The sequence below is a fragment of the Citrifermentans bemidjiense Bem genome (genome assembly GCF_000020725.1).
Classification (GTDB): domain Bacteria; phylum Desulfobacterota; class Desulfuromonadia; order Geobacterales; family Geobacteraceae; genus Geomonas; species Geomonas bemidjiensis.
Genome location: NC_011146.1, coordinates 3,762,276 through 3,818,624, shown reverse-complemented (window position 1 = coordinate 3,818,624; position 56,349 = coordinate 3,762,276). Strand labels below are relative to the sequence as shown.

55 protein-coding genes (2 of these 55 running past the window's edge) are annotated in these 56,349 nt (G+C 61.3%); 36 read left to right on the top strand and 19 right to left on the bottom strand.

All coding sequences use genetic code 11. The features are described 5' to 3' along the window. The 4 genes from trpB to ettA form a co-directional block, all read left to right on the top strand. Positions 1 to 445, top strand: partial view of a tryptophan synthase subunit beta gene (gene trpB, locus GBEM_RS16570; protein WP_012531750.1) — the end only. The gene continues 746 nt to the left of window position 1, outside the view; the window shows 445 of its 1,191 coding nt (coding positions 747–1,191); its start codon lies beyond the left edge, outside the window; its stop codon occupies positions 443 to 445. A 239-nt stretch (positions 446 to 684) separates the two neighbouring features. After that, a complete protein-coding gene (locus GBEM_RS16565; protein WP_012531749.1) occupies positions 685 to 1,374 on the top strand; it encodes a transglycosylase SLT domain-containing protein in 690 nt (229 codons plus the stop codon). Positions 1,375 to 1,491: 117 nt separating this feature from the next. Beyond that, positions 1,492 to 1,989 carry an LEA type 2 family protein gene (locus GBEM_RS16560; RefSeq protein WP_012531748.1) on the top strand — a complete coding sequence of 166 codons (498 nt, stop codon included), beginning with the start codon at positions 1,492 to 1,494 and terminating at the stop codon, positions 1,987 to 1,989. 262 nt (positions 1,990 to 2,251) lie between these two features. After that, positions 2,252 to 4,150: an energy-dependent translational throttle protein EttA gene (gene ettA / locus GBEM_RS16555; protein ID WP_012531747.1), complete on the top strand. Its 1,899-nt coding sequence runs from the start codon at positions 2,252 to 2,254 to the stop codon at positions 4,148 to 4,150. Between the two features lie 187 nt (positions 4,151 to 4,337). Here ettA and GBEM_RS16550 read toward each other — a convergent pair whose 3' ends face one another. The 5 genes from GBEM_RS16550 to GBEM_RS16530 form a co-directional block, all read right to left on the bottom strand. Beyond that, on the bottom strand, positions 4,338 to 5,042 hold the full coding sequence (locus GBEM_RS16550; RefSeq protein ID WP_012531746.1) for a DnaA/Hda family protein: 705 nt from the start codon (positions 5,040 to 5,042) through the stop codon (positions 4,338 to 4,340). Between the two features lie 211 nt (positions 5,043 to 5,253). After that, positions 5,254 to 6,267, bottom strand: a complete 1,014-nt coding sequence (ruvB, locus tag GBEM_RS16545; protein ID WP_012531745.1) for a Holliday junction branch migration DNA helicase RuvB — start codon at positions 6,265 to 6,267, stop codon at positions 5,254 to 5,256. 104 nt (positions 6,268 to 6,371) lie between these two features. Continuing rightward, positions 6,372 to 6,971 (bottom strand): Holliday junction branch migration protein RuvA, encoded by a 600-nt coding sequence (gene ruvA, locus GBEM_RS16540; protein WP_012531744.1) that lies wholly within the window; start codon positions 6,969 to 6,971, stop codon positions 6,372 to 6,374. A 65-nt stretch (positions 6,972 to 7,036) separates the two neighbouring features. Beyond that, complete coding sequence (ruvC, locus tag GBEM_RS16535; protein ID WP_012531743.1) at positions 7,037 to 7,531, bottom strand: crossover junction endodeoxyribonuclease RuvC; 495 nt, start codon at positions 7,529 to 7,531, stop codon at positions 7,037 to 7,039. Between the two features lie 76 nt (positions 7,532 to 7,607). Next, positions 7,608 to 8,351 (bottom strand): YebC/PmpR family DNA-binding transcriptional regulator, encoded by a 744-nt coding sequence (locus tag GBEM_RS16530; protein ID WP_012531742.1) that lies wholly within the window; start codon positions 8,349 to 8,351, stop codon positions 7,608 to 7,610. A gap of 174 nt (positions 8,352 to 8,525) precedes the next feature. On the opposite strand from GBEM_RS16530, the gene GBEM_RS16525 reads away from it, so the two are divergent. The 3 genes from GBEM_RS16525 to GBEM_RS16515 all read left to right on the top strand — a co-directional run bounded on the left by GBEM_RS16525 (position 8,526) and on the right by GBEM_RS16515 (position 10,726). After that, entirely contained in the window at positions 8,526 to 8,864 is a 339-nt protein-coding gene (locus GBEM_RS16525; RefSeq protein WP_226373980.1) for a hypothetical protein, read from the top strand. 103 nt (positions 8,865 to 8,967) lie between these two features. Continuing rightward, positions 8,968 to 9,957, top strand: coding sequence for an NAD(P)H-quinone oxidoreductase (locus GBEM_RS16520; RefSeq protein WP_012531740.1), 990 nt, complete (start codon positions 8,968 to 8,970; stop codon positions 9,955 to 9,957). Positions 9,958 to 10,117: 160 nt separating this feature from the next. Next, the gene (locus GBEM_RS16515; protein WP_012531739.1) at positions 10,118 to 10,726 is read left to right on the top strand and encodes a MarC family protein; all 609 of its coding nucleotides are present in this window, start codon (positions 10,118 to 10,120) and stop codon (positions 10,724 to 10,726) included. A gap of 140 nt (positions 10,727 to 10,866) precedes the next feature. Here the strand turns inward: GBEM_RS16515 and GBEM_RS21540 are convergent, their stop codons facing one another. Further along, on the bottom strand, positions 10,867 to 11,172 hold the full coding sequence (locus GBEM_RS21540; protein WP_169308693.1) for a hypothetical protein: 306 nt from the start codon (positions 11,170 to 11,172) through the stop codon (positions 10,867 to 10,869). Positions 11,173 to 11,477: 305 nt separating this feature from the next. On the opposite strand from GBEM_RS21540, the gene GBEM_RS16505 reads away from it, so the two are divergent. The 6 genes from GBEM_RS16505 (at position 11,478) to GBEM_RS16480 (ending at position 19,371) form a co-directional block, all read left to right on the top strand. Then, positions 11,478 to 12,431, top strand: a complete 954-nt coding sequence (locus tag GBEM_RS16505) for a glycosyltransferase family 2 protein (protein WP_012531737.1) — start codon at positions 11,478 to 11,480, stop codon at positions 12,429 to 12,431. Then, positions 12,421 to 13,815, top strand: a complete 1,395-nt coding sequence (locus GBEM_RS16500; protein ID WP_012531736.1) for an NDP-hexose 2,3-dehydratase family protein — start codon at positions 12,421 to 12,423, stop codon at positions 13,813 to 13,815. Before GBEM_RS16505 ends, GBEM_RS16500 begins: the two co-directional genes overlap by 11 nt. 245 nt (positions 13,816 to 14,060) lie before the next feature. Then, entirely contained in the window at positions 14,061 to 15,185 is a 1,125-nt protein-coding gene (locus GBEM_RS16495) for a DegT/DnrJ/EryC1/StrS family aminotransferase (RefSeq protein WP_012531735.1), read from the top strand. Next, positions 15,182 to 15,931, top strand: a complete 750-nt coding sequence (locus GBEM_RS16490) for a class I SAM-dependent methyltransferase (RefSeq protein WP_012531734.1) — start codon at positions 15,182 to 15,184, stop codon at positions 15,929 to 15,931. The genes GBEM_RS16495 and GBEM_RS16490 overlap by 4 nt, the downstream gene beginning before the upstream one ends. A gap of 15 nt (positions 15,932 to 15,946) precedes the next feature. Then, the gene (locus tag GBEM_RS16485) at positions 15,947 to 17,911 is read left to right on the top strand and encodes a tetratricopeptide repeat protein (protein ID WP_012531733.1); all 1,965 of its coding nucleotides are present in this window, start codon (positions 15,947 to 15,949) and stop codon (positions 17,909 to 17,911) included. Then, entirely contained in the window at positions 17,908 to 19,371 is a 1,464-nt protein-coding gene (locus GBEM_RS16480; RefSeq protein ID WP_012531732.1) for a B12-binding domain-containing radical SAM protein, read from the top strand. Before GBEM_RS16485 ends, GBEM_RS16480 begins: the two co-directional genes overlap by 4 nt. Before the next feature lie 327 nt (positions 19,372 to 19,698). On the opposite strand, the gene GBEM_RS16475 is transcribed toward GBEM_RS16480, so the two are convergent. Continuing rightward, complete coding sequence (locus tag GBEM_RS16475; RefSeq protein WP_012531731.1) at positions 19,699 to 21,333, bottom strand: ABC-F family ATP-binding cassette domain-containing protein; 1,635 nt, start codon at positions 21,331 to 21,333, stop codon at positions 19,699 to 19,701. 277 nt (positions 21,334 to 21,610) lie between these two features. On the opposite strand from GBEM_RS16475, the gene GBEM_RS16470 reads away from it, so the two are divergent. The 4 genes from GBEM_RS16470 (at position 21,611) to GBEM_RS16455 (ending at position 24,299) form a co-directional block, all read left to right on the top strand. Next, positions 21,611 to 22,486, top strand: a complete 876-nt coding sequence (locus GBEM_RS16470; RefSeq protein WP_012531730.1) for a methylenetetrahydrofolate reductase — start codon at positions 21,611 to 21,613, stop codon at positions 22,484 to 22,486. A 158-nt stretch (positions 22,487 to 22,644) separates the two neighbouring features. Further along, the gene (locus GBEM_RS16465; protein WP_012531729.1) at positions 22,645 to 23,235 is read left to right on the top strand and encodes a DUF4124 domain-containing protein; all 591 of its coding nucleotides are present in this window, start codon (positions 22,645 to 22,647) and stop codon (positions 23,233 to 23,235) included. Positions 23,236 to 23,325: 90 nt separating this feature from the next. Further along, positions 23,326 to 23,976, top strand: a complete 651-nt coding sequence (locus tag GBEM_RS16460) for a CBS domain-containing protein (protein WP_012531728.1) — start codon at positions 23,326 to 23,328, stop codon at positions 23,974 to 23,976. Between the two features lie 14 nt (positions 23,977 to 23,990). Then, complete coding sequence (locus GBEM_RS16455) at positions 23,991 to 24,299, top strand: hypothetical protein (protein ID WP_012531727.1); 309 nt, start codon at positions 23,991 to 23,993, stop codon at positions 24,297 to 24,299. Positions 24,300 to 24,400: 101 nt separating this feature from the next. Here the strand turns inward: GBEM_RS16455 and GBEM_RS16450 are convergent, their stop codons facing one another. From GBEM_RS16450 to GBEM_RS21865, 5 genes are all read right to left on the bottom strand, one after another. Further along, positions 24,401 to 26,062, bottom strand: a complete 1,662-nt coding sequence (locus tag GBEM_RS16450; RefSeq protein ID WP_012531726.1) for a methyl-accepting chemotaxis protein — start codon at positions 26,060 to 26,062, stop codon at positions 24,401 to 24,403. Positions 26,063 to 26,442: 380 nt separating this feature from the next. Beyond that, the gene (locus tag GBEM_RS16445) at positions 26,443 to 28,089 is read right to left on the bottom strand and encodes a methyl-accepting chemotaxis protein (protein ID WP_012531725.1); all 1,647 of its coding nucleotides are present in this window, start codon (positions 28,087 to 28,089) and stop codon (positions 26,443 to 26,445) included. A gap of 304 nt (positions 28,090 to 28,393) precedes the next feature. Continuing rightward, positions 28,394 to 29,065, bottom strand: coding sequence for a response regulator (locus tag GBEM_RS16440; RefSeq protein WP_012531724.1), 672 nt, complete (start codon positions 29,063 to 29,065; stop codon positions 28,394 to 28,396). Next, positions 29,062 to 30,141, bottom strand: coding sequence for an ATP-binding protein (locus GBEM_RS16435; RefSeq protein WP_226373884.1), 1,080 nt, complete (start codon positions 30,139 to 30,141; stop codon positions 29,062 to 29,064). Before GBEM_RS16435 ends, GBEM_RS16440 begins: the two co-directional genes overlap by 4 nt. Continuing rightward, positions 30,114 to 30,512 (bottom strand): hypothetical protein, encoded by a 399-nt coding sequence (locus tag GBEM_RS21865; RefSeq protein ID WP_226373883.1) that lies wholly within the window; start codon positions 30,510 to 30,512, stop codon positions 30,114 to 30,116. The genes GBEM_RS16435 and GBEM_RS21865 overlap by 28 nt, the downstream gene beginning before the upstream one ends. Before the next feature lie 215 nt (positions 30,513 to 30,727). Here GBEM_RS21865 and GBEM_RS16430 point away from each other — a divergent pair, with 215 nt between their 5' ends. Beyond that, a complete protein-coding gene (locus tag GBEM_RS16430) occupies positions 30,728 to 31,339 on the top strand; it encodes a hypothetical protein (RefSeq protein WP_012531722.1) in 612 nt (203 codons plus the stop codon). Between the two features lie 170 nt (positions 31,340 to 31,509). Then, the gene (locus tag GBEM_RS16425; protein ID WP_012531721.1) at positions 31,510 to 32,925 is read left to right on the top strand and encodes a DEAD/DEAH box helicase; all 1,416 of its coding nucleotides are present in this window, start codon (positions 31,510 to 31,512) and stop codon (positions 32,923 to 32,925) included. 209 nt (positions 32,926 to 33,134) lie between these two features. Here GBEM_RS16425 and GBEM_RS16420 read toward each other — a convergent pair whose 3' ends face one another. After that, positions 33,135 to 33,509, bottom strand: coding sequence for a desulfoferrodoxin (locus GBEM_RS16420; protein ID WP_012531720.1), 375 nt, complete (start codon positions 33,507 to 33,509; stop codon positions 33,135 to 33,137). Between the two features lie 24 nt (positions 33,510 to 33,533). Beyond that, on the bottom strand, positions 33,534 to 34,268 hold the full coding sequence (locus GBEM_RS16415) for a DUF4350 domain-containing protein (RefSeq protein WP_226373882.1): 735 nt from the start codon (positions 34,266 to 34,268) through the stop codon (positions 33,534 to 33,536). A gap of 203 nt (positions 34,269 to 34,471) precedes the next feature. Between GBEM_RS16415 and GBEM_RS16410 the strand changes: the two genes are divergently transcribed. Together GBEM_RS16410 and GBEM_RS16405 are read left to right on the top strand one after the other, a co-directional pair. Further along, complete coding sequence (locus tag GBEM_RS16410) at positions 34,472 to 34,762, top strand: Dabb family protein (RefSeq protein WP_012531718.1); 291 nt, start codon at positions 34,472 to 34,474, stop codon at positions 34,760 to 34,762. A gap of 43 nt (positions 34,763 to 34,805) precedes the next feature. Further along, on the top strand, positions 34,806 to 35,300 hold the full coding sequence (locus GBEM_RS16405) for a YchJ family protein (protein WP_012531717.1): 495 nt from the start codon (positions 34,806 to 34,808) through the stop codon (positions 35,298 to 35,300). A gap of 93 nt (positions 35,301 to 35,393) precedes the next feature. Here the strand turns inward: GBEM_RS16405 and GBEM_RS16400 are convergent, their stop codons facing one another. After that, a complete protein-coding gene (locus tag GBEM_RS16400; RefSeq protein ID WP_012531716.1) occupies positions 35,394 to 36,677 on the bottom strand; it encodes an O-acetylhomoserine aminocarboxypropyltransferase/cysteine synthase family protein in 1,284 nt (427 codons plus the stop codon). Between the two features lie 179 nt (positions 36,678 to 36,856). Here GBEM_RS16400 and GBEM_RS16395 point away from each other — a divergent pair, with 179 nt between their 5' ends. From GBEM_RS16395 to GBEM_RS16370, 6 genes are all read left to right on the top strand, one after another. Next, positions 36,857 to 38,050, top strand: coding sequence for a pyridoxal phosphate-dependent aminotransferase (locus tag GBEM_RS16395; protein ID WP_012531715.1), 1,194 nt, complete (start codon positions 36,857 to 36,859; stop codon positions 38,048 to 38,050). 41 nt (positions 38,051 to 38,091) lie between these two features. After that, positions 38,092 to 39,468 carry a sigma-54-dependent transcriptional regulator gene (locus tag GBEM_RS16390; protein WP_012531714.1) on the top strand — a complete coding sequence of 459 codons (1,377 nt, stop codon included), beginning with the start codon at positions 38,092 to 38,094 and terminating at the stop codon, positions 39,466 to 39,468. 11 nt (positions 39,469 to 39,479) lie between these two features. After that, positions 39,480 to 39,875 carry an FxsA family protein gene (locus GBEM_RS16385; RefSeq protein WP_012531713.1) on the top strand — a complete coding sequence of 132 codons (396 nt, stop codon included), beginning with the start codon at positions 39,480 to 39,482 and terminating at the stop codon, positions 39,873 to 39,875. A 142-nt stretch (positions 39,876 to 40,017) separates the two neighbouring features. Further along, positions 40,018 to 41,223, top strand: coding sequence for a methionine adenosyltransferase (locus GBEM_RS16380; protein ID WP_012531712.1), 1,206 nt, complete (start codon positions 40,018 to 40,020; stop codon positions 41,221 to 41,223). Between the two features lie 84 nt (positions 41,224 to 41,307). After that, positions 41,308 to 41,808, top strand: a complete 501-nt coding sequence (locus tag GBEM_RS16375) for a chemotaxis protein CheX (protein WP_012531711.1) — start codon at positions 41,308 to 41,310, stop codon at positions 41,806 to 41,808. Between the two features lie 187 nt (positions 41,809 to 41,995). Then, the gene (locus tag GBEM_RS16370) at positions 41,996 to 43,297 is read left to right on the top strand and encodes a hemolysin family protein (protein WP_012531710.1); all 1,302 of its coding nucleotides are present in this window, start codon (positions 41,996 to 41,998) and stop codon (positions 43,295 to 43,297) included. 63 nt (positions 43,298 to 43,360) lie between these two features. Here the strand turns inward: GBEM_RS16370 and GBEM_RS16365 are convergent, their stop codons facing one another. The 3 genes from GBEM_RS16365 to GBEM_RS16355 all read right to left on the bottom strand — a co-directional run bounded on the left by GBEM_RS16365 (position 43,361) and on the right by GBEM_RS16355 (position 45,955). After that, on the bottom strand, positions 43,361 to 44,284 hold the full coding sequence (locus tag GBEM_RS16365) for a TerC family protein (protein WP_012531709.1): 924 nt from the start codon (positions 44,282 to 44,284) through the stop codon (positions 43,361 to 43,363). Between the two features lie 12 nt (positions 44,285 to 44,296). After that, positions 44,297 to 45,139: a zinc metalloprotease HtpX gene (gene htpX, locus GBEM_RS16360; protein WP_012531708.1), complete on the bottom strand. Its 843-nt coding sequence runs from the start codon at positions 45,137 to 45,139 to the stop codon at positions 44,297 to 44,299. Positions 45,140 to 45,379: 240 nt separating this feature from the next. Beyond that, positions 45,380 to 45,955: an ANTAR domain-containing response regulator gene (locus GBEM_RS16355; RefSeq protein ID WP_012531707.1), complete on the bottom strand. Its 576-nt coding sequence runs from the start codon at positions 45,953 to 45,955 to the stop codon at positions 45,380 to 45,382. 123 nt (positions 45,956 to 46,078) lie between these two features. Between GBEM_RS16355 and GBEM_RS16350 the strand changes: the two genes are divergently transcribed. From GBEM_RS16350 to GBEM_RS16310, 9 genes are all read left to right on the top strand, one after another. Beyond that, the gene (locus GBEM_RS16350; protein ID WP_012531706.1) at positions 46,079 to 47,080 is read left to right on the top strand and encodes an HlyD family secretion protein; all 1,002 of its coding nucleotides are present in this window, start codon (positions 46,079 to 46,081) and stop codon (positions 47,078 to 47,080) included. A 12-nt stretch (positions 47,081 to 47,092) separates the two neighbouring features. Next, entirely contained in the window at positions 47,093 to 48,016 is a 924-nt protein-coding gene (locus tag GBEM_RS16345; protein ID WP_012531705.1) for an ABC transporter ATP-binding protein, read from the top strand. Between the two features lie 71 nt (positions 48,017 to 48,087). Next, a complete protein-coding gene (locus tag GBEM_RS16340) occupies positions 48,088 to 49,047 on the top strand; it encodes an ABC transporter ATP-binding protein (protein ID WP_012531704.1) in 960 nt (319 codons plus the stop codon). Between the two features lie 245 nt (positions 49,048 to 49,292). Continuing rightward, a complete protein-coding gene (locus GBEM_RS16335; RefSeq protein WP_012531703.1) occupies positions 49,293 to 52,052 on the top strand; it encodes a PAS domain S-box protein in 2,760 nt (919 codons plus the stop codon). Then, entirely contained in the window at positions 52,049 to 53,200 is a 1,152-nt protein-coding gene (locus tag GBEM_RS16330; RefSeq protein WP_012531702.1) for a hybrid sensor histidine kinase/response regulator, read from the top strand. The genes GBEM_RS16335 and GBEM_RS16330 overlap by 4 nt, the downstream gene beginning before the upstream one ends. Then, positions 53,197 to 54,330 carry an ABC transporter permease gene (locus tag GBEM_RS16325; protein ID WP_012531701.1) on the top strand — a complete coding sequence of 378 codons (1,134 nt, stop codon included), beginning with the start codon at positions 53,197 to 53,199 and terminating at the stop codon, positions 54,328 to 54,330. Before GBEM_RS16330 ends, GBEM_RS16325 begins: the two co-directional genes overlap by 4 nt. 10 nt (positions 54,331 to 54,340) lie before the next feature. Next, positions 54,341 to 55,471 (top strand): ABC transporter permease, encoded by a 1,131-nt coding sequence (locus tag GBEM_RS16320; RefSeq protein WP_012531700.1) that lies wholly within the window; start codon positions 54,341 to 54,343, stop codon positions 55,469 to 55,471. Between the two features lie 68 nt (positions 55,472 to 55,539). After that, complete coding sequence (locus tag GBEM_RS16315; RefSeq protein WP_012531699.1) at positions 55,540 to 55,725, top strand: type II toxin-antitoxin system Phd/YefM family antitoxin; 186 nt, start codon at positions 55,540 to 55,542, stop codon at positions 55,723 to 55,725. A 19-nt stretch (positions 55,726 to 55,744) separates the two neighbouring features. Then, entirely contained in the window at positions 55,745 to 56,164 is a 420-nt protein-coding gene (locus tag GBEM_RS16310; protein WP_012531698.1) for a (deoxy)nucleoside triphosphate pyrophosphohydrolase, read from the top strand. 98 nt (positions 56,165 to 56,262) lie between these two features. Here GBEM_RS16310 and GBEM_RS16305 read toward each other — a convergent pair whose 3' ends face one another. Beyond that, positions 56,263 to 56,349 carry the 3' end of an HDOD domain-containing protein gene (locus tag GBEM_RS16305; protein WP_012531697.1) on the bottom strand. 744 nt of this gene lie beyond the right edge of the window, so the window shows 87 of its 831 coding nt (coding positions 745–831); its start codon lies beyond the right edge, outside the window — the gene reads right to left on this strand; its stop codon occupies positions 56,263 to 56,265.

Here is a 56,349-nt window from a genome sequence, read left to right as displayed (position 1 = left end):
CGCGAGCGTGAAGATGGTCGGGGTCGAGGCGGCCGGCTACGGCATCGAGTCCGGCAAGCACGCAGCACCGCTTTGCGCCGGGACTGTCGGTGTCTTGCACGGCAACAAGACCTACCTGTTGCAGGACGGTTTCGGGCAGATCGCCCACGCCCACTCCATTTCGGCGGGGCTCGACTATCCAGGCGTGGGACCCGAGCACGCCTTCCTGAAGGAGAGCGGGCGCGCCAGCTACGTCTCCGTCACCGACCAGGAGGCACTGGACGCGTTCCAGGTGCTGACCCGAGAGGAGGGTATCATTCCGGCGCTGGAATCGTCGCACGCAGTGGCGCACGTACTGCGTCTGGCACCGACACTATCGTCCAATGAGAGCATCGTGGTCTGCCTTTCCGGCAGAGGCGATAAGGACATCCATACCGTGGCCGAGGTTATGGGGGTACAGCTTTAATATATGAATTCCTGAGGTTTTAGTGGGGGAGGGCCGCTAACGCGGGCCTCCCTTTTTATCGACCATAGTTACAAGAAATTAATGTGCTTCTTGCAATGTTGTCGGTTTTGGCTACACTAGAGCCCTCAGGTTGGCGACGAGCCACTTGCATTATAATGAAAGGAGAGATTGGCGCAGGCTTCACTACCGACATTTATTTAAAGCTACTAAAGCCGGCACAAGCCATTCAAAAGCGATCTATGAAAAGAAAATGTTTGTTGCTGGTCGCGATGCTCATGTTGACGGCATCGTGCGACCAGTCCCACCTGCAACAGGCGCAGGTACCGGTCACTCCGGGTGTTTCGGAGCAGGACCGGGCGCTGCTTGCCTGGGCGGAAGGGAGCGAGAAGTTGGTGGAAAACGCACCTGCTTCCACCCCTGCCACGCAGACGGAGCTGCCCAAGGAGGCGGTACTTGACGGAAGGAAGAAACTGGTTCCCGCCATTTACACGGCTTTTGCACGCAGGACCACACCCGCCAGGGCCAAATGGCTCGCGGAAATCTGCTACGAGAAGACCGAGGGAACCCTATTTACACCGCTGGATCTGGCTGAAATAGCCCTGGCGGAAACAGGCGGCCACAAGCTGTCATCGAGAGCGGTCTCACACAAGGGAGCCTTGGGTGTCTGGCAGTTGATGCCGGAGAGGGCCGCAAGCCATGGATACACGCCGCAGGAGATGTGGGACGACGAGAAGTGCGCGGACGCTGCGGTGAAAGAGCTCAGGGAGAAGCTCGACATGGCGAAAGGAAACAAGGCAAGGGCCAAGAGGCTCTATTGCGGAACGGGGCCCGCGGCCAGGGCCTACGATAAAGTCCGCAAGCGTTTCCGTGCGGAGATTCTGCACGAGATGCGAAAAGGGATGCTGCAGCAAGTAGCCAGCAACAGCTAGTCCTTTTGCGGTTTGAAGTTCGGTTGTGTTATAGTGGGCGGGCTCTTTCGGGGGCCCGCCCGTTTTCATTCCCCTGGCGGGCTTGTCGAGGGCCGCTGAACAAGGAGGAGTCCCGGTTTGAAAAAGATACTGTTCGTTTTATTGGCTGTCGTCGCGCTCTCCGGCTGCACCAGCTTCGTCACTCATCCGATGGTGACCGTTGAGGACCTGAGCGTGGTCTCGCTCGATCCCACCGGCGCCGGCATGGAGTTGTACCTGAAGGTGAAGAACCCCAACAGCTTCGACCTGAAGCTTCAAGGGTTCAGTTACGATCTGAGGGTGATGGCGCTGCCGCTGGCCAAGGGTGGGGCGCGCGAGGAGGTGAAGTTCCCCGCCCAAGGGGAGGCCGACTTCCGCATCCCGATCAGGATCAGCTACCAGGACCTGATCGAGATCCTGAAACGCAGGCCAGACCCGGACCGGATACCGTACCAGCTTGCCGCCGGGCTCGAACTGGAGACCCCGGTGGGGGAGATGACGGTTCCCGTCAATAGAACCGGCACCTATGCTATTCCCAAGCAGTACCGCCCGTCGGCGCTCTTTGGCAGGATCAGCGACTTCTTCAAGGGCCAGTAAGAAAGGCCGCGCCCAGGCGAGGCGGGCGCCAGGGGAGTGTTCATGCTGCCGTAGATCTCTCCCGGATTCCCCCAGGGAAAAGCGTTACTGGCAGTGGGCCGAAAGGGTCCGCTGCCTTTTTATTTTTAATTTCGGACTTCCCTGATAGGCAGGGGACATGCAATACTAGGGCGCTTCGCAGCCGCGGCTGCGACGCTTTCGGTGCGCCGATTATTTCCCGAGGGTTCAGATAGCCACATCTGCCCCCGGTTTTGGAGTTTGCATGAACGTAATAGACGTAACTGGGCTTTGTAAAAGCTTTGGTTCCAGGGAGCTTCTGGACCAGGTCGGGTTCGCGGTGGGAGAGGAGGAGAGGGTCGGCCTGATCGGAGCCAACGGCGCCGGGAAATCGACGCTGCTCACCATCCTTGCCGGCATCGAGGACCACGACGGCGGTTCCATCGCCATGAAGCGCGGGGCATCCGTCGGCTACCTGAGCCAGGAACCGGTGCTGGACGAAAGCTCCACCGTGGCCGCCGAGATAGAAGGGGGCTTGAAGGAGATCCGCGCCGCCATGGCCTCCTTCAACGAACTCTCCGAGCGCATGGCGTCGAACCCTCCCGACATGGACCGGCTCCTCTCGCGCCAGGGGGAGCTCTCCGACTGGATCGAGCACCACGGCGGCTGGAATACCGACCACCGTGTCTCCGAAATGATGACCCACCTGCAGTTGCCCGATCGCGACCAGAAGATCGGCACGCTTTCCGGGGGGACCAAGCGCCGGGTGGCGCTGGCGAAGCTCTTGCTACAGGCCCCGGAACTGTTGCTCCTCGACGAGCCGACCAACCATCTGGACGCCGACACCACCCAGTGGCTGCAGGATCACCTTAAGGCCTACCCAGGCGCCGTGATGCTGATCACCCACGACCGCTACTTTCTCGACGAGGTGGTGACCCGGATGCTGGAGCTGGAGCGCGGGGCCGTCATTTCCTACCAGGGGGGGTATTCCAGGTACCTGGAGCAGCGGGAAGAGCGGCTCCTGAACGAGGCGACCAGGCGCTCGCGCCTTTTGAACCTGCTGCGCACCGAGACCGACTGGATCAGGCGCGGCCCCCCTGCGCGCTCCACCAAGCAAAAAGCGCGCATCGACCGTTATTACGCCCTTGAGGAGAGCCTGGCGGGGCCGGCGCGCAAGGAGCTGAAGATCGGCTTTAACACCGAAGAGGGGCTCGGGGGGACCATCCTGGAGCTGGACTGTGTGAGCAAGGGGTTCGGCGAGAAGAAGCTGCTCAAGAAGCTCACCTTCGGGATGAAGCGCGGCGACCGCGTCGGCGTGATCGGGCCCAACGGCTGCGGCAAGACCACCCTGATCCGCATGATCATGGGGGAGGAGGAGCCGGACCAGGGGAAGGTCGTGGTCGGCAAGAAAACGAAGATCTCCTACTTCGACCAGTTGCGCGAGGTGATCGATCCGAATGAGACCGTCTACGACTTCTTTGGCGAGGGGGATTACGTCGCCACGCCGACCGGGGACAAGCGGCACAAGATCGGCTATCTGGAGGAGTTCCTGTTCTCGCCCGAGGACAGGCGGCGCCCGGTGGGAAGCCTCTCCGGCGGAGAGAAGAGCAGGCTCATCCTCGCCAGACTCATGCTGCAGGACTCGAACCTCCTGGTGCTCGACGAGCCGACGAACGACCTGGACATACCTACCCTGCAGCTTCTCGACGCCTCCATCGCCGCCTTTCCGGGTTGCGTGCTGATGGTCACCCACGACCGCTTCTTCTTGGACAAGGTCGCCACCGGCATCCTTTCCTTCGAGGGAGAGGGGGATGTCACCTTCTACGAGGGGAACTACAGCAACTACAGGGAGCGCAAGGAAGAGGCGCGCGTGGCGGCAGTAGCGCAGCGCGTCGAGAAGAAGGATACGATCCAGGCCGCCAGGGCCGAGAAGAAGAAGGGGCTCACCTACGCCGAGCGTATCGAGCTGGAGAAGCTGGAGCTTAGGATTGCAGAACTGGAGCAGGAGTTCGCCGAGGTCGAGGCGCAGCTGGGGGATCCTTCCTGCTACGGCAGCGTCGAAGGGGGCATCGCCGCCATCACTGCGAACTACGGCAGGCTGGAAGCCGAACTTGCCGCGGCCTTCGAGCGGTGGGAGGAGTTGGAGACGAAGAAAGGCAATTGAAAACCAATTGACGATTGACAATTGACAATTGACAACGAAAAGCAAGGCGATAGACGGACGAAAGAAGGCTTCTGAGACAACCTCTGGTAGAGGAAGTTCAGAAGCCTTTTTTGTATTGGTGCTGCCGCAGTAGTGAGTAAGGGTTGCATTGTCAATTGTCAATTGTCAATTGACTCTGAATTGCTTCTCAATTGCCTCTAAAAGCTTCTTTCGCCAGCCTAAGGCTCACCTTTCTCTTGGTCGAGATGGCGTAGCGGTTGATGTTCTCCAGGGCGTACACGAGCGACGGAATGTCCCGCCTCACCCTCAAGAGCATCTCGTCTATGACGTCGTCAGGAAGCGCCATCTGTCGGTCCTCGGCCAGCTTCTTCAGGATCATCCTCCTGGACTCGTCGTCGGAGACGTCCATCCGCGCCACAAGGCCCCAGAGCAGGCGGCTGGTCAGGTGCCCGTCCAGGTGCGGCAGCTCTTTGGGGGGCATAAGGCCGGAGATGGCGATTTTGCGGCCGGAACTGTAAAAGGCGTTGAAGAGTTCCCAAAGCTCGACCCGCACTTCGTGCAGGTTGGGGAGGAGATGCAGGTCGTCCAGTACCAGCGCGGCCGCGCCCTGGAAGTGCTCGGCCAGCCGGGAAGGGCCTTCGCTGCCGACGCTGGAGCCGTATAGCGAGCCTGCGTCCCGGAAGGAAAAGTACCTGCCGTCGATGGAATTGGAGAGGGCGGTCAAAAGGTGGGTTTTGCCCGAGCCTTCCGGGCCGTAGATGTAGAGAAGGTTCTCCGTCGGGTCCTCGACCAGCTTCTTCGCGAACTGGTAGGCAGTCTTGTTGCCGCCGCAGACCACGAAGTTCTCAAAGCCGAAACGCGGCACCACCGGGAAATCAAAGATAAGCTGCATAAGGCTAACACCAATTGACAATTGACAATTGACAATTGACAACGAAAAGCGAACCCGCTGTCAGGTCAAGTGCTGTGCCAGTATTTCTGCAATGAAGTAGAACAGGCCGTGACCCGCTGTCAGGTCAAGCAGTGCCGGTATTGATGTAATGAGTAGAAAAGCAAACAAAGCTCTGCCATTGTCAATTGTCAATTATCAATTGTCAATTGGCTTAGAAGAGTTTGCCCTGCGGCGGCTCGGGCGCGATTCTGCCGAAATGCCGGTAGGCCGCGGCGGTCGCAACACGCCCCCTGGGGGTGCGGTTCAGGAAACCGTTCTGGATCAGGAACGGCTCGTACACGTCCTCGATGGTGTCGCTTTCCTCGCTGATGGCGGCGGCTATGGTGTCGAGCCCTACCGGACCGCCACCGAACTTGTCGATGATGGTGAGCAGGATGGCGCGGTCCATCATGTCGAACCCCATGTCGTCTATCTCTAAAAGCGCCAGCGCCTGGTCGGCTACCTCGCGGGTGATAACGCCGTCGGCGCGGACCTGGGCGAAATCGCGCACGCGGCGCAGTAGGCGGTTCGCGATCCTCGGGGTCCCGCGGCTGCGGCGCGCAAGCTCCATGGCCCCTTCGGGCGCTATGGCCATCCCGAAGATGCGGGCGGAACGGGTGATGATGAAGGCGAGTTCTTCGTGGGTGTAGAACTCCAGGCGGGAGATGACGCCGAAGCGGTCTCTCAAGGGTGAGGAAAGGAGCCCGGCCCGGGTGGTGGCGCCGACCAGGGTGAACTTCGGGAGGTCGAGCTTGATGGTACGGGCGCTCGGCCCCTGGCCGATGATGATGTCGAGCTGAAAGTCCTCCATGGCCGGGTAGAGGATCTCCTCCACCACGTGCGAGAGGCGGTGGATCTCGTCGATGAAAAGGACGTCGTGCGCTTCCAGGTTGGTGAGGATGGCCGCCAGGTCGCCGGGACGCTCGATCACCGGGCCGGAGGTGGACTTGATATTGACCCCCATCTCGCAGGCGATGATGTTGGCCAGCGTGGTCTTGCCGAGTCCCGGCGGGCCGTACAGGAGCACGTGGTCGAGCGCCTCGCTTCTGCCGCGGGCGGCGTCGATGAAAAGTCCCAGGTTTCCTTTGGCCTTTTCCTGCCCTACGTAGTCGGAGAGCGCCCGCGGGCGCAGCGACGCCTCAAGGAGGTCGTCTTCTGATTTATCTGCGCTGATAAGGCGGGTCATGGCTCTCCTTGCTGCGGCAATCCTGCAAAATGCAAGGGGCCAAATTATAACAGTTGGAGATAAAGGTCAAGGGGCATGCCGGAGGGATACGCCTGCTGCGTCGCCTACTTCATCAGTATCTTCAGCGCCTGCTTGAGCACGAGTTCGACGGTCGCGTCTTCCGTGACCTTCAACTCTGCCAGTGCCTTTTGCACCACGGCTTCCTTGTACCCCAGGTTGATGAGCGCGGAGAGCACGTCGTCCCTGATCTCCTGTTTGGCCGGAGCGGTGGTGCCGCCTGCCTGCGGCTGCGCGAGGCCCAGCTTCTTCATCTTTTCCTTAAGTTCCAGCACCAGGCGCTCCGCTGTTTTCTTGCCGATGCCGGGAATGGCGGAGAGCCGGGCCAGGTTGCCGTTGACGAGCGAATCGGCAAGCTCGGAAGGCTCGCTGTTGGAAAGTATGCCGGTGGCGAGCTTCGGCCCCACGCCTGAGACGCCGATCAGGAGCTGGAACAGTTCCTTCTCCTGCTGGGTTCGGAAGCCGTACAGGTTGATGGCGTCTTCCTTCACCGAGGTGTGGATCTGCAGCGACAGCGCGCCCCCTTCGACGGGGAGGGTGTAGTAGGTGGAGAAGGGGATGTGCACCTGGTATCCCACGCCGTTGACGTCCAGGATGATGAACTCGGGGGATTTGTAGGCGAGCTTTCCGGTAAGGAGCGCGATCATAAAAAACTCTCCTGAACCAATTGGCAATGGACAATTGACAATTGACGGTGAAGAAACATTAGTGGCTACCTGACGTTTTTAAAAAGGGCATTGATGCCTGCGGAGTGGGCGTGGCAGATGGCGACCGCCAGGGCGTCGGAGGCGTCTTCCTGCGCCACCTCCGGCAGGTTCAAAAGCGCCTTGATCATCTGCTGCACCTGCGCCTTTTCTGCGCGACCGGTGCCGACCACCGCCTGCTTCACCTGCATCGCCGTGTACTCGTGGACCGGGAGGCCGACGTTCACCGCGGCGACGATGGCCGCGCCGCGCGCCTGCCCGAGCTTCAAGGCGCTCTGGGCGTTCTTCGCCAGGAACACGTCCTCCACCGCGACCACCTCGGGGCGGTACTGCGCGATGATCTCGGAGAGCCCGGTGAAGATCTTCTCCAGCCTCTCGGGGAAGTCTTTGGCGCTCTGGGTGAAGATGGCGCCGTTGTCGACGTGGATCAGGCGGTTTCCCTGTTTGGAGATGATGCCGTAGCCGGTCTTGCGGGAGCCTGGGTCGATGCCGAGAATGATCATGTTTGAATCCTGAAAGTTAAAAAAAAAGCGCGGGGACAAGCCCGCGCTCTTAGTACCACAAAAGACCCTGCCTTTGCTACATCATCTTTTCCATCTCTTCTTCGGAGATGTCGAAGTTCGCGTAGACGTTCTGGACGTCGTCGTTGTCTTCCATACGGTCCATCAGCTTCAGCATGTTCTCTGCGTTCTTTCCTTCAAGCTTCACCATGGTCTGCGGAATCATGGTGATCTCGGCGGACTCGGCCTTGAAGCCTGCTCCCTCCAGGGCAGTCTTCACCTGGTGGAACGCGGCCGGGTCGGTCAGCACTTCGTACTGCTCGTCTTCATCGGTCACGTCGTCGGCGCCCGCCTCGATGGAGGCTTCGAACAGCTTGTCGAAGTCGATGCTCTTCGGGAAAACCAGCAATCCCTTCTTGTCGAAAAGCCAGGAAACACAGCCGGACTCACCCATGTTGCCGTTGCACTTGGTGAATATGCTCCTCACATCGGAGACGGTGCGGTTGCGGTTGTCGGTCATGACCTCGACCAGAACCGCGGTGCCGCCGGGGCCGTAACCCTCGTAGGTGGTCTCTTCGTAGGTGGTCCCTTCCAGGCCGCCGACGCCCTTTTTGATCGCGCGCTCGACGTTGTCCTTCGGCATGTTCTCGCCTTTTGCCTTATCTATAGCGGTTCTAAGGCGCGGGTTGCCGTCCGGATCCCCGCCGCCGAGTTTCGCGGCAACGGTGATTTCCTTGATTATCTTGGTGAATACTTTGCCCCGCTTGGCATCGGCGGCGCCTTTCTTGTGTTTGATGGTGCTCCATTTATTATGTCCTGACATAAGCTGCTTCCTTTCCGAATCAGTTTGGTGATTGAAACGCGAAATACTATCATGGCCAAAAGACGGTTGTAAAGTGGGAAAATGACAGTTAAACTGTCACCGGATTTATGACCGTACAGGGTGCAGCGCTGACTGCCGAAAGAGGTGAAGAATATGGGAGGTTGTTTGCAAAGAGTGTTGCCGGTATTTCTGCTTCTGTGCGCCGTCGTTTTCGGCGGATGCGCGACTGCGAGACTCAACGTGGTCAACGCCCCGCCGGTGCTCACCCAGGACGAACTCTTGCGCCCCTACTACAAGGTCGGCAACATCCAGGTACGCCGCTCCCGCTACGGCTCTCATGCCGACCTGACCCCCGCCGACTACAGCTGGGCTTACGATGCCCTGCGCGCCGAGGCCCAAAAGATCGGGGCCGACGCCGTCATCCTCCCCGAGGTAACCGTGGAGATGGACACCTACATCTTCTACCCGGTCAGCGAGATGAAGGCCAAGGGCGTCGCAGTCAAATTCCGCTGATTTTTTCCCTCCATCGACAAAATTCAGGTTGATCAATTGCGCCTGTTTTTGAGATAGTGTGCGCCTGTATACGCTATCAATTTAATTTTTCTGGAGGGAAACCATGAAAGCTGTGCTGATGGAGGGTTTTGGCGGTGTCGAGGTTCTGAAGCTGGGTGAAGTGGACAGGCCGGTCCCCAAAGAAGGAGAGGTGCTGGTCAAGGTCTATGCAACCTCCATCAACCGCCCCGACCTGGTGCAGCGCGAAGGGAAATATCCCCCCCCGCCGGGCGATTCCGAAATCCTCGGGTTAGAGGTCGCGGGCATCATCGAGGAGCTTGGACCGGGCGTAACCGGCTGGAAGAAAGGCGACCGCGTGGTGTCGCTTGTGGGGGGCGGCGGTTATGCCGAGTACGCAGTCGCCTACGCCTGCCACCTGATGCCAGTCCCCGAGACGGTGAGCTTCGAGGAGGCGGCCTGCATCTGCGAGTCCTACATCACCGCTTTCCTCAACGTCTTCATGATAGGCGGGCTTAAGGACGGCGAGACGGCGATCCTGCATGGCGGCGGCGGCGGGGTTAACACCGCTGCCATCCAGCTCTGCAAGGCCCTGGCGCCGAAGTCCAAGCTGATCGTCACCGCCTCGCCCGAGAAGCTGGAGCGCGTGAAGCAGTTGGGGGCCGACCTGGTGATCAACTTCAAGGAGACCCCGGACTTCTCCGAGGCGGTCAAGGAGTTCACCAACAAAAAGGGTGTCGACGTCATCCTGGACCACGTTGGCGCCAAGTACCTGGCACCCAACATGAACTCCTTGGGGTACAAGGGGAGGCTCGTCATCATCGGGGTCATCTCTGGCATCAAGGCCGAGCTGAACCTGGCCCTCATGATGGTGAAGCGCCAGCAGATCATTGGCAGCGTGCTCCGTTCGCGTCCGGTTTCCGAGAAGGGGGAGATCGCGGCCGAGTTCGTGCGCCGCGCCATGCCGAAGTTCGCCGACCGCACCATCGTGCCGATCATCGAGAAGGCGTTCCCCATCGATCAGGTGGTCGAAGCGCACCGGATGATGGAACAAGACAAGCACTTCGGAAAGATAGTTCTGAAAGTAGCTGAATAAAAAACAAAAGCATCACCACAGAGGTACACAGAGGAGCACAGGGTAAAACCAAAATCTTTTAAAAGGTTTAAACCCGCCTTGTTTCCTTGTTTCTGCCTTCCTCTGTGTACCTCTGTGTACCTCTGTGGTGAAAGCTTTTAACAGGAGAGCCAGTCTCAGGATGGAAACGTATTCAGAGTTTTTCTTCACCGTGTGGATCAGGTTTTTCTTCCTGCTGACTCCCTTCTTCGTCCTCTCCACTTTCCTCGCCATGACGCCTGAACTCTCGGCCTCGGAACGACGCGCCACCGCGCTTCGGGTCACCCTCGCCGTCTTGGTCGCCTGCTTCGTCCTCTACTCCTTCGGCAACACCCTCTTCTCGCTCTTCGGCATCACGCTCGACTCCTTCAGGATCGGCGCCGGTAGCCTCTTGTTCCTGTCGGCGGTGCACATGGTGCACGGCGACGACAGCGCGCCTCCCAGCGAGAAGCGCGGCGCCATCTCCGTGGTACCTCTCGCCATACCGGTGACCGTAGGCCCCGGCACCACCGGTGCGCTCCTGGTCATGGGGGCCGAGGTGCAGCACAACTGGCAGGTGTTCGTAGGCCTTGCGGCACTCGCGGCGGCGGTTCTTTGCGTCGGCATCCTCCTTGTCTGCGCCTCCTTCATCGAACACATCGTCGGCAAAAAGGGGATCACCATCCTCAGCAAGCTCACCGGCCTATTCGTCGCGGCCCTCGCAGCCCAAATCGTATTCACGGGAGTCAGAAATTTTCTGCAGGTCAAATGAGGAGGGAATCTCCCTATGTCTCCTGTCGAAAAATGTACTTTAGTGAATTAATGTTGACTTTTTTATCCGTTTTACGCTATGTTGCGGTCGCCTTAGCTGTCCTTTGCGCTTTTTGAGAGTAGATGTCCCGGGAGTCAGGCTTAACGTTCATGGTCAACAGCAGAATGGTAAAAACTGCGGCGGCATGCGCAGTGATGTTCTTCCTGGCTTTCGCCGGAATGAGGATTGCGCTTCTCGAACATGGCCCCGGGCCCAAGCCCAAGCCGCGGGCCGTCCTCAACCTGTGCGGCAAGAAAGCGCCAAGCTCTGCCCACTGCAGCGAAACTGTTCCCGTCCACGTCATCGACGCCGAATTCCTCTCCTTTGGGTGCTGCAAAACCGTCTGGAACACGACGGTTGCCTCCGCCTGCTTCCTGGCTCCCCATCTCGTAGATCCTGAACTGCATTCCCTCCACGGGCGCTCCCCACCTTCTTGCTGATCCCCTGACCTGTTCCGACCGGCCATGCTACCGCCGTCACCCGCGTTACCAATACGCATAGCGGCGCGAAGATGGTTTGTCCCAGGTGTCTCCGGCCCGCTTGCAGCCGAGCGGGGCGCATCTCCGTCGCATCCGCAGTCATTCTCAGCAGCCGTGCCGCGAGCAGGCGACGTCTTTCGCCGGCCTCTCTGCCTCGGCAAGCCGAAGAACCTGCGTCAGCGCCGCTTCGCGTACACCCGTCAGCGCACGGAAAATTGCGCAAAATAGGATAAATGATTCCCATTTCCATCGTAATTCCTGTCTATAACGCCGAGAAAACCATCGGCCCGCTCTGCCGCGCCCTCATTTCGGAGCTGTCGGGCGATTACCGGCTCGACATCGTACTGGTCAACGATTACAGCCGCGACGAAAGTGACCGCATCTGCCGCACTCTCTGCGACGAGTTTCCCCAGACCGTCACCTATCTCGCCTTGTCTCGCAACTTCAGCGAGCACAACGCGGTGATGGCTGGATTGAACCATACCTGCGGCGATTACGTCGTCGTCATGGACGACGATTTCCAAAACCCGCCGGAAGAAGTGCCCAAGCTTTTGACCGAGATAAAGAAGGGGTACGACGTCGTTTACTGCCAGTATGCAACCAAGAGCGACAGCTGGTATCGCAACCTCGGGAGCTACCTGAACGGCACCTTGGCACGCGTGACGCTCGACAAGCCGGCGAACCTCTACCTATCCAGTTTCAAGGCGATGAACCGCTTCCTGGTGGACCATCTCGTCGTGCACAGAAGCCCCAACGTCTACCTCGATGCCCTCATCCTGCGCACCACACGGAACATAGGTACGGTCCAGGTACGGCACGACGTGCGGCGGGAGGGGCGGTCCGGTTATACCATGAAGAAGCTCGCCGATCTCTGGGGCAACGTCTTCGTAAGCTACTCGTTGATCCCGCTGCGGTTACTAGCCGCGGCCGGGGCGGTGTTGACCTGTCTCGGCATCTATTCCGTCTGCGCCATGCTGATCAGGGGATGGCTTCCCATGCTGAACGACCCGAGCGACATCGAAGAGTTGAGCTCCATCACCATGTTTTTCAGAGGGGTCCAGCTGCTGGCGACCGGCATCGTGGGCGAGTACGTGGGACGGATCTATTTGAAGCTGAACCAGGAGCCGCAGTTCATCGTGAGGGATAAGCTGCTGGCGAAAACGGGGGGGGAGCGTCATGGCGCCTGAGTTGAGTTTTCCGCTTCCAGCCTCCCTGGCCATTGCCCCTGAACATGCCAGAGGGGTCGCCCGCTCACTTGACTGCGGACTGTCCCTGCATGACGACGCCTGCGTCGAAGGCTGGATCGGGCAGGCGCGCGAGGCCTGTTCGCTGAACAAGAGCCTGGTTCCGCTCGACACGGTGCAGGGGTGGCACCGCGACCCGATAACCGGCAACATCCGCCACCAAACCGGCCGCTTCTTCAGCGTCATAGGCGTGCACGCGAGGCACAGGTTGGGGCGCCACGAGCTGGAATGGGACCAGCCCATCATCGAGCAGCCCGAGATCGGCATCCTGGGCATCCTGGCCAAGTCCATCGCCGGCACCCTGCACTTCTGCCTCCAGGCCAAGGAGGAGCCGGGGAACCTTGGAGGGATCCAGCTTTCCCCGACGGTGCAGGCTACCTACAGCAACTACACCTGCGCCCATGGCGGCGGCATACCGCTCTTTCTGGAGCACTTCATGGATCCGCACCCGTCCCGGCTGCTGTTTGCCCGCCTGCAGACCGAGGACGGCGGGCGGTTCCTGTACAAGTCGAACCGCAACATGGTGGTCGTGGCGGGGGACGATTTCCCGGTGGAGCTGCCCAAGGGATTCATCTGGCTTACCCTGCGCCAGATCGCCGCGCTGATCCGCAGCGACAACATGGTGAACGCCTGCACGCGCAGCATCCTCTCCGCGCTGGTCCCCGTTGGCGAAGCAGGCGCGGGCGTATGGCATGAAGATGATGGGCTGCGGGAAACGCTCCAGTGGCTGGACGATCGCAGGGCCTGTACCCACATCCTTACCAGGCGCATCGGGTTGACCGATCTGCAGGAATGGGCGCTGGACGAAAAGGGGTTCTTCTCGCACCTGTCGCGCGGTTTTTTCCGCATCGTGGGGCTGCGGATCTCCTCCGAAACGCGCGAGGTAGGTTCTTGGGGGCAGCCCATCCTCGAGAACCCCGCTCCCGGGATCATCGGCCTCCTGGTCCGCAAGGGGGGGCGCGGCATGGAGCTCCTGATGCAGGCCAAAGCCGAGGTCGGAAACCGCCTCACCGTCCAGCTGGGCCCGACGGCGCAGTTCGCCAGGGAAAATTACGAAGGGAGCCTGAAGCTGACGAAGCCGTTTCTGTTCGAGGAGTTCTCCGCCCCGGGGCGCTTTCCCGTGCTCCACGAGAGCCGGCAGACCGAGGAGGGGGCGCGGTTTTACCAGGAGTACAACCTGCACCGGGTCCTGGTGCTCCCCGAGGGGGAGACTCTGGAGCTTCCCCCGGACTACCGCTGGATCCCGCTTAGCGAAATCGCTTTCCTGGTGCAGCTGGGGGAGCAGGTGAACTCGTGCGCCCGCAGCATCCTCTCCTGCTTGCTGTAGGGGAAGCGGGGGAGGGACAGAGTCCATCCCCTCGCCCTCACCCCGACCCTCTCCTAGGGGGAGAGGGAGAATGGACGGCAGCATCGATATTCTGCCCATCTTCTGGTTCCCAAGCTCCAGCTTGGGAACCAAATGCAACCCAAAGCTCCAGCTTTGCACGATGGCCACGCGCCTTGCGTTCCTAAGGTGGACCTTGGGAACGAGATCGAATTCCGGGGAACCTGGAACGAACTGAGGGAGAACTTATGTCGAGCGCAGAACCGGTCCGTTACTGGGATTATCTTGCCGCCTATGAGCCGCGGCGCGACGAGTACCTGCGCGCAGTGGATCGTGTCTTTTCCTCGGGCCGGCTCGTGATGGGACAGGAGGTGGCGGCATTCGAGGAGGCGATCGCCGCCTACTGCGGGACCGGCTACGCGGTCGGGGTCAATTCCGGGACGGACGCCCTGACGCTGGCCCTGAAGGCGCTGGGGGTAGGGGCGGGGCACGAGGTGATCACCGTCTCCAATACCGCCGTCCCCACCGTGGCAGCGATACGCGCCGCCGGCGCGACCCCTGTCTTTGTCGACGTCGAAGAGGACACCTTCCTGATCGACGTCTCTCAGGTGGAGGGAGCCATGAACGGGCGCACCCGCTGCATCCTTCCGGTGCACCTGTGCGGCCAGATGGCGGACATGGCGCCTCTTGTCGAGATCGCCAAGCGACGGGGGGTGCGCATCGTCGAGGACTGCGCCCAGGCCTGCGGCGCCAGCTACCGGGGGAACCGGGCGGGGAGCCTCGGGGATATCGGCGCCTTCTCCTTCTATCCCACCAAGGTGCTGGGGGCTTTCGGCGACGCGGGCGTGATGACAACGGCCGACCCGGAGCTTGCGGCACGGTTGAGGCGGCTGCGCTTTTACGGCATGGAGGGAAGCTACTATGCCGAAGAGGAGGGGTTCAACTCTCGGCTGGACGAGGTGCAGGCGGCCCTGTTGAGCCTTGCGCTGCCCGGGGTCGAGAGGGCGGTCGAAAAGCGCCGCGAGCTGGCGGAGCTTTACGACCAGGGGCTCGCAGGGGTCGGGGACCTCGCGCTTCCTGCTGTCCGGGAGGGGTGCCGGCACCAGTTCTACCTCTACACAGTGAGGACCGGCCGGCGCGATGAGCTGCAGGAATATCTGCGCGGCGAAGGGATAGAGACCCGCATCAACTACCCCCACCCGGTGCACCTGATGCGCGGCTATGCCTTCCTGGGTTATCGGGAAGGGGACCTGCCGGTGACCGAGCGCCTGGCTCGCAGCATCCTCTCGCTCCCCATGTACCCGGAGCTCCCCCGGCGCCACGCCGAAAAGGTGGTCGAGGCGGTGCGGGCGTTTTTCCGGGGGAGCCGATGAACCCGGCGGAATACGCCCGCATGTTCCAGGCGGAGGATTCCCACTGGTGGTACGTGGGGCTGCACGAGCTGATCCTCTCCCACGTGGCGCGGGAGGCCGCGCGCCTTAAGCGCCCCTTGCGCATCCTCGATGCGGGGTGCGGCACCGGAAGGCTCTGCCAGTTGCTGGCACCCTACGGCGAGGTGGAGGGGGTCGACGCTTCGCGGGAGGCGATCCGCTTCTGCCGCAGGCGCGGCGTCGCCGCCGAAATCGGCGACCTGAACGGTCTGGAGCTGGAGCCGGAGCGCTACGACCTGATCACCTCCATCGACGTCCTGTACCACCAGGGGGTCCGGGACGACGTAGAGGTGCTGAAGTCGTTCCTCGCGGCGCTCCGGCCGGGGGGGATGCTGATCCTCAACCTGGTGGCCCTGGAGTGGCTCAGAAGTTCCCACGACGTGGCGGTCCACACCCGCGAGCGCTACGACGAGCGCACCCTTCGTGACAGGCTGGCCGCGGCGGGGTTTCGCGTCGCGCTTTTGAGCTTCCGGGTAAGCCTGCTTTTCCCGCTCGTCGCGGGGTGCCGGCTGCTGCGCGGACGGTTGCGCTCCGCCCGTGCCGCCAAAGCTGGGGCCTCGGACGTGGTGCTCCCTTCGCCACTGGTGAACCGGGTTCTTCTGAATGTGATGCGGATGGAGAATTCCCTGCTGCGGCGCCTGCGGCTGCCGATCGGCTCCTCCCTGTTCGCCGTGGCCAGAAAAGGCTGACGGCTTGGAGAAAACATGAAAAAGAGACGCAAGTTAGCAAAGCTTGAGCCGCAAGCCGGGCCACAGGCCTTGCCCGCGGTGGAGGAAGAGCTGAGCCTCTGGCGCGATCCGCTGGTTCATATCCTGCTGGTGCTGGCGCTGGGCTTCGCGGTCTATTCGAACATCGTAGCCGCGCCGTTTGTCTTCGACGATCTCCCTTGCCTGGTCAACAACCCGGCCATCAAGGACTTCTCCTTCTTCGCCGATCCGCAAAAGGTGTTCGCGCTCCCGGTCAACCCGGACCTGAAGAACAACTTCATCCTGCGCCCGGTGGCTTACTTCACCTTTGCGCTCAACCACGCCTTGCACGGGCTGGACGTGCGGGGGTACCACGTCGTCAACCTCCTGCTGCACATGGCCGACGCCCTGCTGGTGTACCTCGTCTTGTGGCTCACCCTGAGGACGCCGGCGCTGCAGCCGGAGCACGGTGAAGGGGCGGCACCCCCGGCGGAGAGATACTTCTACCTCCCGTTTCTGGCGAGCCTTTTGTTCGTCTGCCACCCGCTGCAGACGCAGGCGGTCACCTACGTGGTGCAGCGCTTCGTCCCGCTGGTCGCCTTTTTCTTCCTGGGGTCGTTGGCGCTGTGCGCCGCGGGAAGGCTCGCAAAGACGAAGCCGATGAGGGTCGCCTGCTACCTCGGCTCGCTTTTCGCCTGCGTCCTAGCCATGAAGAGCAAGGAAAACGCCTTCACCCTCCCGGCGGTGATCGCGTTGTACGAGTTCGTCTTCTTCCGGGGCGCCGTCACCGCCGCCCGGCTCGTGCGGCTGGTCCCGTTCCTCTTCACCATGGCGATCATCCCGCTCAAGCTGATGTCACTCTCGGCCATGGCTGCCAAGGGGGGCAAGGTGGCCGGTGCGGTGAACCTGGTCAATTTCAACCACACCTCCCCCTGGGAATACCTGATGACGCAGTTCGGGGTGATAACGACCTACTTGCGGCTCCTCATCCTGCCGGTCAACCAGAACTTCGACTATCAGTACCCGCTGCAGAAAGCTTTCCTCGCCCCGGCCGTCGTCCTGCCGTTGCTTTTGCTGCTGGCGCTGGCAGCCGGCGGCACTTATCTCCTGGCGACCTCGCGCAGGGGAGACGACCGGGCCGGCATGCGCGCGCTGGCCGGCTTCGGCATCTGGTGGTTTTTCATCACCCTCAGCGTCGAGTCGAGCGTGGTGCCGATCGACGACGTCATCTTCGAGCATCGGGCCTACCTGCCGTCGGTCGGTTTCTTCATCGCCTTGCTCGCCGCCGCGTTCTCCCTTCCCCCCCGGTTCAGCGGGACACCGCTTTGCACCTCGCGTCCCGCGGTCGCCGTGGTCGCCTTCCTGGTTCTCGCCAGCTCCGTCGCCTGCTACCTGCGAAACGAGGTGTGGACGACGCCGGTGGCCCTGTGGCGGGATACGGTGCAGAAGAGCCCGGGGAAGGGGAGGGCGCACTTCTCACTCGGGTTCGTGCTGGCCTGTGCCCTCCCCCCCTGGCACACCGATGACATCAACGTGATGCTCCAGCCCATGGACCCCGCCCAGAACCAGGTACTGGACGAAGCGGTCCGGGAACTCCGTATCTCGACCAAACTCGACCCCAAATCTGCTCCCGGATATTCATTTCTGGGGGCGGCGCTGATGGTGCAAAAGAAGTTCGACGAAGCTGCCGCCACATTGGCGACCGCAGCCGCGCTCGACCCGAAGGACGCAAGGACCCGCGCGTTTATCGGGCAGCTCTGCGAGGCTCGGGGGGATCTTGCCGCTGCGCGTCTCAAGTACCAGCAGGCAATCTCTCTCACCCCTCAGGAGCCCTTCCCGCATCTGTTCCTGGCGCTTCTCTCCCTGCGAGAGGGAAAGCACGCCGAGGCGCTGCAGGAGTACCAGATCGCTAATAGGCTTGCCCCCCGCCCCGACCTGGAGCCGAAGATGGCGCAGTTGAGATTCATGGTGGAGGGGCGATGAGCGGCGCCCCAACAAGGGGAGCGGCGCAGGTGGAACCGGGAAGCGTGCTGCTGGTGCGCCCCCCCGATCCTTTCCAGGGGGCGGCGCTCCTCTCGCATACCCGCCCGATGAACCTCGCCTACCTCGCCTCCAGCCTGCGCCTGGCAGGGCTGCAGGTGGACATCGCCGACTACGAGGCGACCCCCTACAGCGAAGAGCACCTTGGGGCGCTTTTGCAGCGGCTTTCCCCGGCGGTGGTCGGCTTTTCCGCCACTACCCCCACCATAGAGAGCGCGGCCGAGCTAGCCCGTGCAGTGAAGCGGCGGCGCGGCGACACGGTCACCGTGATAGGGGGGAGCCACGCGAGCGCCCTTCCCAAAGAGACGCTGGAAGAGTTCCCCTCCTTTGACTACCTGGTCCGGGGAGAGGGGGAGCTGACGCTTGCGGAACTTTGCCTGAGGCTGCGCGAGGGCGGAGCCGGCCAAGACATTCGGGGGATCGCCTACCGGTCCGAGGACGGGGTGAGGGTGAACTCGTCCCGCGAGCTGGTTTCCGACCTCGACTCCCTTCCTTTTCCTGCCCGCGACCTACTCGACTACTCCCTTCGTGCCGGCCATTCCAGCCGCGGTTTTTCCAACGCGCTACGCTCCGGCGAACTCTTCACTTCTCGCGGCTGCCCGGTCGCCTGCTCCTTCTGCGCCATCCAGGCCACCTTCGGCAGGAGCGTCCGTTTCCGTGACCCTCTCTTCATAGCCGACGAGCTGGACCGGATGGTGCGCGAGCAGAAGGTGAACCACGTGGTCATTGCCGACGACACCTTCACGCTCAACCCCGAGCGCGCCGCAGTCATCTGCGAGATCCTCACGCGCAGCGGCATCCGTTCCTGGAACTGCGACACCAGGGTAAACACGGTGACGCCGGAACTGTTGCGGCTGATGCGGCGCTGCGGCTGCGAGAAGGTGGCCTTCGGCGTCGAGAGTGGCAGTCCGCGCCTCTTGGAGTTGATGGGGAAAGGGATCACGGTCGGGCAGGTTGAAAATGCGGTGCGCTGGGCCAGGGAGGCGGGGATCAGGCATGTGGAAGGGAACTTCATCATAGGGTGCGACCCTTCAGAAACCCGGGAGGATCTGGAACAGACGCGGAGGCTGATCCGGGGGCTTCCCTGGAGCTTCGTCTCCGTTTCCGTGGTGGTCCCCTACCCGGGGACGCCGCTTAGGGAGAAGATGCTCGCCGCGGGGCTGATCGAGCCGGGGGTGCCCTGGGAGGATTACGTCATCTTCGGCAAGAAGCCGCGCTGGCGCACCACTAACTTCAGCGCGGAGGAGCTACTGGAGTGCCAGAGATCGTTCACCCGCTCCTTTTACCTGCGCCCGCGGTACGTCCTCGAGCAGTTGGCTGCTATCCGGTCGCGGGAGGAGCTTGGCTACTGGACCCGGGCCGGGCTCTCCTATCTCAAATGGTACGCCACGGGGAAGATGTAGGCCGAGGGGGTTTGCTTGTTTTCTGGTTCCCAAGCTCCAGCTTGGGAACCCAAGGAAACGCAAGCTCCAGCTTGGACCCAGGGGAAGCTGGAGCTTCCTGGTGGTCATTTCATCTTCGTGGCATCTCCCTCACCCGGCCTTCGGCCACCCTCTCCCAGAGGGAGAGGGTATGTGCGGGGCTTGGCTTGTCTCCCCTCGCCCTCTGGGAGAGGGGCGGGGTGAGGGGGCCTTTTACGGAGGGCAAGCCGGAACATCAGCGCAAAAAGAAAGGGCCTCCCCCATGGGAAAGGCCCTTTCTTTTTAACATGACTGGTGCTCCTACAAGTGCTACAGGCTCAGCTCCGCGTGGCCGTTGCAAAGCCTGTCGCGCTCCGCTATGACGTCCGCGTCTTCCAGGTAGTCGTCGAAGTTCATGTCGCGGTCGATGCAGCCGTTCGGGAGAATCTCGATGATCCTGTTGGCGACGGTGGAGACGAACTCGTGGTCGTGGGAGGCGAAGAGCACCACCTCGGTGTAGGAGATGAGCCCGTTGTTGAGCGCGGTGATGGACTCGAGGTCGAGGTGGTTGGTCGGCTCGTCCAGCATCAGCACGTTGGCGCCGGCCAGCATCATCCTGGAGAGCATGCAGCGCACCCGCTCGCCACCGGAGAGGACGCTGGTCTTTTTCAGGGCTTCGTCGCCGGAGAAGAGCATGCGGCCCAGGAAGCCGCGGGCGAAGCTTTCGCCTTCGGTGGGAGGGGAATACTGCCCCAGCCACTCGATCAGGTTCAGGTCGCTCTTGAAATAGTCGCCGTTCTCCTTGGGGAAGTAGGCGTTGGTGATGGTGACGCCCCAGCGGAAGGTACCTTCGTCCGGCTCTAGCTCGCCGGCAAGGATCTGGAACAAGGTGGTCTTCGCCAGCGAGTTGCCCCCCACGAAGGCGATCTTGTCGTTTTTCCTGACGATCAGGTCGAGATCCTTGAAGATCTGGACCCCGTCCACCGCCTTGGAAAGCCCCTTCACCTCAAGGATGATGTCGCCGCAGGGACGCTCCGGTTTGAAAACCACCCAGGGGTATTTCCTGGAGGAAACCGGCATGTCCTCGATGGTCAGCTTCTCCAAAAGCTTTTTCCTGGAGGTCGCCTGCTTCGCCTTGGAAGCGTTGGAGGAGAAGCGCTGGATGAATTCCTTCAGCTCGGTCGCCTTGTCCTGTGTCTTCTTGACGTCGTCCTGGCGCTGCTTCAGGTGCAACTGGCTTGCCTGGTACCAGAAATCGTAGTTGCCGACGTAGACCTGGAGTCGGCTGAAGTCGATGTCGGCTATGTGGGTGCAGACCTGGTTCAGGAAGTGACGGTCGTGGGAGACCACGATCACGGTGTTCTGGAAGCGGAACAGGAACTCCTCCAGCCACGAGATCGACTTCAGGTCCAGGTGGTTGGTAGGCTCGTCCAAGAGGAGCACGTCGGGGTTGCCGAAGAGCGCCTGCGCCAGGAGCACCCGGACCTTCTCGCCGCCTTCAAGCTCCTTCATCTGCTTGCCGCGCATCTCCTCGGGGATGCCGAGACCGTTCAGCAGTACCGCCGCCTCGCTCTCCGCCTCGTAGCCGTTCATCTCGGCGAAATCCGCTTCCAGTTCCGCCGAGCGGATGCCGTCCTCTTCGCTGAACTCCGGCTTGGAGTAGATCGCCTCGCGCTCCGCCATGATGTCGAACAGCTTCTTGTGCCCCATGATGACGGTGTTCAGCACCGTGTGCTCGTCGTAGGCGAACTGGTCCTGCTTCAAGACGGCGATGCGTCCTTTGCCGACGGAGATGTCTCCCTTGTCGGCTTCGATCTCGCCGGAGAGGATTTTCAGGAAGGTCGATTTCCCCGCCCCGTTGGCCCCGATGAGGCCGTAGCAGTTGCCGGGGGTGAATTTTATATTTACGTCCTTGAACAGGACCCTCTTGCCGTACGAGAGGGTGACGTTTGATGCGGTGATCATGTGAACTGCTCCCTTTGGAAAAATGAAAAAAACCACAAGGAGCGTCCCCGTGGTCATGAACCTTGCATGTATATCATTTCCTATAGGTGGCAAGCAACGTATTTTTGCACTTATACTATCTGGAGCAGCGCTCTTCCTGTTGCAGCCACACGGCTTCTTATAAAAAATAATTAAAGTTGCAGCTCCTGCCTGTCGACATGACAAAAAAGTTTATTTTCATCGGCCGATATGGCAATGTGTGGGCTTTGGGAGCCTAATAGAAGCGCTGGAGATTGCAGTGAGAATAGTGGAAAAGATGAACCAGGCGCAGCAGTTCGTTTCGCTTGAGTTCTTTCCCCCGAAAGATAGGAACGAGTGGCCGGCCTTCTTCAACACGGTGGACCGGTTGTCGCAGATAAATCCCCTTTTCGCCTCGGTAACCTATGGAGCCGGCGGCAGCACCAAGGGGGACACGCTGGAAATAGTGAAGAGGCTTCAAGGCGGCAACGGCCTGGACACCATGGCGCACCTGACCTGCGTCGGCGCCTATCGAGGCGACCTGCAGCTCTTCCTGGACGAGCTAGCGCTCGCCGGGGTCAAGAACGTCCTGGCCCTGCGCGGCGACCTCCCCAAAGACACGCCGCCCGAGTTCTCCGCCTGCCGCACGCTTTTACACGCCTCCGATCTCGCCGCCTTCATCAGGGAGTCCCATCCCGAGATGGGAGTCGGGGTCGCCGGCTACCCGGAAACGCACCCCGAGGCGACGGACCCGGAAAGCGATCTGGAATACCTCAAGCTCAAACTGGACCAAGGGGGCGATTTCGTCATCACCCAGCTGTTTTTTGACAACCAGCTCTACTTCGATTTTGTCGCGAAGGCGCGTGCAGCTGGCGTTGACAAGCCTATCATCCCCGGTATTATCCCGGTCGTCAGTCTCAAGGTGATCCAGCGCATCATCTCCATGTGTGGCGCGACGCTCCCCCCCGCATACCTTGCCGAACTCGAAGAGGCCGACCGCAGCGGCGGTGCGGCCGCGGTGCAAAAAGCCGGTATCGCCTACGCCAGGCGGCAGGCGCAGGAGCTTTTGGACGCCGGGGTCCCGGGCGTTCACATCTACACCCTGAACCGCGACCAGGCCGTGCTGGAGCTTGTAGACGGGCTGCTGCCGTCGTAGCAAATAAAGCGCCTCAGTTGTCCCCCTCCCTTGACGGGAGGGGGCAGGGGGGTGGGTGAACTCGCCAGCAGGGAAAATGTGGCACCTACCCCCACCCCCTAACCCCCTCCCGCGAGGGGAGGGGGACAACGCTGACCTTTTCTGCAGGGGAATTATCGATGAAGCACTTTCTATTTTATTTTATACTGCTCGCCATGGTCGGAATGACCTGGTTTTTGCCTGCCCATTCGAGTGCAGATTACTACAAGTACACCGACAACCGCGGCACCGTTAACATCACCAACAAGTTGGAATCCGTTCCCGCCAGGTACCGCTCCACCATGAAGGTGGTGCGCGAGGAAAAAAAGAAAGCGCCGGCAGCCGAACAGCAGAGCACGGGGGCTGAGCAGCAGGCGGTCCCTGCGTTGGAGCAGCAGGCGGTTCCCGAACCGGAGCGAAAACCCGACACTGCATTCTCCCGGCTTTGCGGGCGCTTTGTCTGGCTGAAGCCGCTCCTGTATGTCATGGGCGGCCTTGCTCTCTTCGTCGGGGTGATCCAGGTGGCCTCCATGCTTGCATCCCCCATGCTTTCCAAACTCATCTACATCTCTTTTTTCTTCGGAGTCTTTGTCTTCCTTTACAAGGCATACGCAGAATATATGGTTGCCAGTACCGCCAAGATCAAAGAGAACGCAGTGACCATCATGAAGAAGTCAACGAACCGGGAGCTTCCCGCGCTTGAGGAGGGAGGGCTCCCCGCGCAGCGCTGACCTCAGCGGCCTTCGGGCAGATAAATCACACAATGCAACCGGCGCCTTAGCCGGATGCGGCAGGACAACAAATAAACAGGAGGTTGCACCATGCTTGTTCGAGACCGGATGACTCCAAACCCCATAACCATCACGCCTGATATCTCGGTGACTGAAGCGCTGCGCCTCATGGGCGACAAGAAGATCCGGCGCCTCCCCGTGGTGGAGCGTACCGGAAAGCTGGTGGGGATCGTATCCGACCGCGACCTGTTTCAGGCTTCCCCCTCGCCGGCGACCTCGCTGGCGATCTGGGAGATTCACGACCTGCTGGCGAAGCTCACGGTCGACAAGACCATGGCCACTGACGTCATCACGGTTACCGAGGACACCCCGCTGGAAGAGGCGGCCCGCGTCATGGTCGACCGCAGGATAGGCGGCCTTCCGGTAATGAAGGGTGACGCGCTGGTCGGCATCATCACCGAGAGCGACCTGTTCCAGGCGCTTTTGGAACTGCTGGGAGGGAGGCGGCACGGGGTGCGCCTCACCGTCACCACCACCGGCGCCAAGGGGACGCTGGCCGACGTGGCCCAGACCATCTACCAGGCCGGCGGCGACATCGTGGGCCTTGGCTTCAGCGAGGTGGACGGCGGCACGAGCGACACCTGGGTTAACACCTTCAAGGTGCAGGGGGTAGACAAGGACAAACTGGTAGAGGCGATCCGGCCGCACGTGCGCGAGATCAAGGACGTGCGCGAGACCTAAAAAGGACGGTCCACATGTACCTGATCCAGATTCTGCTGCCGCTTTACGACAACGAGGGGGTACCCTTCACCCAGGACGAGTTCCTCAAGGTGCGTGACCAGCTCTCCGAGCGCTTCGGCGGCATCACCACCTACATGCGCTCGCCGGCGCGCGGGCTGTGGAAGGAGACCCGGGAAACGACGGTGCACGACGACATCGTGATTTACGAGGTGATGGCGGCGGAACTGGACCGGGCCTGGTGGAAAAGGTACCGCCAGCAACTCGCCGCCGACTTCCGCCAGGACATACTGATCGTCCGGAGCAGCGAGATAGAGCTGCTGTAGAGTCCCTTCCCAGGGGAAGCTGGAGGAAACAAAAAAAGCCGGGTTTCGCCGGACCTTGTGGTCGCAGGCGAAACCCGGCTTTTTCTTTCTAAACGGCGCTCTTAGAAGTGTTCGAACTCTTCGTCGTTCAGCTGCAGGTCGGTGCCCACGACGTTTGCGGCCGCTGCGCGAGGAGCGGCCGCGTGTTTGCTAAAGCTCATCGCCTTCACTGTGCCGGGGTTCTTCGTGGAAGTAACGAAGGACTTCGACCTTCCCTCTTCGATCTTGAAGAAGGCGATGGAGCTTGACAGCAGTTCCGCCTGCGAGGCGAGTTCCTCAGCGGTCGAGGACATTTCCTCCGACGCGCTGGCGTTTTGCTGGATGACCGTGTCGAGTTGCTGGATCGCCTTGTTGATCTGCTCCGCACCCGTGTCCTGCTCTTTGCTGGAGGCGCTGATCTCCTGGACCAGTTCGGCCGTCTTCTGGATGTCTGGCACCATCTTGGATAACAGCTCGCCTGCCTTTACCGCGATATCTACGCTGTTGCTGGAGAGCTGCGAGATCTCGGCGGCAGCCTTCTGGCTCCGCTCGGCCAGTTTTCTCACCTCGCTGGCGACGACGGCGAATCCCTTGCCGTGCTCGCCGGCCCGGGCCGCCTCTATGGCGGCGTTCAGGGCCAATAGGTTCGTCTGCCGCGCGATCTCCTCGATGATGTTGATCTTGCCGGCGATATCCTTCATGGCCTGTACGGTTTCCTGGACAGCCTGTCCACCTTCCTTGGCGTTGTCAGCGGACTTGACCGCTATCTTCTCGGTCTGCAGCGCGTTGTCCGCGTTCTGGCGGATGTTGGAGGTCATCTGCTCCATGCTGGCGGAAGCTTCCTCAGCCGCCGCTGCCTGCTCGCTGGCCCCCTGCGACATCTCCTCTGAACTGGACGAGAGCTCCTGGCTTCCGGCGGCGACGTTCTTGGTCGCGGCCTGCACCTCTCCTACGATCTCCCTCAGCTTGGACACCATATTGCCCATCGCCGCCAGCAGTTGACCGGTCTCGTCCTTGCCGGTCGCGCCGATGTCCATGGTAAGATCTCCGGCAGCAAGTCGGTTCGCAGTTTGAACCCCGACCTCCAGCGGACGCCTGATGCTGCGCGTCACCAGGAAACTCAGTGCGACAGCCATAATTGCGGCTGTCAACGATATAGCGAGCAGGTAATTAACAATTTCCTTAGCCTTTTTATCAATGTTCGCCCCTGCTTCATGCATTGACTTGACGCCATCCTGTGCCAGGCTGACCGCCGTCGCTTCCATCAGGTGAGACTTGTCCTTGTACTCTGCTATAGCGCTGTTTGCTTCTTGTGCAGTCTTCAGCTTTCCGTTCTGAATAGCGGCTGCTACCTTCGCAAAACCTGCCTTGTAACCATCGAAATTTTCCTTGATTTCCTTGGTTTTGTCCTTGTCCTCTTTGTCGACGGCGCATTTTTCCAGGTCGGCGACGCGCTCGGTCATCTTGGCGGCCTCGGCGTTCCATTTCTGGAGGTATTCCTCGACCTTTTTAGCTTCGCCCATATTCAGGAGCATGTCCTTCTCATAGCGCCTCATGCCCAGAATGTTGGCCCGGGCCCTGGCTGAGTGCTCTGCGATGCGTCCCTCGGTAGCTAGCATGGTGTCTGTGGTGGCTTCAACTTGCTTGATGCCCCAGTAACCGGTGCCCGCCACGGCGACAAGCAGGAGCAGGACTACGCCGAAGCACAGCAGTAATCTTGTACCAATTTTAAAATTGCTTAACATCGCTGATCCCCCCATTTAGTTATCTCTTAAGCTTGGCGCTCTTTCACCCTGCTTTCTAACTATCGACACACTGCTTGATTAAATTATGGGAGTTTCGGAAAGTGTGGTGTCGATTCCACTTTATGCCGTTGCGCCGATGTGCCGCTTGCATGTATAGGCTTTTTGCGGCAACGAATATCTATTGCGACTCGGTATCGAATGAGCCACTTTCAGTTCCCAAGCTCCAGCTTGCCCCAGGGGAAGCAAGGTTCGCGCGGCTCAAGATTGACCTTGGGCACGGGATCAACTAGATCGAAGGTCGGAAACAAAAAAGCCGGGTTTCGTCGGACCGTGCGGTCGCAGGGCGGAACCCGGCTTTTGCCATTCAGAAGCAGGTGCCGTTAGAAGTGCTCGAAATGGTCGTCGTTCAATTGGAGATCCGTGCCCGCGACGTTGGCGATAGGTGCGCTTTTTGCGGGGTGCTTGCTAAAGCTCATCGGCTTCATCGTCGTCTTGGAATGTCTTACCAGGGGCTTCGACCTTCCTTCTTCACCGATATTGAAGAAGGCGATGGAGCTTGTCAGCAGTTCCGCCTGCGAAGCAAGTTCCTCTGCTGTCGAGGACATCTCCTCGGAAGCGCCGGCGTTTTGTTGGATGACTGTGTCGAGTTGCTGGATCGCCTTGTTGATCTGCTCCGCCCCGGTGTCCTGCTCCCTGCTGGAGGCGCTGATCTCCTGGACCAGTTCGGCCGTCTTCTGGATGTCGGGCACCATCTTGGACAGGAGGTCGCCGGCCTTTACCGCGACATCGACGCTGGTACTGGAAAGCTGCGAGATCTCGGCGGCAGCCTTCTGGCTCCGCTCGGCGAGCTTTCTCACCTCGCTGGCGACGACGGCGAAACCCTTGCCGTGCTCGCCGGCCCGGGCCGCCTCTATGGCGGCGTTCAGGGCTAAAAGGTTCGTCTGACGCGCGATTTCCTCGATGATGTTGATCTTTCCGGCGATGTCCTTCATCGCGTGCACCGTTTCCTGGACAGCCTGCCCCCCTTCTTTGGCGTTTTCCGCGGACTTGACTGCTATCTTCTCGGTCTGCAACGCGTTGTCCGCGTTCTGACGGATGTTGGAGGTCATCTGCTCCATGCTGGCGGAAGCTTCTTCAGCCGCCGCTGCCTGCTCGCTGGCACCCTGCGACATCTGCTCGGAACTGGAGGAGAGCTCCTGACTTCCCGACGCTACGTTCTTGGTCGCGGCCTGCACCTCTCCCACGATCTCCCTCAGCTTGTAGACCATGTTCCCCATGGCAGCCAAAAGATGGCCAGTTTCGTCAGTATTCTCAGACGTTACAACGACAGTCAGGTCCCCCTCCGCCAGCTTGTTGGAGACCTCTACAGCACTCTGGAGCGGAACTGTTATGCTGCGGGTTACGAAGACGGCAATCAGAATCCCCAAGGTGATCGCTACCCCGCACGCTGCGACGAGCAATAGAAAAACTTTGTTAAGTGTCGTGACAATCCCCTTTGTGTTCGCCTTGGCTTCGTCTGACTGGGATTTTTGCAGCTTTTCGATTTCCGCCGAGAGGAGCGCGCGATCTTTGTCAAAACCGTCCATCATCGTATTGCCCTGCACCAGGCCCGATGAGACATAGGTGAGAGCCATCTTTTTACCTGTGTCGTAGAACTTGTCGAAGCTTTTCCCCAGCTCGTCCATTTCTCGGAGAGATTTTTCGTCGTTCTCTCTCATGTACATTTCCCTGTACTTTGCCAGTTCTTGCCGGAACCTCACCGCCGCCAGTTCGGCTTCCTTGAACCCTTCGTTGTTATGGGTCGCGGCAACATCCGTAAGGGTTTCCGATAACTTTATTGCGGCGATATTCATGTCGTATGCGCGCATGAGGAAAGGGACAGATTCGCTGGCAACCTGTTCGGAATCTTTCCTCGCCTGCTCCATGTTGAAGCACGTCACCGCTATCGCGCAGGTGAAAAGGGCGAGGACGATTGTGAACCCAAGGCCCATTTTTGTCTTTATCTTCATGTTCATGAACCACTTCATTAATTGCCTCCCTTTTCCAAATCTCGATGACCTCTGCAGGTGGGGGTGGTTGAGGAAATTCTAGCTACAGGACTCAACAGCCGCCTCCAGGCTGTTTAACATCACTACCTCGTTTTCGCTCCGGCTCCGAAGTTAAAGCTGATTTCGAAACCAAGTCGCTGTTAAGTAGATATCGGTCGACGAATTCATTAAACAATAGGAGTTTTCGAAGGTGGAATTTCGATTATCCTGAGTGGGGGGCGTGAGGCAAGGCTGTAAAGGCCGGAGGGGGAGTAGTCGAAGGTAAATGAAGAGCAGGGGAGGGTTACGCCGGCTCGTACTTGTACCCTGCACCATATATGGAATAGATGATCTCCTGGTCGGGGGCTACTGCGGCGATCTTTTTGCGCAGCTTCTTGATATGGCTGTCGATGGTGCGGTCGCTGACGATGCGCTGGTCCGAATAGATGCGGTCCATCAACTGGCTCCGGGAGTAGATCCGGCCCGGGTTCTGGTAGAGGAAGTGCAAGAGCTTGAACTCGACCACGGTGAGTTCTAGATCATGACCATGGAAGAGCGCCAAATAGCGGTCGGCGTCGAGGGTGAGGCCGTGTGTCTGCGCCGGGGCCTGCTCGCCCGTCCGCCGCAGCACCGTCTTTACCCTGGCCACCACCTCGCGGGGGCTGAAGGGCTTGCAGATGTAGTCGTCGGCGCCAAGCTCCAGGCCGAGCAGGCGGTCGATCTCTTCCACCCGCGCCGTGATCATGATGATGGGGAGCTGCGAGAAGGTTCTTATCTCCTTGCAGATTTCCAGGCCGTCACGCCCGGGGAGCATCAGGTCGAGCAGCATCAGGTCGGGTTGTTGTTCCCTCACCCGCGGCAGCACCTCGTTGCCGTCGGCTATCCAGATGGTCTCGAAACCCGACTGCTTCAGGTAGTCGCCCAAAAGGCTCGCCAGCTTCTCCTCGTCCTCTACGATCATCACTCTTTGTGTCATGTCCTGCTCCCGGTAAGCGGCAGTTCCACCCTGATCAGCACCCCGCCGTGCGGGGAAGGGAGGGCGGATATGGTTCCTTCGTGGGCCTCCACGATGTTCTTGCAGATGGCAAGGCCCAGCCCCGCGCCCCCTTTGGCGCGGTTGCGCGAGCTCTCTACCCGGTAGAGCCTGTCGAAAAGGCGCTCCAACTGGTCCGGGGCCACTCCCGGGGCGCTGTCGGCAAATTCCACCAGGGCTAAATTTTCCCGGCAGCTAAGCCTGACCGACAGTTTGCCCCCGGCATCGGTGTACTTGAGCGAGTTGTCCAAAAGGTTCGAGAAAAGCTGGCCCAACCGGTCAGGATCCGCGAAGACGGAGCAGCCGTCGTCTCGCGGCAGCTCGATGGAGAGGTTGATCCCCTTCTGGACGAATTCCTGCCCCAGCATGGCCAGCGCATCCTCCAGCACCTCCTTCAAATCGATACTCTCTTTGCGGTAGGTCAGGGCCCCTATGTCGTAGAGGGAGATCTGGTAGAGGTCGTCGACCAGGCGACTTAGGTGCATGACCTCGCCGTGCAGGGAGCGCATCGACTCCGGGCCTGCCTGGCGCACGCCGTCCTGGATCGCCTCGATCTCGCCGCGCAGGATGGCAAGCGGCGTGCGCAGCTCGTGCGAGACGTCCGCCACCCAGCGCCGGCGCGCCCGCTCGTTGTTCTCCAGCGTCAGCGCAAGCGTGTTGAAGTCGCGCGCCAGTTGCCCCAGTTCGTCTTCGGGGCCGACGGCGACCCTGGTGCTGTACTCGCCGGAGGCGAGGCGGTGCATGGAGGCGGCGAGCCGCTTGATGGGGAGCACCAGGCGGTGGGCCAAAGGTAGCGAGATCGCGGCGGAAACGAGGAACATAACCACCGCCACGAGACCCATGGTGAGTTTCTGCTGCTTGACGAAAAGGAGCTGATAGTTGTCGGTGAGGCGCTGCCTGGGGCGCAGCCCGACGTAGCCGACGATGCTGCCGGAGCTCGTAATTTTGTGCAGTTGCGCCGCCTCTTGGGCGCTCGGCATACCGATCACTTTCACCTTCTGCGCATCGAGCAGCAGCACCCTTCCCTCGAAACGGTATTGGAAGCGCGGCGGCAAGGGATGCCCGGAGAGGTTGGGAAACGGCGGGGGGGCGGCGTCATTCTTCGCTCGCCGTGCTCGGTCCGGTCCAGGTCGCTTGTCTCCCTGCTGGCGGCAACGAGTTTCGACCAGGTGGCGTTGTCGTCCTTGACGAAGTCCCAGCTCCCGTTCGCCTGGTAGGCCCGCTCCAGCACCTGGGCGAGCCGTCCGAGCCGGTCCTCTTCCATGGTGTTGACGTAGGCCAGGAAGCCGCGCCCGATGCTCCACTGCATGATGAGGAACATCGAGACCACCACGGCCCCGGTTGCGGCGAGCATGGCGATCAACAGCCTGTATTTGATCATTATCTTCATGGGTAGCCCACTATTAGAATTGGTAACGCTGCTTTTTTATTAACACAGATGCCGGCAATGCGCCATCGCATCTTCCGATGGAGCAGAAATTCCACAATTGCTGCATATTTTCTCCACATTGAGCGGCTATTGTGAAAATCAAAGCAAGAGTTGATGCTGCAACAGGCAAACTACCGAAAAGGACAGCGCGGCTTCAGGCCGCCAAGGAGAAGGACATGAAAAAGCATCTCGCAGCAGCAATACTCATCGTGCTAGCCGGTGCGGCGAGCGCTCAGGCAAGGATGGACGTAAGCGTTAACATCGGCGTGCCGGTGGTGGTCGCGCCGCCACCCCCAGCGGCGGTGGTGACCTATCCGAGTTATCCAAGTTATCCTCAGCCGGTCGCCTATGGCGAACCCGTCTACGCCGAGCCTGCGGGTTTCATCTATTCTCCTAACCTTGGCTTCTACGTCTCTGTCGGCGCCCCATACGACGTGGTCTACCTTGACGACTGCTACTACCAGAATCGGGGCGGCCGCTGGTTCATGTCCCGCAGCTACGGCGGCCCCTGGGCCTACGTCACCAGGGAAAGACTCCCGTACCGGTTGCACCGCCACGACTACAGACAGATACGCTATTACCGTGACCGGGAGTACCGCGCCTACCTGAGCGACCGCGATCATTACCGGGGGCGCTGGTATCGCCCGGTCTCCATGCACGACCACGACCGCGGCGACGGCCGCTGGGGCGAGCATCGGGACCGCGACCGCGATAGCTACCGCGACAGGGAGTACGCCCGGCATGATGACCGCAGCGACGACCGTCGGGAGGGGAGGGACCGTCGCTAGCGCAAGGAGATTTCCGGCACATCGAATGAAATCTCTCTGAGGGAGAAAAATAAAATATCCCTACTTCCGATACTTTCATGCTATAGTCCAGTTCTAATTAGCAAAGACCCCAAGGCCTTCTAAGCTTCTGGGGTTTTTTGTGGCATGTACATCGATTGACAGGAGTAATAGTGGATTTCAAACAGTTTAATTTGCACCCCAAGGTCCAGGCAGGCATCGAGGCCATGGGGTACGTCACCCCGACCCCCATCCAGTTGCAGGCGATTCCCTCGGTCATCTCCGGGCAGGACGTACTCGGCCTGGCCCAGACCGGCACCGGCAAGACTGCCGCTTTCGGCCTTCCCATGCTGCACCGCCTGGTGCAGGAAGAGCGCGGGCATGTCCGCGGTCTGGTCCTCGCCCCCACCCGTGAGCTTGCAGAGCAGATCAACGATGCCCTGAACGGCATGGGGAAGCAGACCCGCCTGAGAAGCGTCACGGTATATGGCGGGGTCAACATCAACACCCAGATCAAGAAGCTCAAAGAAGGTGCCGAAATCGTGGTCGCCTGCCCGGGGCGCCTTTTGGACCACATCTCCCAGGGGACCATCGACCTCTCCAGGGTCGAGATCCTGGTGCTGGACGAGGCGGACCAGATGTTCGACATGGGCTTTCTCCCCGACGTGAGGAAGATCTTGAGGGCGCTCCCCGGCAAGAGGCAGAACCTCATGTTCTCCGCCACCATGCCCGACGATATCCGCAGGCTGGCTCATGAGATCCTGCGCAACCCGGTCACGGTGCAGGTGAGCCGCACGGCTCCCGCCGCTACCGTGTCGCATGCGCTCTACCCCGTGGGGCAGCACCTGAAAACCCCGCTTCTCTTCGAGATGCTTAAGCACACCGACACCGAGAGCGTGCTGATCTTCACCAAGACCAAGCACCGCGCCAAGAGGGTAGGGGAGCAACTGGAGAAGGCCGGCTACAAGGCGACCTCGCTGCAGGGGAACCTTTCCCAGAACAGAAGGCAGGCGGCACTCGACGGCTTCAGGGATGGCACCTTCCAGATCATGGTCGCCACCGACATCGCCGCGCGCGGCATCGACGTCTCGCTCATCTCCCACGTCATCAACTACGACATCCCGGATACCCCCGAGGCCTACACCCACCGCATCGGCCGGACCGGCCGTGCCGCCAAGACCGGCGACGCCTTCACCATGGTGACCTCGGAAGACGACTACACGGTGCGCAGCATCGAGAAAGTGTTGGGAACGAAGATCGAGCGCCGCCGCATCGAGGGGTTCGACTACGCGGTCCCCGCTCCGCAAAAGGACACCGAGTTCGCCCGGCCGCCCCGCGAACCTCAGCGCCGGAGAGACGGAGCCAAGCCCGGCGCCGGGAGACCCGCCGCAGCCGGACCCGCCGGGGCCAAACCGGCTTCCGCAGTGGGCGCGAAAGGTAACGCAGCCGCTTCCGGCCGTCCTGCCGCTCACGGCAGCAAAGACGGCTCGGCAGATGGCGGCCATGCTTCCGGGCCTGCTGGAAAGCACCGGCAGCACCCCGGCGGCAACCGCCCCGCGAACCACGCCGCCCGCCGCAGCGGCAGGTAGGAAAGTAAAAAGAAGGAAAAAGGGGACAGGCTACTTTTTCAAAACGAAAAGTAGCCTGTCCCCTTTTATTTTGATGCTGAACAGCGCCCGTCGATGTTGCAGTACAATCGCGCCTTTATCTCTTTGGGTGTGAACCGGTAAAGTCACTAGTTTGAAAGGGGGACAGGCTACTTTTACAAATAAAAAAGTAGCCTGTCCCCTTTTCTACGTTACGCAGACCACTGTCCGTGCATGTTGCAGTACTCGCGCACTTTGATTTCCTTGGCGGTGACCGGGAAGGTCGCCTCGGGGGCCTGCCCCGGCTGCAACTGGGCGCGGTAGACCTTGCCGTCGGCTATCACCTCGATCCACTCGATGTAGTGGGCGCTCTCCATAGGGTGCGGTATGCTCCCGACCTTAACGGTGATGCTCCCCTGGCCCCTCTCGATCACCGGCACGTGCTTCTCTTTGGAAGCGTCGACCGTGTTCTCCTTTTGCAGCGTCATCGGCGCTCCGCAGCAGACCAGTTCGCCCCCGCCTGCATGAAATACCTCGACGATGTTGCCGCAGCTCCCACATTTGTAGATTCCCAATGCCTCTGCCATGCTCAATTCCCTCCTGTTGGTTGATTAGTTATTCAGCCAGCCGGCCAGACTCCTGGCCAGGTATCTGTTGTCGTCGTCAAGAAACTTGTTCTGGAACAGGGCGTCGTCGCCGAAGGCGATGAAGCCTCCCTTGCCCACGTCGCCGGCAACGGCTATGCCGAAGCTTGCCGTCTCTTCCTTGGCTTGGACCTGGTCCCTGTTGACGTCGACCCATGCCTGCGGACTGGTAGAGGCGACGATGCGGGCGGTGTGGGTCAGGTTCAAGAGCCCCCAGGCACCATGCACGCTGAACCGGGTCACTCCGGAGAGTGCCGGATGCGGGGCTATCTGCTCCACGCGGAACCTCAAGGGGTCGTTATCGATCACGTTCTGCCGTTCCTGGATCACGCCATTGGTGTAGGTCACCTGCAGCCGCTCAAGGAGAGTGGCCATCGGAGGGGCGATGTGCAGCATCACGGCGAGCTTGCCCCCCTGCTGCATGAAGCGGAGCAGAGCTTCGATCTCGGCTGGGTGCAGCGCGTTGAAGGCGCCGCTGATCACCACGGCGTGGGCACCGGCGAGCGTCGCGTCGCTGAAGGGCTGATCGGTGGTCTCGACCTGCGCGCCCGCCGACTTCATTATCCCGGCCAGCCCCGAAAGCTGCAAAGGCCCGGTGTCGCTCACCTGGAAACGCTCTCCATGCCCGGTGTCGAAGAGGACCTTCTCGGCCGCTTCGCCCGGTGCGGTGTAGATTAAGGAGGCCAGTACAAGTATACTCATTAATTTCAAAATGCCAGTCATCACATCCCCCCAGCAGAAAATTTCAAAGAGGACCATAACGGTCTTGTTGGTCCTTATAGCAGCATTGCCCCCGACGTGCAACCTTTTTTTTCGTTACAGAGACTGCCACCGTTGACAGGGAGGCTGGCGCCGATGTATTACATGGTATCCGAGGCAACACCATTAAGTTACGGGAGATAGAAATGATTGCGCACATAGTGTTATTCACGCTGAAGGAGTCGACTCCTGAAGGGATCGAAAAGGCAAAGCAGCTCCTTTTGAGTATGGACGGCAAGGTCGAGATGCTGCGCCAGCTTGAGGTGGGGGTGGATGTGATTCGCTCTCCCAGGTCCGCGGACATCGCACTCTATACCAGGTTCGATTCGCTGGAAGATCTCCAGGCCTACCAGGTGCACCCATACCACGCCGATACAGTGGCCGCCTACATGAGAAGCGTATGCTCTTCAGTGGTAGCTGCCGATTATCACTGCTAGACCAAGCAACTGAGTAACCAAATAGAAACGAGGAGGAGTACCAATGGAGCAATGTGCCTGTGGAACCGGTCTTGCCTACGCTGAATGTTGCCAGCCCATCATCAAGGGCCAGCGCCCCGCGGAGACGGCAGAGGCACTGATGCGCGCGCGTTACGCGGCGTATGTCAACGTGGAGACCGATTTTATCTTTGAAACCACCCACGCCCAGCACCGCGAGGGTTATGACCATGACGGAACCCGCGCCTGGGCCGCGAACTCGGAATGGCTGGGGCTTGAGATCGTCTCGACCAAGGACGGCGGCAAGGACGACAAAACAGGCGAGGTCGAGTTCATCGCACGCTGGAAAGAGAATGGGGAGGAGAGGGTGCATCACGAGCGCGCTCTCTTCAAGAAGGAGAAGTCCTGCTGGTTCTTTACCGACGGTATGGCGGTGAACCCGGCGCCCCAGCAGCCGATAGTCAGGGGGCCTAAAATCGGGCGCAACGACCCCTGCACCTGTGGCAGCGGCCAGAAGTACAAGAAGTGCTGCGGCAAGTAGGGTAGCGGAAGCTTTAAAAATGAGAAGGGGCGAGTGGATTCACTCGCCCCTTCTTTGTTGGCAGCGCGGCCAAAGGCCGGTAGCGTCGCGCTTTTACTTCTGGCTGGCCAAAAGCGCCTGGTTCACGTCCGCGATCAGGTCGTCGATGTGCTCGATGCCGACCGAAAGCCTGATCAGGTCGGGGGAGACGCCGGAAGCTATCTGCTGCTCCTCGTTCAGCTGGCGGTGGGTGGTGCTCGCCGGGTGCAGGACGCAGCTCCTGGCGTCCCCTACGTGCACCACCAGCGCCACGAGCCGGCAGCTCTCCATGAATTTCTTTCCTGCCGCGGCCCCTCCCTTGATGCCGAAGGTGAGGACGCCGCTCGCTCCCTTGGGGAGGTACTTCTTGCTGCGGGCGTAGCTTTTGTGGCTCTCCAGTCCCGGGTAGGTCACCCAGCTCACCGCTGGGTGCTTTTCCAGGTACTTGGCCATGGCGAGCGCGTTCTCGCTGTGGCGCTGCATGCGCAGCGGCAGCGTCTCCAGCCCCAGGTTGAACAGGAAGGCGTTCATCGGCGCAGGACAGGAGCCCAGGTCGCGCATGAGCTGCACCCGCGCCTTGACGATGTAGGCGAGCTTGCCGAAGGTCTCCAGGTACTTGAGCCCGTGGTAGCTGGAGTCCGGCTCCGTCATCTCGGGGTACTTGCCGTTGCCCCAGTTGAAATTGCCGCTGTCTATGATGACCCCGCCCACGCTGGTGGCGTGCCCGTCGATGTACTTGGTTGCCGAGTGGATAACTATGTCCGCGCCGTGCTCGAAGGGGCGGCACAGGTACGGCGTCGGGAAGGTGTTGTCGATGATGAGCGGCACCTGCATCTTCTTGGCGATCCGGGAGAACTTCTCGAAGTCGAGCACGTTCAAGCCTGGATTCCCTATGGTCTCGCCGAAAAGTGCGCGGGTCTCGGGGCGGAAGGCGGCCTCGATGGCGGCCTCGTCTGCCTCGGGATCGACGAAGGTCACCTCGATGCCCATCTTCGGGAAGGTGTTGGCGAAAAGCGAGTAGGTGCCGCCGTACAAGGTGCTGGCGGCGACCACGTGCTGGCCGGCCTGGCAGATGTTCATGATGGCCATGCTGGTCGCGGCCTGTCCGCTGGAGGTGGCCATGGCGGCGACGCCCCCTTCCATGGCCGCTATCTTGGTCTCGAAACCCTCGGCGGTCGGGTTGCTGAGCCGGGTGTAGAAGTGTCCGCCCACCTCGAGGTCGAACAGTTTCGCCACGTGCTCCGCGCTGGAGAACTTGAAGGTCGTGCTCTGGTAGATCGGCAGGATCCGGGGATCTCCGTCCTTGGGGGCGAAGCCTTCCTGGATCGCCTGGGTCTCGATGCGCCAATCCTTTTTCATGTATCCCTCCTGTCAAAATCGGATGCCCAAATGCAGGGCGGCATCATAGCAGATTGCCCCGCGATTTGCAGGGAAATATTCAGGCAGCCGCAGCCCGAGGCTCACGGGCGGGGAATACGCCTTGCCGCTGTTTCCGTAATGTGCTAATAAGGCTGAGATCAAAAATCAAGGAGGGGATGATGCCCGTCGCCGATAAGATAGCCGGTTTCATTGCGAAATCATCGTGGATCAGGAAGATGTTTGAGGAAGGGGAGAAGCTTCGCGCGCAGTTCGGGGCCGACAAGGTCTACGACTTCACCCTGGGCAACCCAGACGTGGAGCCCCCGCAGCCTTTCCGCGACGAGTTCCTGAAGCTCGCCAAGTCGCCCGTCCCTGGGATGCACCGTTACATGAACAACGCGGGCTACATCGAGACGAGGAACGCCGTGGCGCGCATGCTTTCGGCCGCCTCCGATCTGCCGGTGCAGGGGAGCCAGGTGGTGATGACCTGCGGGGCGGGAGGCGCGCTCAACGTGGTGCTGAAGACCATCCTCAACCCCGGTGACGAGGTGATCATCCTCACCCCCTACTTCGTCGAGTACCGCTTCTACATCGACAACCACGGCGGGGTGCCGGTCGAGGTCTGGACCGACCGCGAGACCTTCCAGCTCGACGTCGCCGCCATCGGCGCCGCCATCACCGCGAAGACCCGCGCCATCATCATCTGCTCCCCCAACAATCCGACCGGTGTCATCTATCCCGCCGAGAGCCTAGCCGCTTTGGGCGAAGTGGTAGCCGCCAAAGAGAAGGAGCTGGGGCGCCAGATCTGCGTCATCTCGGACGAGCCCTACGCGAGGATCAGCTACGAGGCGAAAAGCGTCCCCAACATCTTCCGCTACGTCGCCAACTCCGTCATCGTTACCTCGCACTCCAAGGACCTGGCCCTTCCGGGCGAACGCATCGGCTACCTGGCCGCGAACCCTAGGATGAACGACGTGGACCAGTTCATGGAAGGGGCGGTCTTCTCCAACCGGGTGCTCGGCTTCGTCAACGCGCCGGCGCTCATGCAGAGGCTCGTGGCTGGGCTGCAGCATGTTTCGGTGGACATCAGCGCCTACCAGGAAAAGCGCGATCTTCTCTACGAGTCGCTCACGAAGCTTGGCTTCAGCATGGTGAAGCCCGACGGCGCCTTTTACTTCTTCCCCAAATCGCCTTTTGCCGACGACATCGAGTTCGTGAAGCTGGCCCAGAAGCACCGCATCCTGCTGGTGCCCGGCGCAGGCTTCGGCGCCCCCGGCTACTTCCGGATCGCCTACTGCGTCGATAAGAAGATGATCGAGCGGAGCCTCCCGGCCTGGGCGGAACTCGCGCGCGAAGCGGGGCTTGCCGGTTGAGCGTTGCGCTACGGAGGAGCCTCCCGGAGGCTAGGACCACCATGACCGAGACCATTCTGATTGTTGACGACGAGGAGGGAATCCGATCCTCCCTGGCTGGCATCCTCGAAGACGAGGGGTACCGGACCGTCTGCGCCGCCGACGGCGTCGAGGCGCTCGCCCTTTGCGCCCGGGAGCTACCGGGGCTCGTGCTCTTGGACATCTGGATGCCCAAGATGGACGGCATCGAGACGCTGCAGCGCCTGAAGGAATCGCACCCCTTCCTGAACGTCATCATGATGAGCGGCCACGGCACCATCGAGACGGCGGTGAAATCGACCAAGCTCGGCGCCTATGACTTCATCGAGAAGCCGCTTTCGCTGGAGAAGGTGGTGGTCACGGTGGAAAACGCCCTGGCCATGAACCGCCTGAAGGAGGAGAACGCCGCCCTGCGCGACCAGGTGCAGCAAGGGCACGAGATGATCGGTAATTCCGCCGCCATGCTGCAGTTGGGCGAGCAGATCCGGCTCGTCGCCCCGACCAACGCCTCGGTGCTGATCACCGGCGAGAACGGCACCGGAAAGGAACTCGTAGCCCGCTCGGTCCATTTCCACAGCCAGCGCCGCGACAAGCCCTTCATCGAGATCAACTGCGCCGCCATCCCCGAGGAACTGATCGAGAGCGAACTCTTCGGCCATGAGCGGGGTGCTTTCACCGGAGCTGTCGCGCAGAAGAAGGGGAAATTCGACCTGGCCGATGGCGGCACGCTCTTTCTGGACGAGATCGGCGACATGTCCTTGAAGACGCAGGCCAAGGTGCTGCGGATACTGCAGGAGAAGAAGTTCGAGCGGGTGGGTGGAACCCGGACCCTGGAGGTGGATGTCCGCATCGTCGCCGCCACCAACAAGCTCCTCGAGGAGGAGATCAGAAACGGCGGCTTCCGCGAAGACCTCTACTACCGGCTGAACGTGGTCCCCTTCAAGGTCCTGCCGTTGAGGGAGCGGCGCGACGATATACCGCTTCTGGCCCGGTACTTCATGGATGCCTTCTGTTCTCGCGAGGGGAGGGAGTCGAAGCGGATCGTCCCCGAGGCCATGGAGGCGCTCAAGCGCTACGAGTGGCCGGGGAACGTGCGCGAGCTGAAGAACATCGTGGAGCGGCTGGTAATCATGACCCCCAGCGGGACGGTGACCGTCGACCACCTCCCCGATTACTTCCGCGGCGATGGTGCCGGCAAGGATGCGGGGGGGGGCAAGCTCGACAGCGTCTTGGAACTCTCCAGCCTGCGCGAGGCGCGAGAGGAGTTCGAGAGGGAGTTCATCATCCAGAAGCTGGAGGAGAACGACTGGAACGTCTCCAAGACCGCCGAGGCCATCGAGCTTGAACGGAGCAACCTGCACCGCAAGATCAAGAGTTACGGCATAGACATGAAGAAATAGCAGGGACATCCATGTACTTCAAACTATTCCTGGTGTTCCTCATCGTCCCCGTGATCGAGATCTACCTGCTGATCAAGGTGGGATCGGTTATCGGCGGGGTCGCCACCGTGGCGATCCTGCTCTCGATCAGCCTGTTCGGCGCCTGGCTCATGAAGAGCCAGGGGGGGAGGATCCTCACCAAGATCCGCGACGAACTCTCCCAGGGAAGGCTCCCCGCCGCCCAGATGCTGGACGCAGCCCTGGTCTTCATCGGCGGCGCCCTTCTCGCCACCCCCGGCTTCTTCACAGACTTCCTCGGCATCTTCTTCCTGATCCCGGCCACACGCCGCGTCATCAAGGCGTGGCTTGGGCTCTGGCTGCAATCCCGCATCTCGCGGGGGGGCTTCGTGGTCAGGCGCCATCACTGATCGCACCCACCTCTCCCTGCCTCTTGTAACCTCCCAAAAACATTGCACCCATTGCTTTTTCGGATACACTTTCTGCTGTCCTTTTATGTGTAAGGAACCTTCCTTCTCTTAATTAGACTTCAACCTCAACCGGGAGCGTGCCATGTTCCTCGTCGAGCAGTACAAAGGAGCTCTGGTAACGGAGCAGGCCGTCGAGATGGTCGAGCGCAAAGGGACCGGACATCCGGACCAGATCTGCGACTGCGTCATGGATGCCATCTCGGTCGCCCTTTCCCGCGCCTATCTGCAGACTTTCGGCACGGTGCTGCACCACAACATCGACAAGGGGCTGCTGGCGGCGGGGCGCGTCGAGAAGCGCTTTGGCGGCGGCGAGGTCGTCGAGCCGATGGAGTTGACCATCGGCGACCGCGCCACCTTCAGCTTCGAGGGGAAGGAGATCCCGGTACAGGAGATCGCTCTGGCCGCCGCCAAGGAGTGGATCGGGAAGAACCTGCGCAACGTCGATCCGGAGCGGCACCTTGAGTACCGCTTCAAGCTCGCCCCCGGGTCGCAGGAACTGACCGACATCTTTGCCCGCGCCGGCGAGGTAAGGGGTGCGAACGACACCTCGGCGGCGGTGGGTTACTACCCGTTGAGCCCCACGGAAAAGACGGTCCTCTCCCTGGAGCACGAGCTGAACTCGGAGCGCTTCAAGAAGCTTTTCCCCGAGACGGGCGAGGACGTGAAGGTAATGGGGCTGCGCCGGCGCGACGAACTGGACCTGACCGTCGCCATGCCGCTTCTGGCAGGGAGCATCGAATCGGAGCGGGAGTATTTCGACCGCAAGGAAAAGGTGGCGCAGGAGATGAGGCGCTTTCTGCAGGCGGGCTTACGGCATTTCAGCCGCATCGACCTGCACTACAACACCCTGGACGAACCGGGGCGCGGGCTGGGCGGGGTTTACCTCACTCTGCTGGGGACTTCGGCGGAAGACGCCGATTCGGGGCAGGTGGGGAGGGGGAACCGGGTGAACGGGGTGATTCCCATAGCGAGGCCCATCGGCACCGAGGCCGCTGCCGGGAAGAACCCCATGAGCCACGTGGGGAAGATCTACAACATACTGGCGCACCGGATGGCGCGCGAGATCTGCAACTCCGTCGCCGGGGTGCAGGGGGCGCACGTCATGCTCTTGAGCCGGATTGGCGACCGGGTGGACCGGCCGCACATGGCCAACGCACAGCTCGTCATGGAGCCGGGCCGGCGGGCGGCGGAGGTCGAGAAGGAGGTCGAGGAAGTGTTCGAGCGCGAATTTGCAGAGATCAATTCTTTCTGCCTCATGCTTGCCAAGGGGGCCTACCCGGTCAGTTGACGCCGCGCTTTTTGCGGGGTTGCTTTTCTTTATTAGAGGCTACGGTAGACTGTTGTAACAATTCATTAGGAGGAGGGGGGCATCATGGGGCTTGATCCGGCAATCCTGAACGAGGCCAACACGACGGAAGACGAAGTGCGCAAGAGCATAGCGGAGATCACCAAGGGTGTGTTTTCCACCATGGTGATGCTCGACGTGGTCGACGAGCCCCCTCTTGAGAAGCCAGTGCAGACCTTTCATGAAACGGTCACCAGCATGGTCGGCCTCGCCGGGAGCCACTCCGGCATAATTGCCATTCACTGCCCGAAGAAACTAGCCCTTTTGGTCACTTCAAACATGCTGGGAATGGACGTCACCGAAGTCGACGAGGATGTCAACGACGCCATGGGGGAGATCGCCAACATGGTAGGTGGCGACGTGAAGCACATCTTCTCCCCCAAAGGGGCCGACATCAACCTCTCCATCCCGACCGTGATCTACGGCAGCGATTACGCGCTGGAGAGCATCTCCAGTTCCGACGCGCTGGTGATACCGTTTCTGTGCAGGGAGGAGCGCTTCCTGCTTTCCTTTAAGATCGGCAAGTAGCTGCCGGGCCCAAAGACGGTGCCGCGCCCGGTGACGGATGGGTAAAGTGGGCTAAGCGCCACAAAAGGTTGACAAAAGCCGGCTTAGTAGTGAAAAATGAGCACCGGTTGAAACTTGGGGGCACCCGGCGGTGCCGGGCCACCTGGAGCTCACTGGCGGACGCCCCGACAATCAAAGTGGAGGGTAATTGGACACAATCTTCGTCGAACTGCTTGTCATCGCCATCCTCATCCTGCTGAACGGATTTTTCTCCTGCGCCGAATTCGCCATCATCTCCATCAGAAAGAGCCGTGTTGCGCAACTGGTCGCCCTGGGGGACCAGCGTGCCGCGCTCGTTGAATCCCTGCAGAAGGATCCGCACCGCCTGCTGGCCATCGTGCAGATCGGGGTCACCGTGGTCGGATCGACCGCCTCCGCGGTGGGGGGCGTGATAGCGGTCGACTACATCCGCCCCATCCTGCAGGTATCCCCCTTCGCCATGATCCGCAACGCCGCCGAACCGCTCTCCCTCACCATGGTGGTCGCAGTCATCTCGTATCTCCAGCTCATCCTGGGAGAGCTGGTCCCCAAGACCATCGGCCTGCAGTATGCCGACACGGTGGCGCTTCGGGTCGCCAAGACCATCACCTTCCTGGCGAGGGTTGCGGCTGTCCTGGTCTCGGTGCTCAGCTACTCCACCAAGGCGGCCTTGGCGCTGTTCCGGATCAAGGGGGAGGGAAAGGCCTTCATGACGCGGGAGGAGGTGCAGCATATCGTCGCCGAGGGGCATGAGAGCGGCATCTTCAGCGAGGCCGAGCACACCTTCATCGACAACCTCTTCGACTTCACCCATACCGCGGTACGAGAGGTGATGGTCCCCCGCACCAGGGTGGTCGCCTTCGACCTCAACCTTTCCAACGAGGAGATCCTGAACGAGGTCCTGGACAACATGTATTCCCGCTACCCGGTTTACGTCGGGAGCATCGAGGAGACGGTCGGCTTCATCCACGGCAAGGACCTCTTGGGGAGGATGGTGCGCGAGCCGGATTTCGACATCCGCTCCATCGTCCGTCCCCCCTTCTTCGTCCCCGAGGGGAAGAAGGTGAGCGAACTCTTGAAGGAGATGCAGAAAACCCGCGTGCACATGGCTTTTGTAGTGGATGAGTACGGCAGCATCAGCGGCATAGTGACCACCGAGGACCTGCTCGAGGAATTGGTCGGCGAGATCGAGGACGAGCACGATGTCGGCGAGCCGAGCACGGTGCAGATCTTGGCCGACGGGAGCTACCTCGTGGACGCCTTCATTTCCGTTTCCGACCTGGAGGACCTGCTGGAGATGGATCTTGGCGAGGATCTTCCCTTCGACACCCTGGCCGGGCTGATACTGAACCGTATCGGCGGGTTCCCGGAGCAGGGCGAGCAGATCCAGTTGGGGGAGTTCACCCTGATCTGCGAGGAAGTCACCCGCACCGGCATCACCAAGGTGAGAATCGCGAAAAACAGGGGCTAGGGAAAAGCAGGGACTGGGGATTGGTTTTTCCAGCCCCTAGCCCCCGATCCCTAGCCCCTGTTTTTATTCTCGGTGCTGCTTCTTCGCGAGCAGCACGGAAGTGAGGATGGATATTACCAGCGTCCCGATGATGAAGCCCAGGGACAGCTGCAGCGGGATCTCGACGACGTCCACGAGAAGCATCTTGGCCCCGACGAAGGCGAGGATGAAGGAGACCCCCAGCTTCAGGTAAACGAACATCTCCATCACGTGGGCCAGCAGGTAGTACAGGGAGCGCAGCCCCATGATGGCGAAGATGTTGGAGCTGTACACGATGAACGGGTCGTGGGTCACGGCGAGTACGGCGGGTATCGAGTCGACGGCGAAGATGACGTCGCTCGACTCCACCACCACCAGGGTCAGAAACAGCGGGGTCGCCGCCCACACGCCGTGCCTCTTGATGAAAAACCTGTCCCTCCAGATCCTTTTGGTGATGGGCATGAAACGCCTCACCAGGCGAACCAGCGGATTTTTCTCCGGCTCGACTTCGTCGTCCCCGCCGAAGGCCATCTTGATCCCGGTGTAGATCAGGATCCCCCCGAAGATGTAGATCATCCAGTGGAACCGCTCGATCAGCTCGATCCCCACCAGTATGAAGATCCCCCTCATCACCAGCGCGCCGATGATCCCCCATTTGAGGATCTTGGGCTGCTGCGCCTTCGAGATCTTGAAGTAGGAGAAGATCATGATGAAGACGAAGAGGTTGTCGACCGACAGGGACTCCTCGATGATATAGCCGGTAAAGAACTCCAGCGCCTTCGCCGGCCCCATGAAGTATCCGATCCCGGCGTTGAAGGCGAGGGCCAGCCCCACCCACACGGTGGTCCAGGCGAGCGCCTCGCGAAACTTGATCTCGTGGCTCTTGCGGTTGAAGACGAACAGGTCCAGCACGAACATGACGGTGATGACGGCTGCGAAGGCAACCCACATCATTTCCCTGGTAGACAAATAAACCTCCTTCTAACGCCCCATCTGCTCGAGTCTCGCGATCCTCTCCTCCATCGGCGGATGGGTGGAAAAGAGCTTGGCGATACCGCCCGCGGTGAGGGGATTCACGATGAACATGTGTGCTGTGGCCGGCCGCGCTTCCTGCATCGGGAGCAGGTGAGAGGCCTGGTCCAGCTTTCTCAGCGCATTGGCGAGCGAGCGGGGGTGGCCGCAGAGCTTGGCGCCCCCTTCGTCGGCCATATACTCGCGCGATCTGGAAACGGCAAGCTGGATCAGCATGGCGGCGATCGGCGCCAGGATGGCTAGTGCCAGGGTGCCGATCACGCCACCGCCTTCCTCGTCGTCGCTTCTGTGCCCGAAGATGGCCGCCCACTGCGCCATGTTGGCCAGCATGGAAATGGCCCCGGCGATGGTGGCCGCTATGGTGGAGATCAGGATGTCCCGGTTGGCGACGTGGCTCAGTTCGTGGGCCATCACCCCTTCCAGCTCCTCTGGGGTGAGGATGCGCATGATACCCTCGGTCGCGGCCACAGCCGCATGCTCGGGGTTTCTGCCGGTGGCGAAGGCGTTCGGGCTCTCCGAGGGGATGATGTAGACCCGCGGCATGGGCAGGCCGGCCTGCACGGTGAGCCGCCGGATCATTCCGAAAAAGGCGGGGTTCTCCATCTCGCTTATCTCGCGCGCGCCGTACATGCGCAAGACGATCTTGTCCGAGAACCAGTAGGAAAAGAAGTTCATGGCCAAGGCCATCAGGAAGGCCAGGTACATTCCCCCTTGCCCCCCGATCGCTCCGCCGAGCCCTACCATCAACAAGGTGAGAGAAGTAAGTAGAACGGCAGTCTTGAATCTGTTCATGACGTACCTCCTTTGCGGTCGAACTGACAGTAGCCGGCAGGTCAAATAAAAAGACCTTTATCCAGGCGCGTCGGCACTGGATAAAGGTCTTGCATGCTCTGACAGGTGTCATCGCCCCGTGTCCGGGCTTTGTCAGCCGTCTTGACGAACACAGGTCGGTTGCCGTGGTAACCGATTGCTACTCCCCTTTATACTTTGTGAAATATAGGTAATGACTGGCGATGTGTCAACCAGAAAGCTTCACCCCCCGATACTGTCGGTCAAGAGGATCGCGTCCGCCAACTGTCGCATGGAAATCCTGCGATCCATGGCGAGCCTTTGCATCCTCCGGAAAGCCTCGGCCTCCGAGAGCTTGTCCCGCTCCATCAGGCGCCCCTTGGCCTTCTCGATCACCTTCCTGCTCTCGATGCTCTCTTTCAGCGTGGAGACCTCTTCCTTGAGCCGCTCCACCCGGCGCGCCGCCGCGACCGAGAGGACCAGCGCCGCCACCAGCTCCTCTTCCCGCACCGGCTTCGCCAGGATGGTGGAAACCAGCGACTCGCCCCACTCCTGCACCTCCTGAAGGTCGCAGCTCTGCGCGATCATGATGATCGGGATGCCGAGCTTGTCCCAGAGCCGCTTCACCGTAGCTCCTATCTCCCGGTCGCCGTCGGCATACTCGATTACGGCCACCTCGGGGCGCTGCTCTAAGGCGTCCACCAAAAGCTCGCCGGCGCTGCCTGAAGCTATTATTTCAGCATATCCCCTCTCACTGAGCCTGTTTTTTAGGCTTTCCAGAAGCTCTTCGTCGCGAACGTACAGGACCGCTTTTCCCATGTCTTTCACCCCCTTACGACGATTGGCGCTGCCGCTTTTGCGGCACAACTAGCAGGATAAGAGCATAGAGCGTTCCAAAAAAAACATTCTGATGCTATAAGTTCTAAATCATTGGAGGTGCCTGTGAAAAAGAAGGGGATTATTGCGGCATTGCTGCTGGCTGTGGTGGTGGCGGTTGTTTTCTACCTTCGCCATCACCGGGACGGGGAGAACTCCGCGGCGCTGCGCATCTCTGGGAACATCGAACTTACCGAGGTGCAGCTGAGCTTCAAGACTTCCGGCCGGGTCCAGGAGCGGCTGGTCGACGAGGGTATGCAGGTTGCCCGCGGCCAGGTCGTGGCGCGCCTGGAAGAGCGCGAGCTCGCCGACGCGCTGAAGCTCGCGCAGGCGGATGAGGCAGCCTCCGCCGCGTCGCTGGCGGAACTGGAAGCCGGCAACCGCAGGGAAGAGGTGGCCCAGGGGGCGGCGCTTCTGGCGCGCGCCGAGGCCCAAGCCGCGCAGGTGACAGCCGATTACGACAGGAGCAAGGCGCTCTTCGCCAGGGAGGTCATCCCCCGGCAGCAGTTCGACGCCGCCAAGGCGGCCTTTGAGGAGGCCAGGGCCTCTGTGCGCGAGCGCAGGGAAGCGCTTACGCTTTTGCGCAAGGGGGCGCGGCCCGAACGCCTGCAAGCAGCTCGTGCCGCACATGAAGGCGCGCTGGCGCGGGTATCCACGGCAAAGGAGCGGCTGGGGTACGCCACCTTGGCGGCGCCCATCTCCGGTGTGGTGCTCAACAAATCGATCGAGCCGGGCGAACAGGTGGCTGCGGGGACCCCGGTGGTCACGCTCGGCGACCTTAAGGATTGCTGGCTCAAGGGATACATACCCGAGACGGAACTGGCGCGGGTCAAGCTGGGGCAAAGGGCGCGGGTGACGGCCGACGGGCTTCCGGGCAAGGCCTTCGAGGGGAGGGTGAGCTTCATCTCCAGCCAGGCGGAGTTCACCCCCAAGAGCGTGCAGACCGAGAAGGAGCGGGTGAAGCTCGTGTACCGGGTGAAGATCACCTTGGCCAACCCGGGGATGGAGCTGAAACCGGGGATGCCGGCGGATGCCGTGATAGACCTGGGCGCGCCGCCGGCGCGCTGACAGGGGGAAGAGATGTCGCTAAGCGAGGCGATCAAAACCAACGCGCTGCAAAAACGCTTCGGCAAGGTGACCGCGGTTGAGGAACTCTCGCTTTACGTAAAAAGTGGCGAGCTTTTCGGGCTGGTCGGCTCCGACGGCGCCGGCAAGACCACCACCCTGAGGATGCTGGCCGGCATCATGGATCCCACCGGCGGCGAGGCCCTGGTCCTTGGGCGGAACATGGCGCAAGAGGCCGAGGAAGTGCGCGGCGACATCGGCTACATGAGCCAGCGCTTCGGGCTCTACCCGGACCTGACGGTGCTGGAGAACCTCCGCTTCTACGCCGACATCCACATGATCCCCGCTCGCGAACAGGGCTCCCGCATCGACGAGCTTTTGGGGTTCAGCAACCTCACTCCCTTCAAAGAGAGGCTCGCCGGCAAGCTCTCCGGCGGGATGAAGCAGAAGCTCGGGCTTGCCTGCGCGCTGGTGCACCGGCCGCGGGTGCTTTTCCTGGACGAGCCGACCAACGGCGTCGACCCCGTCTCGCGCCGCGACTTCTGGCGCATCCTGCACGGCCTTTTGGGGGAGGGGGTGACCATCCTCGTTGCGACCGCGTACCTGGACGAGGCGGAGCGCTGCCACAGGGTGGGGCTGATGCATCGCGGCAGGCTTTTGGCCTGCGACACCCCCAAGGGGCTCAAGGGGCTCATGAAGGGAGGGGTGCTGGAATTCACCACTGCGGAACCGCGCCGCGCCGTGCGGCTTCTCTCCGCCGATTTTCCTTCCGGGAGCGTGGCGCTTTTCGGCGAGAAGCTGCATCTGTACTACGCGGACGACCCGGAAGAGGCGAGAGAGCGGGCCGAGGCGAGCCTCAAAAAGGCGGGGCTGGAAGCTCCCCGGGTGAGGCAAGTCGAGCCGTCCCTGGAGGACCTCTTCGTCTCGCTTTTGCGCTGAAAATTTTGTCGATCTGTCGGATCTGCCGGGGGCGGTCCCTCCGGCGTGGCCTTTGAGGAGAAGTCGAATAAGTGAACGGTGCCAACGCCACTACAACTGGGGAATCCCGGGAAGCGCAGGTCGGCCTGCATGAGCTGACCAGGCGCTTCGGCGACTTTACCGCCGTGGACCGGGTCACTCTCGACGTGGCGCGGGGGGAGATCTTCGGCTTTTTAGGGCCCAACGGCGCAGGCAAATCCACCACCATCAGGATGCTCTGCGGCATCCTCCCTCCCAGCTCCGGCAGCGGAACCGTGGCCGGTTACGACATCGCCACCCAGTCGGAACAGATCAAGAACCAGATAGGGTACATGAGCCAGAAGTTCTCCCTCTACGAGGAGCTGACCGTCGAGGAGAACATCGACTTTTACAGCGGCATCTACCGCATCCCCGCCGGGAAGAAAGCCGAGCGCAAGGAGTGGGTCATAGAGATGGCCGGGCTCGCCGAGCAGCGAGGAACCCGCGCCCAGGCCCTTTCCGGAGGATGGAAGCAGCGGCTCGCCCTGGGGTGCGCCGTCCTGCACGAGCCCCCCATCGTTTTCCTGGACGAGCCGACCTCCGGGGTCGATCCCATCAGCAGGCGGAGCTTCTGGGAGCTGATCTACCGGCTCTCCGGCGAGGGGGTCACCATCTTCGTCACCACCCATTACATGGAAGAGGCCGAATGCTGCGACCGCTTGGGCTTCATCTTCGGCGGAGAGCTGATCGCCCTGGGGACCCCTGCCGAACTCAAAGCAGGCTTTCCCGGCCAGATCGTCGAGATCGGCTGTGAGCGCCCCTTTGAGCTTTTGCAGCGGGTCGAGTCCCTGCCGGGGGTGAAGAGTTCGGCGCTTTTCGGGGCCGGGCTGCACCTGGCGGTGGAAAGCGCCGAGCAGACCATCGCCGCCATCGGCCGGGAGCTACCCGACCTGGATCTCAGGATGGAGCGCATCACCCCGTCGCTGGAAGACCTGTTCGTCTCCTTCATGGAGGCGCAGGGGGGGCGCCGCTAGCGTAATTATCCCTAATGTTTCCGGGCTCTCGCCCGATAAAGAGATACTGCAGCAAATCCATTGCAGCCGCTGCCGCTAAAGCCTCCAAAAGGCAGCCCTGCCGTACATGTTGCAATAGACGATAAAGTCCCCCCTCCCCTAGCGGGAGGGGGGGGACCACTGCTGGTTTGAACCTCCATTTCCATAGGTGACAGATGCATTTTCGGGGATCTCCCGCAATTCCACATACCAAAAGCAGGATGGCCTTGTTTCTCTCCTGGGGGGTGCTGCTGTTCGTCTGCGCCCTTGCCCTTCATGAGCGGCATTCGCTCCTGGCGTCGGTGATAGTGTTCTCCATTGCGGCGCTGCACGCCATGCGCCTTAAATGGCGGCGGCAATCGGACGACGCGGTCCGGCGCAGCGAGGAGCAGCTCCGCATCTCGCAGCGCATCGCCCGCATCGGGAGCTGGGACCTGGACCTCGCCAGCGGCAGGCTGGACTGCTCGGAAGAGCTGTGCCGCATCTTCTCCGTCCCGCTCGACGAGGCGCCGGACAACTACGACGGCCTGCTGGCTATTCTTCCCGAGTACGGCAAGGACGCCTTGGCCGCCGCCGTCGAGGAGGCCTTAGCGGGGCGGGATTCCTTCGCCGTGGAATACTCGGTAGAGCGCCCCGGCGGGAAGGAGTCCTTCCTTTTCGAGGTGGGGGAGGTGTTCAGGGACGATTCCGGCGCCGCCTTGCGCGTGGTGAGCGTGGTCCAGGACGTGAGCGAGCAGAAGGAGGCGGAGAACGCCCTCTTCTTCGAGAACCGCTACCGCGGGCTGATCGAGAACCTGCCGCAGCGCATCTTCCTGAAGGACTGCAACTCCGTTTACCTCTCCTGCAACTCCAGCTTCGCCCGCGATCTTGGTGTCGAGCCCTCCGACGTGTTCGGAAAGACCGACTACGACCTCTTCGCGCCGGAGTTGGCCAAAAAGCGCCAGGAGGACGACGGCAAGGTCATGGCGGGCGGAGCCGCGGTGGAGCGGGACGAGCAGCGCGAGAGGGACGGCGCTTGGATCAGCAAGGCGCTCATCCCCCTTCGGGACGACAACGACCGTGTCTATGCCCTGCTCGGCATCCTGACCGACATCACCTTTAGAAAGCGCGCCGAGGAGCAGTTGAGGGAGAGCGAGGAGCGGTTCCGCAGCATATTCGAGCAGGCAGCGGTAGGGATCTGCCACCTCACCCTGAGCGGAGAGCTGATTCGCATCAACAGGCGCTTTTGCGACATCCTGGGTTATGAGCAGGAGGAACTCTTGGGCTGGTCCCTGGAGCAGACCATCCATCCCGACGACCGGGAGGCCGAGCAGCGGCAGGCCGCGCGGCTTTTGAGCCGGGAGATCGACAACTACAGCATCGAGATCCGCCAGATGAGGCATGACGACACCCCGGTCTGGGTCAACCTCACCAAGTCGCTGGTATGCGGTCCCAAGGGGGAGCCCAAGTATCTGGCCGGCATCATCGAGGACGTAACCGCCAACAGGGAGGCCGAGGAGCTGCGCCACGAACGAGACCTGGTGCAGGCGGCCAGCCGCGCCAAAAGCCAGTTCCTGGCCAACATGGGGCACGAGATCCGCACCCCGCTTAACGCCGTCATGGGGTTGAGCCGGCTGGCGCTTAAGACCGAGCTCGACCGAAAGCAGCGCGGCTACCTGGAAAAGATAGGTTCGTCGAGCCGGACCCTTTTGAACATCATCAACGACATACTCGACTTCTCCAAGATGGAGGCCGGGAAGCTGGAACTGGAGAAGACGGACCTGAACCTGTACGAGGTACTGGGAAACATCTCCGACATGCACCAGTCCAAGGCCCAGGAAAAGGGGATCGAATTCCGGGTCCGGCTTGCTCCCGATCTCCCCAACAAGCTGGTGGGGGACCCGCTGCGCCTGACGCAGGTGCTGAACAACCTGATCGCCAACGCGGTGAAATTCACCGAAAAGGGAGAGGTGGTGGTCGCCATCAAGCCGTTGCGGCGCGAGGAGGAAGAGGTGGTGGTCCACTTCTGCGTCCAGGACACCGGCATCGGCATAGCACCCGAGCAGATGGGAAAGATCTTCACCCCCTTCACCCAGGCGGACAGCTCCACTACGCGCCGCTACGGCGGTACGGGACTCGGGCTTTCCATCAGCCGCCAGCTGGTGGAGCTGATGGGGGGGGAACTGCAGGTGGAGAGCGTCCCCGGCTCCGGCAGCAGCTTCTCCTTCACCGTCCCCCTTGCCCTTCCCGACGCCGTCAACCCCGTTGCGCAACCGCGGGAACAGGAGCTGCCGGACCTCAGGGTGCTGGTAGTCGAGCGCGACCAGGAGGTGCGCGCCGGCATCGAGGAGATCACCGAAGGAATGTCCCTTGCGCTTGAGTACGCGGAGAGCCTGCCCCAGGCACTCGCCGCGCTGCAGGACAAGGCTCCGCCGGAAGACCCGCCCTTCGACCTGCTGGTGGTCGACGGAGCGACGGCCGGACTCGACGGCATGGAGAAGATCTGCCGCGGCATCTGGAGCCGGTACCGCTGCCTGCTTCCCGTCCTTGCCACCGTGAGTCGGGAGCATTTGGAGACGGTGCGGCAGCAGGCGAACGAGTGGGGGGTGGCGGCGGTCCTACCCTCCCCGGCGCGCCCCTCCCATCTCCTCGACTCGCTGGTCCGGGTGCTGGCGCGCTCCGGCGAGCTGTGGCCGGAGGTCGAACCGTGGCCGCCGCAGAAAGCTGTCCGGCGCAGGAAACCGGCTGCCGCGGCGGGTAGATTCGAGCCGGCGAAGCTCGCCGCCGAGAAGGCGAAGCTGGAGCGGTTGCTTGCCAAGAACAGCCTGGACGCGAAGCGGCAGTTCGAGAAGTTTTGCGGCGCGGTACCCGCGGGCGACTTCACCGAAGAACTCCAGGCGCTGGAGCGCTGCCTGGAAAAACTTGATTTCAGAAAGGCACGGCAACTTCTATCCGCCTTCCCGGCGGACAGGCAGGAGCCGCACTCGGAACAAAGGGAGAGCCTATGAAACGCCAGACGGTCATGATCGTTGATGATACCCCTGCCAATATCGAGATCCTCAGCGAGACACTCGGGGAGGAGTACGAACTTTTCTTCGCCACCAGCGGGGCGGATGCCCTGGAACTGATCCGCGCCGACAAGCCGGACCTGATCCTTTTGGACATCATGATGCCCGGGATGGACGGCTATGAACTCTGCTCCATTCTGAAAGGGGACCCCGCCACCCGCGACATCCCGATCATCTTCGTCACCGCCATGATCGGTGAGGAGGAGGAGATCAAGGGGCTGGAACTCGGCGCGATAGATTACCTCACCAAGCCGATCTCCCCCCACATCGTGCGCGCCCGGGTGAAGAACCATCTGGAGCTGAAAAGGTACCGGGACCTTCTGGAGACGCTCGCCAGCGCCGCCGACCGCGCCAAGAAGGAATTCCTGAGAAGCGTGAGCCACGAGTTGCGCACCCCGCTCACCCCCATCATCGGCATGACCGACCTGGTGCTCGACAGCGAGGAGGACGACAACAAGCGGAAGTACCTGACCATGGTGCAGAAATCCGCGCTGCGCCTTCTGGGAATCGTCGAGGACCTGATCGAGACCAGCAGGCTCGAAGGGGAGGGGACCGCTCCCGAGTACCGCCCCTTCCTGCTCAAGGCCTTCCTGGACACCGTTGCCATGGAGGCCCGGACGCAGGCGGAGGGCAAGGGGCTCGATTTCATGGTGACCCTCGATCCTGCCCTTCCCGAGGCGGTCAGCAGCGACCAGGCGATGCTGCACAAGGTCCTTACCATGCTGCTGGGAAACGCCGTCAAGTTCACCACGGCCGGCAAAATATCGCTGGAAGTGCATCTCCAGGAGGTGGCGGGAGAGCAGATGCTGCAATTCTCCGTCGCCGACACCGGCGTCGGCATAGATCCGGCCGACCTGGAGCGGGTCTTCAGCGACTTCACCCAGTCCGACGGCTCCATCACCCGCTCGTTTCCGGGTCTTGGGCTGGGGCTCACCCTGGCCCGGCGCATGACCGAGCTTATGGACGGGAGCATCTGGGCGGAGAGCTCGCCGGGAGGGGGCTCCCTGTTCCAGATGCAGATCCCCCTGCTCCTTCCTGAGTCCGAATCGGCCGACGCTCCCCCCGCCTCGGACGGAGTGCGCCAGTGAAGGCGAAGCGGGTCTCGGCTGTAGCCCGCAAGGAGTTCCTGCACGTCCTTAGGGACTGGAGAAGCCTCGGGATCGGCATCGCCATCCCGCTGGTGATGCTCTTTCTCTTCGGTTACGCGCTTACCCTCGACGTGGACCGCGTGCCGCTCGTCGTCTGGGATCAGAGCCAGACCCCCGCCAGCCGCACCTTCATCGGCGGCTTCAGCGCCTCGCGCTATTTTCAGCTGGTAGGGGAAGCGGGGGGCTACGGCGAGATCGAGCGGGCCATCGAGGCCCGGCGGGCGGTGATCGCGCTGGTGGTCCCGGTAGACTTCGCCCGCGGGGTAGCCTCCGGGCGCGGCTCCTCCGTTCAGGCCATCATCGACGGAAGCGATTCCAACGTCGCCTCCTATGCCCTGGGGTACGCCGAGGGGGTTACCCGCTCCTACAGTAACCAGGTGACCCTCGACTCCGTGAGGCGCGGCGGCCTGCCGCAGCCTGCGGCGGGGCTGGACCTTGAGCCGCGCGTCTGGTTCAACAGCGACATGGAGTCGCGCAACTACATCTTCCCGGGTCTGATCGCCGTCGTGATGATGGTGATCGCCGCCCTTTTGACCTCCCTCACCGTGGCGCGGGAATGGGAGGTGGGGACCATGGAGCAGCTGATCGCGACGCCGGTGACCCGCGGCGAGCTGATCCTGGGGAAGCTGATCCCCTACTTCTGCATCGGCATGCTCGATCTTTTGCTCGCCGTCCTAGTCGGGGAGTTTGTCTTCGCCATACCGATGCGCGGGCAACTCTGGCTCATCTTCGCCTCCTGTTCCGTCTTTCTGGCCGGCGCCCTGTCGCTCGGGATGCTGATCAGCATCGTCACCAAGAGCCAGTTCCTCTCCAGCCAGATCGCGCTCGTGGCCACCATGCTCCCCGCCTTCCTGCTTTCGGGGTTCGTCTTCCCCATCGCCAACATGCCGTACCCGATCCAGCTCTTCACCCACGTCATCACCGCGCGCTATTTCGTCACCCTCCTGCGCGGCATTTACCTGAAGGGGCTGGGGCTTAGGCTTCTTATCGGCGAGGCGCTCTTCCTTTTGGCCTTTGCCGCGCTGGTGCTCACGCTGGCGCACCACAAGCTCCGCAAGAAGATCGAGTGAGGGGGCGGGCGTGATCGAACGGCTGAAAGCTATGCTGGTCAAGGAATTCATCCAGGTGCTGCGCGACCCGCGCATGCGCTTCGTGATGTTCGTGATCCCGGTGGTGCAGACGCTCATCTTCGGCTACGCGGTGAATACCGACGTGCGCGAGGTGGCGACCGCCGTCTACGACCTGGACAACAGCAGCCAGAGCCGGGAAATAGCCGACCTCTTCGTCAAGTCGGGTTACTTCCGGCTTGAGGCACGGGTCTACGACGACAAGGCGGCCCAGGAGCTGATCGACAGGGGCGAGGTGAAGGCTGTGCTTAGGATGAACCGCGGCCTCGGAGAGCGGCTCGTCGGGGGGAGGGGGGCGCAACTGCAGATGATCCTGGACGGAACCGACTCCAACACCGCCGGCATCGCGCTCAACTACGCCTCCAGGATCGTGGGGGGGTACAACCAGCGCCTGCAGCAGGATTGGGGCGCGCGGCACGGCGGAGTGCAGGCTTTTCCTGGGGGAGTGGACCTCGTGAGCCGCGCCTGGTTCAACGAGAACCTGGAAAGCCGCAACTACTACGTCCCCGCGGTCATCACCAACATCGTCTTCATCATCACCATGCTCCTCTCCAGCATGGCCGTGGTGCGCGAGAAGGAGATCGGGACCATCGAGCAAGTGATCGTGACCCCGATAGGGAAGGGGGAATTCATCCTGGGAAAGACCATCCCCTTCGTCCTCATCGGCTTCATCAACGTGACGCTCATCTCGCTGGTCGCGGTGTTCTGGTTCGACGTGCCGCTGCGCGGCTCCATACCGCTTCTCTACTTAGCCACCGCCCTCTTCCTGATGAGCTCGCTGGGCATCGGGCTTCTCATCTCCACCATCAGCCGTACCCAGCAGCAGGCGATGATGAGCGCCTTCTTCGTCATCTTCCCCGCCATCCTCCTCTCCGGGTTTGCCTTTCCCATCGAGAGCATGCCTCAAATCGTGCAGTGGTTCACCCTGGTGAACCCCATGCGCTTTTTCCTGGTCATCATCCGCGCCATCTTCCAGAAGGGGGTCGGCGTCGACATCCTCTGGCCGCAGATGGCGGCCTTGCTTCTGATCGGCGTCACCATTCTCTCCAGCGCCGTCCTCAGGTTCAAGAAGACGCTGGGGTAGGCGCGGACCGCTAATAATCCTTGACCGCAACTCCCCGTTCGCGTAGGTTTTTGCCGGAGGTGAGAGCAATGGACGAAGTTACCGCTACTGCAGCCAAAGCCAGCATGTCCAAGCTGATCGACGAAGCCGCTACGTCACACGAGCCGGTTTTGTTGTCTGAGGATGGCTGGCTGGGAGTAAAAGGGATGCGTGAGTCGGTCTTGGAAGGTCTGGCTGCGCCGCTGGATGAATGCAGCGAAGAGCCAGGCTGGTGAGCCGGCAGAGGCACCACGAATGAGCCATACGGAAAAGCAGAGAAGGCATGTGCACGTCGCCTGCGCCATCGTAGAGCGGGACGGGCTGGTGCTGTCGGCGCTCAGGAGCGCCTCGATGAACCTGCCTCTCAAGTGGGAATTTCCGGGGGGGAAGATCGAGCCCGGCGAGGGGCGCGAGGAGTGCTTGAAGCGCGAGATGGTCGAGGAAATGGGCGTGGAGGTCGAGGTGGGGCAAGCGCTGACGCCGGCCACCCACAGCTACCCCACTTTCGACGTGACCTTGTATCCCTACCTTTGCCGCATTGCTTCCGGCGAGATTACCCTTTACGAGCATTCTGAGGTGAGATGGCTCCCCCCCGCGAAGATGCTGGAACTGGAGTGGGCCGACGCGGACCTGCCGGTAATACTGGAATACCAGCAACTGAGTAACAGGGGCTAGGGGCTGGGGGCTAGGGGCTAGGGGCTAGGGGCTAGGGGCTGGGGGCTGGGGGCTAGGGGCTGGGGGCTGGGGGCTGGGGGCTGCAAATCGTCTTCCCCTTACAGCGACAGCTCTTGGGAATCGTCCAGGACTTCCATGAGCTCGTCTATCTCTTCCGGCGTCAACTGCAAAAGCGCGGCTTCCGG

Bases quoted from the DNA above. Each gene is read 5' to 3' on its own strand.
- GBEM_RS16410 (WP_012531718.1), top strand. From the start codon at position 34,472: ATGATTGCGCACATAGTGTTATTCACGCTGAAGGAGTCGACTCCTGAA.
- GBEM_RS16405 (WP_012531717.1), top strand. From the start codon at position 34,806: ATGGAGCAATGTGCCTGTGGAACCGGTCTTGCCTACGCTGAATGTTGC.
- GBEM_RS16440 (WP_012531724.1), bottom strand. From the start codon at position 29,065: ATGACACAAAGAGTGATGATCGTAGAGGACGAGGAGAAGCTGGCGAGC.
- GBEM_RS16465 (WP_012531729.1), top strand. From the start codon at position 22,645: ATGAAGCACTTTCTATTTTATTTTATACTGCTCGCCATGGTCGGAATG.
- GBEM_RS16430 (WP_012531722.1), top strand. From the start codon at position 30,728: ATGAAAAAGCATCTCGCAGCAGCAATACTCATCGTGCTAGCCGGTGCG.
- GBEM_RS16485 (WP_012531733.1), top strand. From the start codon at position 15,947: ATGAAAAAGAGACGCAAGTTAGCAAAGCTTGAGCCGCAAGCCGGGCCA.
- GBEM_RS16565 (WP_012531749.1), top strand. From the start codon at position 685: ATGAAAAGAAAATGTTTGTTGCTGGTCGCGATGCTCATGTTGACGGCA.
- ruvC (WP_012531743.1), bottom strand. From the start codon at position 7,531: ATGATCATTCTCGGCATCGACCCAGGCTCCCGCAAGACCGGCTACGGC.
- GBEM_RS16315 (WP_012531699.1), top strand. From the start codon at position 55,540: ATGGACGAAGTTACCGCTACTGCAGCCAAAGCCAGCATGTCCAAGCTG.
- GBEM_RS16550 (WP_012531746.1), bottom strand. From the start codon at position 5,042: ATGCAGCTTATCTTTGATTTCCCGGTGGTGCCGCGTTTCGGCTTTGAG.
- GBEM_RS16420 (WP_012531720.1), bottom strand. From the start codon at position 33,509: ATGGCAGAGGCATTGGGAATCTACAAATGTGGGAGCTGCGGCAACATC.
- GBEM_RS16450 (WP_012531726.1), bottom strand. From the start codon at position 26,062: ATGTTAAGCAATTTTAAAATTGGTACAAGATTACTGCTGTGCTTCGGC.
- GBEM_RS16345 (WP_012531705.1), top strand. From the start codon at position 47,093: ATGTCGCTAAGCGAGGCGATCAAAACCAACGCGCTGCAAAAACGCTTC.
- GBEM_RS16455 (WP_012531727.1), top strand. From the start codon at position 23,991: ATGTACCTGATCCAGATTCTGCTGCCGCTTTACGACAACGAGGGGGTA.
- ettA (WP_012531747.1), top strand. From the start codon at position 2,252: ATGAACGTAATAGACGTAACTGGGCTTTGTAAAAGCTTTGGTTCCAGG.
- GBEM_RS16330 (WP_012531702.1), top strand. From the start codon at position 52,049: ATGAAACGCCAGACGGTCATGATCGTTGATGATACCCCTGCCAATATC.
- GBEM_RS16500 (WP_012531736.1), top strand. From the start codon at position 12,421: ATGGCGCCTGAGTTGAGTTTTCCGCTTCCAGCCTCCCTGGCCATTGCC.
- GBEM_RS16530 (WP_012531742.1), bottom strand. From the start codon at position 8,351: ATGTCAGGACATAATAAATGGAGCACCATCAAACACAAGAAAGGCGCC.
- GBEM_RS16505 (WP_012531737.1), top strand. From the start codon at position 11,478: ATGATTCCCATTTCCATCGTAATTCCTGTCTATAACGCCGAGAAAACC.
- GBEM_RS16475 (WP_012531731.1), bottom strand. From the start codon at position 21,333: ATGATCACCGCATCAAACGTCACCCTCTCGTACGGCAAGAGGGTCCTG.
- GBEM_RS16490 (WP_012531734.1), top strand. From the start codon at position 15,182: ATGAACCCGGCGGAATACGCCCGCATGTTCCAGGCGGAGGATTCCCAC.
- GBEM_RS16445 (WP_012531725.1), bottom strand. From the start codon at position 28,089: ATGAAGTGGTTCATGAACATGAAGATAAAGACAAAAATGGGCCTTGGG.
- GBEM_RS21865 (WP_226373883.1), bottom strand. From the start codon at position 30,512: ATGAAGATAATGATCAAATACAGGCTGTTGATCGCCATGCTCGCCGCA.
- GBEM_RS16460 (WP_012531728.1), top strand. From the start codon at position 23,326: ATGCTTGTTCGAGACCGGATGACTCCAAACCCCATAACCATCACGCCT.
- GBEM_RS16495 (WP_012531735.1), top strand. From the start codon at position 14,061: ATGTCGAGCGCAGAACCGGTCCGTTACTGGGATTATCTTGCCGCCTAT.
- GBEM_RS16480 (WP_012531732.1), top strand. From the start codon at position 17,908: ATGAGCGGCGCCCCAACAAGGGGAGCGGCGCAGGTGGAACCGGGAAGC.
- ruvA (WP_012531744.1), bottom strand. From the start codon at position 6,971: ATGATCGCGCTCCTTACCGGAAAGCTCGCCTACAAATCCCCCGAGTTC.
- GBEM_RS16390 (WP_012531714.1), top strand. From the start codon at position 38,092: ATGACCGAGACCATTCTGATTGTTGACGACGAGGAGGGAATCCGATCC.
- GBEM_RS21540 (WP_169308693.1), bottom strand. From the start codon at position 11,172: ATGCAGTTCAGGATCTACGAGATGGGGAGCCAGGAAGCAGGCGGAGGC.
- GBEM_RS16310 (WP_012531698.1), top strand. From the start codon at position 55,745: ATGAGCCATACGGAAAAGCAGAGAAGGCATGTGCACGTCGCCTGCGCC.
- GBEM_RS16520 (WP_012531740.1), top strand. From the start codon at position 8,968: ATGAAAGCTGTGCTGATGGAGGGTTTTGGCGGTGTCGAGGTTCTGAAG.
- ruvB (WP_012531745.1), bottom strand. From the start codon at position 6,267: ATGACCCGCCTTATCAGCGCAGATAAATCAGAAGACGACCTCCTTGAG.
- GBEM_RS16400 (WP_012531716.1), bottom strand. From the start codon at position 36,677: ATGAAAAAGGATTGGCGCATCGAGACCCAGGCGATCCAGGAAGGCTTC.
- GBEM_RS16395 (WP_012531715.1), top strand. From the start codon at position 36,857: ATGCCCGTCGCCGATAAGATAGCCGGTTTCATTGCGAAATCATCGTGG.
- GBEM_RS16380 (WP_012531712.1), top strand. From the start codon at position 40,018: ATGTTCCTCGTCGAGCAGTACAAAGGAGCTCTGGTAACGGAGCAGGCC.
- GBEM_RS16515 (WP_012531739.1), top strand. From the start codon at position 10,118: ATGGAAACGTATTCAGAGTTTTTCTTCACCGTGTGGATCAGGTTTTTC.
- GBEM_RS16375 (WP_012531711.1), top strand. From the start codon at position 41,308: ATGGGGCTTGATCCGGCAATCCTGAACGAGGCCAACACGACGGAAGAC.
- GBEM_RS16415 (WP_226373882.1), bottom strand. From the start codon at position 34,268: ATGAGTATACTTGTACTGGCCTCCTTAATCTACACCGCACCGGGCGAA.
- GBEM_RS16385 (WP_012531713.1), top strand. From the start codon at position 39,480: ATGTACTTCAAACTATTCCTGGTGTTCCTCATCGTCCCCGTGATCGAG.
- htpX (WP_012531708.1), bottom strand. From the start codon at position 45,139: ATGAACAGATTCAAGACTGCCGTTCTACTTACTTCTCTCACCTTGTTG.
- GBEM_RS16355 (WP_012531707.1), bottom strand. From the start codon at position 45,955: ATGGGAAAAGCGGTCCTGTACGTTCGCGACGAAGAGCTTCTGGAAAGC.